This is a genomic window from Arthrobacter sp. KNU40 (assembly GCF_051515115.1).
GTDB lineage: Bacteria > Actinomycetota > Actinomycetes > Actinomycetales > Micrococcaceae > Arthrobacter.
On the sequence record NZ_CP195850.1, the window covers coordinates 676,569 to 731,694 of the forward strand.

The window sequence follows — 55,126 nt, forward strand, 5'->3', positions numbered from 1 at the left end:
TCGGGGATGCCGGATCGCTCCGCCGACGGCTCCCTCGGAACTTAGGATGGTCATGAACGAGATTGAGGACACCAAATGAGTGAACACCTTACGACCATCGAGGTCGAAGAATTCCTGCCGTATTCGCCTGCCAAGGTTTGGCGGGCACTGACGGAACCCGGGCTGATCGCCCGCTGGTTGATGGAAAACGACTTCCAGGCGATCGTGGGGCACCAGTTCCATATGCGCGGGATTCCCGTTCCGGCAGTCGGATTCAGCGGCTTGGTGGCCAGCGAAGTCCTTGACCTGGAAACGGAGAAGCTCCTGCGTATTTCCTGGCGGGATGCGAACTCTGGAAACAGCCTCAACAGCACTGTGACATGGTCAATCACTGTGGCGGACACCGGCACCAGGCTGTCGATTGTCCACGACGGCTTCAATCCCGACGAGCCGACCCACGTGGCATCGCACCGCATCATGAGCGGCGGATGGCGAAACCATGTTCTTCCGCGGCTCGGCCAGACCCTGGCCGAATCCGACAGCGCCGAATCCGACAGCTAAGGAAAACAATGCAATTCGTCGTCTTCTACAGCTCGGATCCTTCGGCGCTTCCAGGGCTGCAGGCCGTTTACCCCAGGCACGTTGAATATATGCAGGCGTTCGCTGCCGAAGGCGGCCTGATTGGCATCGGGACTTTCAACAACCCTGCCGTGAACGGTTCGATGGGCATCTTCACCAGCAAGGAAAGGGCGGAGCAGTTCATTGCGGGAGATCCTTTCGTCTTGGAAGGACTTGCAGTACCCAGCGAGATCCGGGAATGGAACGCAGTCATGTTCAGTCCGCAGGATCACGCCTGACATTCGGGCAACTGCGGCGCCTTTCACCGGCAAGGCTCCATAACAGGCTGCGGCACCTTAGGCTCGATTCTCCACGCCGCCCGGTGTAGTGCGGTTGCGAGCCAACCCCGGATCCGAGCCAGCCGCAGGCGCCTTGCCGGGCGTGCCGGAACAACCGGTGCCCCAGGCAAGGCACTGCGGCTGTCATTGTTCACGATGCCAATGACTGCGCAAGCCATCATCAACGAAAAATCCATAGTCATCTTCTTCTCATCTAAAACGTGGAGCCCTGGACTGTGATCAGTTAGCGGCTGGAAGAAACCCGAATACTCAAGGCGGAACCGCCGTCGTTCAAGGTCCTGTTAAAGACGCTAAGCGCTCCGGAAGACTATGTCAGCAGCTGTGCCGCCCCCTGCTTTTCCTAGGATTGACGGTCCTACCCTCACTACGCGCGGCTCGAACACTCAGTCCGAGATCGACGCCGGCGCAGCCAGTTCGCTTGCAGTGGTGGCCGCCCAGCTCGCGAGCAGTTTCAGGCGTTCGTCGCTCGCCGACCCTGGTTCCGCGGTGTAGGCGAACATCGTCCACCCGGGGTTGGCCGGCAGCTCCATTGCCTCGTAGCTGAGTTCGAGGTCCCCGACCACCGGGTGGTGCATGCGCTTGGTGCCGGTTCGGTGGAAGCGGACGTTGTGGGCGGCCCAGCGTGTGCGGAATTCCTCGCTTCGAGTGGCGAGTTCGCCGACCAGGTCGCTCAAGCCCTTGTTGTGCGGCTGCCGTCCGGCGTGACTGCGAAGGGTGGCCACGATGTCGTTCGCGCCCTGCTCCCAATCGAGGTAAAAGTTGCGTGACTCGGGGTTGAGGAACACGAACCGGGCGTTGTTCACGGGCCGGACGGGATCGGCTAAAAGGGGCGAGAAAAGGGCGCGGCCGAGTGGGTTCGCAGTGATGAGGTCCATGCGCTCGTTCCGTACCCACGTCGGGGCGCCCGTTATCGCGTCCATAAACCGCTGGAGGCTCGGGCGGATCTGTTGCGCAGGCGTCACTGCCCGACGACGGCGGCGGCCCGGCCCCGGCTGTGCGGCGCGGGCGAGATCGAACAAGTGGGCGGTTTCGGCTTCGTCCAGCCTGAGGGCATGGGCAATCGATTCGAGCACTTCGTCGGAGACACCTGTGAGGTTGCCGCGTTCAAGCCGCGCGTAGTAGTCCACGCTGACTGATGCCAAGGTTGCGACTTCTTCCCGCCGCAGCCCGGGCACCCGCCGGTTGGCCCCCACAATGAGATTCACTTGTTCGGGTGTCACTTTGGCCCGGCGGGAGCGCAGGAACTCACTCACATCGTTTCGACTGTCCATGGATTCAGGCTACTTCCGGCAGAGGACCGGTGGGAGGTCCTGTCATTACACCGTTCAAGCGCTGTGGGCGGATACGGCTGGGTGCCGTATCCGCCCACAGTTGTTAGTTGGACTGGGAGTTAGTGACCGGGGCCGCCGGTTTCGGTTGCTGTGACCTTGAAGCTCGCATCGAGTTTGACGGTGGCGTGCGTGCCGTCCGACTTGGTGATGTGGGCTTCGTAGGCGGCGCTGCCGTCGTCTTCGGTGGTCATGTTCTCCACCGTGGCGCCGGAGTTGGCGGCCAGTACAGCTGCCTTCACCTTGGTTGCGGTGTCACCCGTGAGGTCGGTTTCGTTTCCGTGGTTGCCGTGGCCGCCCTTCCCGCCGCCCGGGCCGCCGGTTTCGGTTGCCGTGACCTTGAAGCTGGCGTCGAGTTTGACGGTCGCGTGCGTGCCGTCCGACTTGGTGACGTGGGCTTCGTAGGCGGCGCTGCCGTCGTCTTCGGTGGTCATGTTCTCCACCGTGGCGCCGGAGTTGGCCGCCAGTACAGCAGCCTTCACCTTGGTGGCGGTGTCACCGGTCAGGGCCGTTTCGTTTCCGTGCGTGCCGCCGTTCGTGGCAGGGGCGGATGGGCTGGCGGTCGAAGTGTCAGTAGTTGCAGCGTTAGCCGGCAGGGCCATGGCGGTGAGGGCTCCGCCGCCTGCGACGGCGCCGATCAGGGCCGCGCCCACTGCAATTTTCCGGACTTTGTTCACGATGTTGCTCCTTAGAGGTTCAACTCCGAGGGGTTCGAAGCTGTATCCCATCCTCGAACCCCGGGCTTTGGCCCCTGTATACCTATGCTGTGCCTGAACTGTGACATTTTGCCTGGCTCACAGGATGCGGAAGCGTGGCACCGTGCGGACGCCTAGAGGTTGGTCATCCGTTCTGCGGCGTCGTTGTAGCGCCCGCCCTGCACCTGGATCCTGGAGGCGGCGTCCTCGATTTCGCCCAGTTCCGCGGCGGACAATTCGACGGCGGCGGCACCGATGTTTTCCTCCAAGCGGTGCAGCTTGCGCGTTCCGGGGATCGGGACGATCCATGGCTTCTGCGCCAGGAGCCAAGCCAATGCGATCTGACCGGGAGTGGCGCCCTTGCGTTGTGCGATGCTGGCGAGCAGTTCGACGACGGCGGCATTGTGCTGGAGCGCATCCGGCGCGAACCGGGGGATGGTGCTGCGGATGTCGTTGCCGGCGTCGAAGCTGGTGGCCGCGGTAATGGTTCCTGTCAGGAAGCCCTTGCCGAGCGGGCTGTAGGGGACAAAGCCGATGCCCAGTTCCTCGCACGCGGCCAGCACTTCCTCCTCGGGACGGCGCCACCAGAGGGAGTATTCGCTTTGGACAGCGCTCACGGGTTGGACGGCATGCGCCCGGCGGATTGTTCCGGCCGACGCTTCGGACATGCCGAAGTGCTTCACCTTGCCGGCCTCGATCAGTTCCTTGACCGCACCCGCTACGTCTTCGATGGGAACGTCGGGGTCCACGCGGTGCTGGTAGTAGAGGTCGATGGCGTCGACGCCGAGCCGGCGCAGTGAGCCGTCCACGACGTCCTTGATGACCTCAGGGCGGCTGCTCACGCGCCCGCTCGGCTTCCGTTCTGCGGAATCGATGTCCCAACCGAACTTGGTAGCGATCACCACTTGGCCCTTGTACGGGGCGAGGGCTTCGCCTACGAGCTCCTCGTTGGCATATGGGCCGTAGATTTCGGCAGTGTCGAAGAATGTCACGCCCCGGTCCACAGCGGCGCGGATCAGCGAGATCATTTCCTGCCGGTCCGGCTTGTCGCTGTATCCGCCAGTCATGCTCATGCAGCCCAGCCCGACGGCGGAGACCTCCAAGCCGTTGGTGCCCAGTGTGCGCTTTTCCATCCTTCGTCCTCCTGTGTCGTGAATCCCTGTGTCGTGAAACAAAGTCCAGCCTTGCCGTCAACACTAGGGATAGCCCGGTACTGGCAGGGAGTCCCTGTCAGTACCTCTCAGGAGGGAGTTCCCGAGGACGGCGGACCGCCGCCGTCGGGTGAGCCGTAGTAGCCGTGAACTTTGTCACATAAGCTACTAGGAGAGTAGGAAGAGGTTGGCGGTGCATCCAGAGTTGCGTGGCTTGCGATTTTTCGGTGCGCGCTGGAAGACGCGACCGCTTGCCTCCCAGATCCTGGTGTGGCTGCTCTGCATCCTCTTTGTGACAGTCACTTTGGGCGCGCTTCTTTACACCCAGATCAGCAACCAGACCCTCGAGGACCAATACCGGCTCAGGGCACTGGGGATCGCGACTACGGTGGCGCAAATGCCGGAAATCGTCACGTCGCTGGGGAACGGGGATCCAACGCACTCGATTCAGGCGATTGCGAGCAAGGTCCAGTCCCAGGCGCAGCCGGACTACGTCGTCGTCTCCGACCGGAAAGGTGTCCGGTATTCCCACCCGAATCCAAACCTCATCGGACAGACCTTGGAAGAACCCGTCGCCGTCCTCGACGGGCAGACCCATGTTGGCATCGACAAGGGCAGCCTCGGCGACTCAGTCAACGCCAAGGCGCCGGTGCGCGCGGCGGACGGGACCGTCGTCGGGCAGGTCTCGGTGGGAATCCTGGAGACCACGGAAAGCAGCGAACTCGCCAAACAGGTGTTGCTGATTGCCGGCTATTCGGCGGTGGTGCTCGTGATCAGCGCCATGGGTTCTGCCTTGCTGGCGCGCAGAATCAAGCGGGTCACCTTCGATCTCGAACCGGTGGAGATTGCGTCCCTACTGCAGGAGCGTGAAGCCCTGCTGCACGGCATCCGCGAAGCAATGATCGGCTTCGACGACGACGGCCGGGTCACCGTCATCAACTCCGAGGCGCGCTCCCTGCTGCACTTGGAAGAAAACGTGCTGGGAGAGAAGATCGAGGATCTTCTGCCGTCCGGACGGCTCCGTTCCCTCCTGACGGGTGAGATCAGCGGTACCGACCAGATCGTGATTACCGAGGACGCTTTGCTCGTGGTGAACCGGATGTCCGTTGCCTTGGCGGGAAGGAGCATAGGCTCGGTGGTCACATTGCGCGACCGTACCGAGGTAGAGGGCCTCGTCCGCGACTTGCGCTCCGTCGAAGGGCTGATGGAAGCTTTGCGCGCCCAGGAGCATGAGTACGCCAACCGTCTCCACGTGGTGGACGGACTCCTGGAACTCGGGGATGTGGATCAGGCACGGAATTTCGTATCGCGGATTTCGGACACCTCGCGCTCCCTTGGCGAAGGGCTGCGCTCGCGGATCGAGCCGCCGGAGCTTGCGGCCCTGCTGCTCGCGAAAATCACCGTGGCTGCTGAGCAGGATGTCGAAATCTCGGTGACCGACGACTCTCAGCTGCGTCAACCATTCCTCGAAACGCAAGCGCTGCTCACGATCGTCGGCAACCTCCTGGACAACGCCGTCGAGATCCTCGCGGAGCAACCCACGCCCCGTGAGGTGACCATCCAACTGGACGATTCCTCGGGCATTTTCATTTGCGTGACCGACAATGGGCCCGGTGTTCCTGCGGAATTGGTGGGCACGATCACCGCCGACGGGTTCACCACGAAGGAACCGCGGCCAGGAATGCGCCGCGGGATAGGCCTTGCGCTGGTGAGCCGGATCGTTCACCGTGCAGGAGGAACCATGGATGTTTTCCCCGGACCCGGGGGACGCTTTGAAATCTGGTTGCCGGAACCGCGCTTGGGATCCGAAACCCCGGTCATGACAGGAAAGTCGATCGAATGATCCGCACTTTGGTGGTCGACGACGACTTCCGCGTAGCGCGCATCCACGCCAGCCGCGTGGCCAAAATCGAGGGATACGAATGCGTCGGCGAGGCGCACACCGCCGCGGAGGCCAGGGAAGCAGTGCAGCGGCTCAAACCGGACCTTCTTCTCCTCGATGTCTACCTTCCCGATGAAGACGGCATCAGCCTGTTGAGGTCACTTCAGGGAGCTGGCGAAAAGCTCGACGCCGTCATGATCACCGCCGCGCGGGACCTTGAGACCGTGCGGGCCGCCATGCGCGGGGGAGCGGTGTACTACCTCGTCAAACCGTTTGGCTTCGAGCAACTGCAAACCCAGCTCGAGGCCTATCGGCGCTGGCGGCAGGAGGCGGAGTCCCGGACGGTGGCCGACCAGGCGACCGTGGACCAGCTCTTCAGCCTGCGCCGTACGGCTCCGCCTGCCAAAGGACCACGGCGCCTGCCGCCCACGATGCAAAAGGTCCTCGACATGGTGGTTCACTCCACGGAGCCCTTGGGCGCTTCGGAGATTGCGGGCAGCGTTGGCATCAGCCGCCCGACGGCCCAGCGCTATCTCAGTGAACTCGAGCGCAAAGGACTTGTTGACCTGCATTTGGCCTACGGTTCCACCGGGCGCCCGGTGAATACGTACCTGCCACGCAAGGGTTGAGGCCGGGCGGCGGGATATGCTGCTGAAGCGGAGCAGGCTCCGCTGATCCGGCGTCGAGCGCCGTTGTGGGGATTTTGGGGGACGAAAAGTGAAAATTTGGAGCCTGGCTGTCGTGGCCGCGACGGCGTTCGCCTATCTGGGCGCGGTGCCTGCGATTGCGGCACCTTCGGAAGTTCTCGACGTCGTCGGGGTGCCCGTTGGCGTGGTGGTTGGTTCCGACGGCACTGCGTACGTGGGCAATTACGGCGGGGCCGGCGGCATCCAGGTGATACCTGCCGGAGCCGCTAAGCCTTCCCGGACTATCACCACGGGAGGATATACGTCAGGCCTGGCATTGGCCCCGGATGGCACCCTGTACGTCGCTGAACGGGACAGCGCCACGAATCGGTACGACGTGGGCGTTATTCCTACTGGCGCGAGCGGCGTGGCTCGGAGAATTCCGGTTTACCCGGGGAGCCATCTGATCGCCGCAGGCCCTGATGGGACGATCTTTGTCCCCAACCCCTCGGAGCACACCGTGTCGGTCATTGCACCGAACGGATCGACCGTGGACCGGACAGTACCCGTCGGAGCAGGGCCGGTGGAGGTCGCAGTCACGAAGGACGGCACCGCGTTCGTCGCAAACCAAATCGCGGGGACGGTCTCGGTCATTCCTTCCGGAGCGAGCGCCGTCTCACGGACCATTCAGGTCAGCGCAACACCCGGGACCACAGATAACCCCCACGGGATCGCATCCGGGCCCGACGGAACAATATACGTCACCAACATCAGTTCCGATCGGGTAGCTGTGATCAAGCCGGATACTGACACGGTCGCATACCGTATTTTCGTCCCGGGAGGCCCCCAAGAGGCAGCCGTCGGGCAGGACGGAACCCTGTACGTGACCACTGTCCAGGACCGCGTGCTGTCCGTCGTCCCGCCGGGCGCAACAGCTGTGGGATCCTCCATTCCAACCGAAAAGAACTCCGGCCATCTGGCGGTGGCTCCAGACGGTACGCTCATCGTGACGAGCCCGGGCAACGGCACGGGAGACGGCTCGGTATCCCGTTACGCGGCGATTGCCGCGGGCGCAGCAACCTCCAAAGCCTCGAAGCCGGCCACCACCGGAACACAACCGGGCGACGGGATCGTCAGCCCCTGGAGCATCATCACTGCAATCGGTGGCGGCGCCGCGACAGTGGCAATCGCCGTCGCGGTCTTCATCGTGGCTGCGGGACGCCGCAAGAGATCCGCCCTTGAAGACAACGGCAAGCCTCGATCTGCAACCTAGGGGTTGCTCTTTCGAATAGTTAATGCAACTCTGTAGTTGCAGTAACTGACCGAAAGGAACAGAATCATGACTATGACCGTAAACCAGGCCTCTGTCGTCGACGCCGGCGAATTCACCGTGAGGCGCACCATCACCATCGCCGCCCCCATCGAGAAGGTTTGGGCGGCGATCACCGAGGCCGAGCACATCGCGCGCTGGTTCGGGCAAACCGCCGTCCTCGACGAGGTCGCCGTCGGCGCCGGCGGTGTCTTCTCTTTCGAAGGCTACGGCGCCTTCCCGGTGCGGATCGAGGAGCTCGATCCGCCGCGAATGATCGCCTACCGCTGGAGCAACGACGACGCGCGCGGCACCCAGCCTGCCGAGGTCGATCCTGACCATTCGACGATGTTCCGCTTCACGCTTGAAGCGCTCGACGGCGGAACGCAGCTCACCGTCGTCGAGACCGGCTTCGACACGACGAGCGATCCCGCGTTCAACATGGAGAGCCACCGCCAGGGCTGGGACTCGGAACTCGACGAACTGGCCGCGTATGTCGAGGGTGGGTCGTGACCGCGAGCACCCTGGTTCCAGTGTTCGCCGCGCTCGGCGACGAGACGAGGTGGAGCATCCTGGCTGCCCTAGGCGAGGGCGACGCATCGGCGTCGGCCCTCGCTGGGCGGCTCCCGGTCACCCGACAAGCGATCGCCAAGCACCTCGCCGTGCTGCAGGAGGCCGGGCTCGTTGAATCGGTGCGCGTGGGCCGCGAACTGCGCTACAGGGTGCTCGGCTCGCAGCTGAGCGAAACGGCACGCAGCCTCGACCGCATCGGCGCAGAGTGGGATCGCCGCCTGGCCGCGATCAAGCGCATCGCGGAGGGACTGTAATTCTTCGACGACGGGGCCGTCTAAGTTGAGCGTCGGTTGCGCGCTTGGTGCGCCAGCTGGATGAATCCGTAGATGAAGGCGGCCTCGATGAGCACCATCAATCCGAGCCACAGCAACTCGCCCGTGCCGATAAAGTCAATGATCCCGACAAGGACGAGTACGGTTCCGAGGACCAGTGTGTAGACGGCGAAACCGAAGGCCACTTTTGCGCTCCGCACGCCCGTCTGGAAGCCAAATCCCAAGGGTTCTCCTCCGGGATAGCCCTGGACGCGATCGTGTCCTGCGGGCTTGAGCCTGTCGAACTCATCCCAAGGATCCTGATCCTGATCGGCCATAGTTCCATTATCCCGCGGATCGGACCGGTTGCTTGAGGGGGTTCGCTGCCGTTTCAGGGCGGCGTGCCCGAGTGCCACATTCGGGAAACGCTCGGGAAAGCCATGAACAATGGGGTCCATGATGCCCGAAGAACTCACCGCTAGCCCGCGGACCAAGGACACCGTAGCTGTTGGCGATCAACTGCAAAGCGCAGTCTCCCGAGCTTCCGCCTCGAAAGTACCCGAGGTGACCGTCCTGTTCTGGGTAGTGAAGATCCTTACTACCGGGATGGGCGAAACGACGTCCGATTTCCTTGTTCACCGGTTCGAACCCGAGATCGCTTTGGGCCTCGGTTTCGCGGCATTGGTGATTTCGTTGGTCCTGCAGTTCGGGGTCCGCAGGTACATCCCCTGGGTGTACTGGACCGCCGTCGCGATGGTCAGCGTGTTCGGGACGATGGCTGCGGACGCCGTCCACGTCGGACTTGGCGTCCCCTATCTGGCGTCGACTCTGTTCTTCACCGTGGCGCTCGGCGTCGTTTTCCTGCTTTGGAACCGGAGCGAAAAGACCCTCTCCATCCATAGCATCACCACGCGGCGTCGGGAGGCCTTCTACTGGGCTGCGGTGCTGACAACCTTCGCACTTGGCACGGCTACCGGAGACCTGACTGCCTACTCGCTCGGCCTCGGCTACCTCGCCTCAGGCGTCATGTTCGCGGTAGCCATCGCCGTCCCCGCATTGGCCCATTGGCGTCGCCTGCTGGCTGCGATCCCCGCCTTCTGGTTCGCGTACATCCTGACCCGGCCATTGGGGGCGTCCTTCTCTGACTGGACCGCTGTTTCCCCCGACCGAGGGGGACTCGACTGGGGAACTGGCCCTGTCAGCCTGGCCCTCGCCGCTGCGATAGCTGTACTGGTCACGTTCCTGACGATCACATGGCGGCGAGCCAAGTAGGGCGATCCACTGCCGCATGTTTCGTACTATTGTTCGTATGTCCTGACATATTTGCGTTAATTCTTCCTCCGGTTCACCCCGGATTCATAGCACGTGACCCGTTCCTTCACCTTGCCCTTGGATGGTAGTTCCTGCCCTTGGGGGACTTTTCGGTTCAAGATGAAGGAACACCATGACCAACCGCTTCCTAGCAGCGGCCGCCGTCGCCGTTGTTGCAGCCACCGCTGTGACCGGCTGCGCTCAAAGCAGTACCGCTTCGGCCCAGAACAATGGCGCCAGCGCATCACCGGATAAGACGATCACCGTGTTCATCAGCGGCGACACGAACGTCCAGAAGCTGTGGGAGAAGAGCCTCGTTCCCGCCTTCGAGAAGGCCAATCCCGGCTACAACGTCAAGGTCACCCTCGATCTGCACGGCGAGCACGATGCCCAGACCCTGGCGAAACTGACCAGCGCCACGGAGCAGAACAAGGAACCTGATTTCGACCTCGTCGATGGCGGCTTCGTCTCCAAAGCCTCCGCAGCCAATCTGCTGACCTCCGTGAGCTCGCAGACGATTTCCGCGCTGAACGATGTCCCGCAGGACGTCATCAAGGCCGGCGGCACCGGCGGCATCCCGTACCGCGGCTCCGCAGTACTCCTGGCATATGACACCAAGACAGTTGCCACTCCGCCGAAGACCCTTGACGATTTGCTTGCCTGGATCAAGGCAAACCCGGGCAAGTTCACCTACAACTCGCCCAAGTCGGGAGGATCCGGCGGTGCGTTCGTTGCCACCGTTCTGGACAAGTTCGTCCCGGCCGACGCCCGCGCCAAGATGACGGTGGGCTACGAGAAGGACCTCGAGAAGTACTGGGACCAGGGCTTCGCGACGTTGAAGGACCTCAACTCGTCCGTCTTCCAGAGCGGCGTCTACCCCAACGGCAACCAGCAGACCCTTGATCTGCTCGCCAAGGGACAGATCTCCATGGCTCCGGTGTGGTCTGACCAGTTCATCACCGGCTTGACCAACGGCCAGATCCCGTCCACCGTGAAGGCCACCCAGATCAGCAACCCGTCCTTCACCGGCGGTGCCGCCTACCTCGGCATTCCCAAGTCCTCGCCCCGCCAGGAAGCCGCGCTGAAGCTTGCCAACTTCGTCCTCTCGCCGGACGCGCAGACGATGATCATCAAGGAAATGTCCGGTTTCCCGGCCATCAGCCTCGACAAACTGCCGGCTGATGTGAAGGACAAGTTCAAGGACGCAGACACCAACAACCTGCGCAAGGGCTACTTCGACCAGATGGGCAAAGACCTGAACAACCTCTGGGACCAGAAGGTTCCCGGCCAGTGACAACCACGCTTCAAAAGCCGGCGGAACTGCAACAAACAGTTCCGCCGGCCGGTGCCCCGCGCCCCAAGCGACTGAGCCAGCGCGCCGTCGGGTTCTTCATGGCGCTGCCGCCGATCCTGTTGATCGCGATCTTCGTCGGCTTCCCGATCGTTCTCGCCTTCGGCTTCAGCATCGGCTTGACCGGCGGGTTGAACCACACCATCGCCACGATTGGCCAGAACGTGCACGAGGCAGACGCCTGGTGGGGAACACTGGCCGCCTACCAGGAGATGTTCACCAACAAGCGCTTCCTCGGGGACCTTCTGGTCACGGTCATCGTGACGCTCGTGAGCACGGCAACAGTCATCTTCCTCGCGCTGGGCATTGGGCTCTACCTCAAACTCAAGGGCGGTCGAATGGCCCGGCTCCTCTCCGGACTGGCGATCGTTCCGCTTTTCATCCCGGTGGTCATCGCCTCGTGGGCGATCCTGACCTTCTACTCCGGCACGGGTTTCCTGCGGAGCGTCTTCGCCCTCTTCGGACTTGACTTCCCCGTGTGGGCCTTCACCATGGTCACGGTCATCATCGGCTCGGTCTGGACGTCCCTGCCGTTCGCTGTGCTCATGGTCTCGTCCGGACTGCAGTCCGTACCGAACGCCATGATCGAAGCAGCCCGCGACGCCGGTGCCGGCTCCTTGCGCACGATCGTCTCAGTGATCGTTCCCATGGCGGCAGTTCCGATCATCATCGCGACGACGTTTACGGCCATTGGAATTGTTGGATCGTTCACGGTCCCGTACTTCACCGGGCCAAATTCACCGAACATGCTCGGAGTGGACATGTCCAACTACTTCTCTGCCTTCAACCAACCCCAGCAGTCCGCCGTCATGGCTTTCACTGTCTTCCTGATTGCCTCCGGAATCGCCGCGCTCTACGTGTGGGCAAACTTCCGTTCCGCCAAGGAACAGGGGAAAGTCTGATGGCTCTCCCTACCGGATCCCCGATTGCTTCCCGCACCCGCCGACCCCTCACGCTCGACTCGATTGTCCGCAGTGCGCTGGTGGGCCTGTTCGTGGTACTCATGGTCGTTTTCATCCTGGGACCCTTGCTCTGGCTCGGCGTCCGCGCCTTCGCCGGTAACTGGACCTTCCCCAATCTCCTTCCCGATGACTGGACATTGCGCTGGTGGCAGGTGGTCGTCAACGACGGCGCGCTCGGCATCGCGGTGCAGAACTCCTTGTTCTTCGCCCCGCTGACGGTCCTCGTGTCTGCGGTCATCTGCTTGCCCGCGGCCTACGCCTTCGCCCGCTTTGATTTTCCCGGACGCCGCTTCTTCCTGATCAGCCTGTTTGCGACGAACGCCTTTCCGAAGATGGGCTTGTTCGTTACCCTGGCGGCTCTTTTCTACGCGTTGAACCTGATGAACACCATTTTGGGAATCCTCGTGGTGCACGTGCTGGGCACAGTGGTCTTCATGACATGGATCCCCGCGGCAGCGTTTGCTGCCGTGCCGCGAAACCTGGAGGAAGCAGCCCGCGACGCCGGAGCCTCCAAATTGCGTGTGTTCGCCTCAGTGACGCTCCCCATGGCGCTGCCCGGGATTATCGTCGCGGCCGTCATGTCCTTCCTGGCGTCCTTTGACGAGGCACAAGGAACGTACTTGGTGGGTGCGCCTGCTTTCATGACCATGCCCACCCAGATGTACAGCCTGGTGCTGAACTACCCTACCCAGGTGGCTGCCGTCTTCTCGATCCTGCTGGCCATCCCCTCCGTTGCCCTCATGCTCGCGGCGCACAAGCACATCCTCGGCGGCCAGCTCGCCGAAGGCTTCCAGATCAAATAGCGCCACGCGCACAACGTCAGACAGAGAACCCATGACAATTCATGCACCATTGACTGAACCACCCGCCAGCACAACGAAGCCGGGAACTCCGGCGTCGGGCGGTGGGCTGGCTATCCGCGGTCTCCACAAGATCCTCGGCGGCCGCACCATCATCGACAACCTCGATCTGTCGGTCAAGGAGGGCGAACTGGTATCCCTGCTGGGGCCCTCCGGCTGCGGAAAGACAACGACGCTGCGCATGATCGCCGGCTTCCTGGAGCCGGACTCCGGCTCCATCGAGGTGGAAGGCCAGGAGGTCTCGCATCTTGGTGCGGAGAACCGCCCCAGTGCCATGGTGTTTCAGAACTACGCGCTGTGGCCCCACATGACCGTGGCCAAGAACGTCGGCTTCCCACTGAAGCTCCGCAAGATGTCAAAGGCTGAGATCAAGGACAGGGTGGAAGCCGTCCTGGAGTTGGTCAGCCTTTTGCATCACAAGGATTCCAAGCCCGCCCGCATCTCCGGCGGCGAGCAGCAACGCGTGGCTTTGGCCCGGGCACTCGTCCAGGAGCCGAAGCTCTTGCTCCTTGACGAACCCTTGAGCAACCTGGACGCGAAACTGCGTGTCAAAGTCCGCGAAGACATCCGCAAGATCCAGCAGGAACTCGGCATCACCACGGTCATCGTCACCCATGACCAGGAAGAAGCGATGTCCATGTCCGACCGCATCGCCGTCATGAATGCGGGCCGGATCGAGCAATACAGTACCCCGGAGGCGCTGTATGCCCGCCCGGAAACCGAGTTTGTGGCCACCTTCATCGGCAGCATGAACCGTCTGGAGGGCTCGCTCAATAACGGACTCATCACCGCGGGCCCGGACATTCTCGGGATCCGGCCCGAGGACGTCATCCTGGCAGACGCGCCCTTTGCGGGTGCGGTCCCGGCGACGGTCGAGAGGGTCGTCCCCCGCGGACACTTCCAGGAAGTGTACGTGCGCAGAGCCGACGCCCAGCTCCGCAGCTTTGTGAGCGGTGAGCTCATGCAGCCAGGCCAACAGACATATGCGGGGATCCGCAAGGCCATGACCTTCCGGGACGGACGCCTGGTAGCAGAGGCAGGTGCCGCACTTTGAGCAACACCGTTGACACCAAAAGGACCCGCGCCACGGCCCATCGGGGCGACTCCAGCAAATATCTCGAGAACACTTTGCCCGCCATCGCGTCAGCCATCGACGCGGGTGCGGACCTCGTGGAAGTGGACGTCCGGGTAACGAAGGACGGGCAGGTGATCCTGCTCCACGATGCCTCGCTGCTCAGGATCTGGAGCCTCGACGCCGACGCTGCAGACCTCGACTATGACCGCATCAGGCAACTGGGCGCCGGCGAGGAGCGGATTCCCCTGCTTTCCGAAGCCCTAGAGCTTTTCCGCGGCCGTCGGTCAACCTTGCTCATCGACATGGACGAGCCCGGCCCCGCAGGGGCGGCCGCCGCCGTCGTGCTCGAAAGCGGCATCGAAGTGGCCTGGTGCGGGAACCTGGACGGAATGCGGATCATCGGTGCCCTCGACCAGGACGCCCGGATTTGGCTGCCCTGGAGCAAGAGGACCGCCCCGCCGGGAGAGCTGCTGGCCGAGCTGAATCCCGAGTTCGTCAATTCCGAGCACGTGGTTCTCAGCAAGCACATGGTCGAACAGATCCACGCCGCGGGGGCCAAAGTTGCGTGCTGGACCATTGATGATCTCGAAACAATGCGCTGGGCCTTGGGACTCGGCGTGGATTCGATCACGAGCAACCAACTGGATCTGTTGCAAAGCGCCATCGCTGAAGACCCTCAGGTGTGGGCTTCGGCCCAGGCTCCCGGGGGACTCGCCGGCGATGAGGTTCTTGAGTCCCGGAAAGTCGCCTTTGAGCTGGCCGAATGGGCCGTCGGGTACATGCGCGACGCCGATCGTGGCCAGGTCTCGACCAAGGCGCACCCTGCTGATCTGGTCACGGAAGTCGATGTCGCCGTCGAGCGCCATGTCCGCGAAGTGATTGCCGCCCGCCTTCCCGGCCACACGGTGGTGGGCGAGGAAATGGGCGGAGTCTCCGTGCCCGGCGCACCGTGTTGGTACCTTGATCCGGTCGACGGAACCACCAACTACGTGAACCACATTCCCTGGACGGCGTTCTCGCTTGCCTTGGCGGTTGACCGCAAGCCCGCGGTGGCCGTGGTCGCAGATCCTTGGCGTGGCGAGATTTTCGAGGGGTGGTCCGGTCATGGTGCCTGGCTCAACGGAAAGCCGCTGTCGCTGGCTCCGGCGGGAGTTTCGACGGCGGCCCTGGCCGGAACCGTGGTGGCGACCGAACTCGCGGGGCACTTGCCGTGGCCCGGAATGTTGGAACTTCTCGCGGAGCTTGGCGAGCGGCACAGCATCATGCGGATCATGGGTTCGGCGACCATGACGGTGGTGGGCGTAGCTGCCGGGCGCGGTGCCGGAGCAATCATCGGGAGTTTCAGTCCGATCGACCACCTGGCGGCGACGCTCGTTGTTCAAGAGGCCGGTGGCATTGTCCTCAATTCCGAAGGCGAGATGGACACGTTCCCGGAACAGGGCGGGGTGCTTGCTGCCCGTCCGGAATACTCGGCTGAGCTTTACGAACTGTGGAGCCAGGCACATGCAGCCGGCAATTGAGCTCCTCTCCGACGCTGTTTCCACACTTGACCGGCGGAGCCGCTTCGAACTGGTTGAGGAGATCCGCCTCGACTTTCCGACGCACCACCCGCAGGGCATGGCGTTCGCCAAAGGGCTGACGTTCTTGTCGTCCGTTGAGATCCTCGAGGCGCCGCGCCCTGCCGCGGATCCGGCGCTGCGCACTCCCGGACGGGGGAGCGGGCACGTGTTCGTCCTTGACGCAGGCGGGCTGCTACGCGATATCCCCGTGGGCGAGGGCTTGGCGTATCACCCCGGTGGTATCGACTTCGACGGCGACCACGTGTGGGTTTCCGTCGCCGAGTACCGGGCCGGCAGCAGAAGCATCGTCTACACGATCGATCCGGGCACCTTCGAGGTCCGTGAGCGGTTCCGTGTGGACGACCACGTCGGTTGGATCGCCCGCGATCCCGGGCTGGACCTGGTGTTCGGCGGGAGCTGGGGTTCCCGGCAGCTCTACACCTGGGACACGGAAGGCCAACTGGTGGATCAGTGGGAGAATCCAAGCCACTTCGTCGACTACCAGGATGCCCAGCTCCTGGGTCCGGGACTGCTGCTGTGCAGCGGGATTTCACTGCTGCCGCAGGTTGATGGCGGTGTCCTTGAACTCGGGGGACTGGCCTTGGTTGAACCGCTTCGGCAAAGAATCACAGGGGACCTGCCCATCAGTGAGTTCAGCAGTGCCGGTCACGTCATCACACGCAACCCTGTCACCGTCACCGTGGATGAATCCGGGCTGCTGATTCACGCTGCGCCGGATGACGGCGACGACGACGGCGGCACGCGGATACTGAGCTACAGGATCATTTAACACGGCCGTGACAGACCGGAAACCGGTCCTGAACGGGGCCTCGATAGCGTGGCCGCATGATCGTATCCATCATGTCCAAGGTCAGTGCCTGGATCGAAGCCGCCTACTTCTACGACGCCGCAGAGCTGGGGGCCTCCGGTGCCACTGAAACTACCCGCTACGGCTGGCTCCCGGCCCTCAGCGGTGTGGCCATCGCCGACGCCCAGGCGCGGAAAATCCGGGCCGCGGAGTAACTAAAACCCCGGGATTCCGGGGTTTTTGAATTGCCAGATGTCTTGTTGAACACACTATTCGTTGATGGCGTGTACTATGCCCTAAACTGCTTCACTGAGGTGCCTGAAATGGCACTATGCAGCAACGAAAGTGAACCAATCAATGGCTACCGATTACGACGCCCCACGCAAGACCGAAGAAGAGTCTTCCGCCGAATCGCTCGAGGCCCTTCAGGCGTCGCGCGGCTCCGGTGCCCAGACTGCTGTCATCGACATCGACGAGAACGACACAGCCGAGGGCATTGACCTTCCGGGCGCCGATCTGTCCGGCGAAGAACTGACCGTCATCGTTGTTCCGGAGCAGTCCGATGAATTTACGTGTTCATCGTGCTTCCTGGTCCGTCACCGGTCGCAGATCGCGCTGGAAAAGAACGGCCTCAAGTACTGCCGCGACTGCGAAGGCTAAACCCCGCACGCAATGCAGCCCCTCTCGACTGGAAACCAGCAACGCCAAACCAGCCGGGTGGGGCTTTTGCATGTCCGAGGTACCGACGGCCCCGCGGCGCGGCTAGCCCGTAACGGGCGTCGCGCTCGCGGAGCTGCTTAGGCGGCTTGGAGTTCTGTGACGTGGTGCCTACCTCCACCGCGCGACCCCTCAGAAGCACCACTCCGGCGTCGTTATCCGTGATAACGAACAGAGGCGCGATGCGGCCCGGAAACCCTGGAAAACCGCGGAAACCAAGCCGCTGAATCACGTCCCCGTGACCCTTCTCAAAGCCCGCTAACAGTTGGGCGCCGAAGCGGATACGAAGCTCCTGAAAGGGCCCCGACGCTCCTACGCTTGAGGTATCGGATCGCTCAAGCACTCAAGGGGATGGGCCCAAGTGAGAAAGTTTCATGCCTGGTTCGCGGCTTTGCTAGTGGTCGCCGGGCTTGGTCTCGTGGCTCCAGTGGAGGCGTCCGCAGCGCCGTATTGCGGAATCGTCTGGGGATCGTTGGCGAAGTCCAACCCGGCGCTGACCCAGGCACAAGTGGTCAATGTCCGGACGGGCGAGCAACCCTGCTATGACCGCCTGGTGATCGACCTGAACGGCGCTGTTGCCGGTTATTCAATCCGCTACGTTCCACAAGTATTGCAGGACGGTTCGGGCCTTCCGGTCGAGCTGAGGGGCAATGCGTTCCTGCAGATCACGGTCAACGCCCCCGCGTACAACTCCAACGGCAATGCCACGTACAACCCCGCCGACAAGAACGAGCTGACGAACGTCTCGGACTACAAAACCTTCCGGCAAGTGGCCTTCGCGGGCAGCTTCGAGGGATACACGAGCATTGGCCTCGGTGTCCGCGCGCGGCTCCCCTTCAGGGTCTTCACGCTGGCCGGCCCGGGAACAGGATCGCGGCTGGTGATCGACGTCGCCCACATGTGGTGAAGCAACCAACACAGAAGCCCTGCTCCGGGTAATTCCGGACCAGGGCTTCTGACATGTTGAGTTTTATTCCGGTACCACGAGGGCCGGGGTGTCCTTCCGGAGGGTTTCGCCGCGGAAGAAGCCGGGCCGGACGCGGGCCATGATTACCATGACCACCGCTCCGAGGGCCAGGATGCCCACTCCGATGATGAACACGAGGCCGACGCCGAAGATCTCTGAACCGCTGCCGAAGTCCGGGGACCAGCTGTCCACCGCCGTCTGGATGAAGACCAGCGTCAGCACGATGCCGCCGACCACCGGGAAGAGCAGGCGCATGAAGAAGTTGCGGACGCTGCTGAACACGCTGTGCCGGAAGTACCAAGCGCAGGCGAAAGCAGTCATTCCGTAGTAGAAGCAGATCATCAAGCCGAGCGCCAGGATGGTGTCGTTGAGAACGTTCTCGCTGACCACCTTCATGATGGCGTAGAACCCGCCGGAGATAGCCCCGGCCATGATGGTGGCGTATCCCGGGGAACCGAAGCGCTTGCTTACGGTGGAGAACTTCTGCGGCAGGGCGCCGTAGTGACCCATGGCGAGAAGGCTTCGGGCAGGGGAGGCCATGGTGGACTGCAGGGACGACGCTGTGCCTGCGAGTACGGCCAAGGACATCAGGATGGCCAAAGGACCCATCACCGGGGAAGCCAAAGCAGCGAAGATATTGGACTGGTTGTCCGGGTTGTTGAGGCCGATGCCGTCGCCGCCAATGCCGGCCACCATCATCGTTGCGACGATCACTGCGACGTACAGTCCCAGGACGGCGATCGCCGTCGTGGTTCCGGCTTTGCCGGCGGTGCCCTTGCCGCCCTTGGTCTCTTCATTGACCGTCAGGCAGACGTCCCAGCCCCAGTAGACGAAGACCGCCAGGGACATGCCCGCAGCGAACTGCTCGAAGCTGCTGATCTTCGTGGGGTCGAACCAGTCCCAGCTGAAGGCGATGGCCGTGGGGGTGTCGCCGGAGGAGGCGTGGGTGAGGGCCATGACGATGAACACGCCAAGGACCACTACCTGGAATCCCACCATGGCGTACTGTACGAGTTTGGTGGCGTGCAGGCCCCGGTAGCTGACCCAGACGGCCAGTGCCACGAAGGCCAGGCACGTGGCGATGTTCAAGGCCTTGTTGGAGGTGAGGTCGGCAAGATCGGGATTGCCGAAAACCTGCGCGAGGAAGAGGTAGAAGAAGTCCACCGCAACGCCCGCCAGGTTGGACAGGACGATAATGTTCGCGGCCAGCAGCCCCCAGCCGCCCATCCAGCCGATGAACGGGCCGAAGGCCTTGGTGGCCCACGTAAAGGTGGTGCCGCTGTCCGGGGAGTCTGCGTTGAGCTCCCTGTAGGCAAACGCCACGAGGATCATCGGGATGAAGGCGACGATGAAGATCGCAGGCAGCTGAAGGCCCACCGCGTTGACCGCCGGGCCGAGGGAACTGGTCAGGCTGTAGGCGGGTGCCACCGAGGAAATACCCAGGACGACGACGGCGAGGAGCCCCAGCTGCCCCGTCTTGAGTCCTTTGCCGCTGATGCCGTGTTCGGTGCCAGCGGGATCGTGGGCCTCCACGGTTTTCCTGGCGCTTGGGCGGGTTAATTGAGTCATGTGCTTGGCTCTTTCTAAATGGGCCGAAGGTTTGTTGCTGGGTGATGCCGTGAAGCCGTCAGCGGGGTATGAGACGGGAGTCACTAAATGAATGACGTTCATTTAGTAAAGGACGCGGAGAAGCCTTGGCGCAAGTGGTTTGGCGAAACAATTTGGTTCGAAGCGGATCAAGTGAGCGAGCGTCTGCCGGAAACGGCCCAAAGGTGAGCGAGCGTCGGGAGGCCGGCAGGTTGAAAGAGCCCCGATCCCACGGCTCACGAAGGGACGCTCGCTCACATATGCGGCCAAAAGGGCAGACGCTCGCTCAGATCATCTGAGCGAGCGTCTGCCGGAAACGGCCCAAAAGTGAGCGAGCGTCGGGGTCTGGGCGCTGCTTAGGCGCTCAGTTCGGCCCGGAGCGGGTATTCCTTGCTGTCGAGGAGAAGCTGCGTGCAGCGTCCGGTTTCCGGGTTCAGCACGATGGGGGCCGCGAGATTGACCGTGGTCTTTTGCGGAGTCGGGTTCACTACGACCAGGATGGTTGCCAGCCCAGCCCGGTCCAACCCAGCCCGGTCCAGGCCGAGATCCTCCAGCGTCGAGCGGGGGATCGTGGGCGCGTAGCCCGGAACGTAAACGGCGGCCTCGGCCAGGAACATCCGGATGCGCGGGCTGGCCGACTCCATCGCGTAGAGTCCGGGGGCGCCGTCAATTTCCCGCAGAGCGAAGCCGTCGGAAGCTTCAAGCCCCGGCATGGGCGCGGTGAAGCTGAGCTCCCGGGAAGCCTGTGCCGAGCTCATTTGAGGAAATCCATGAGCGTGGGCTGGAGCGTCTTGGCGGTGACTGCGAGGGCAACCTGGTAGTTGGTTTCCTGCAGCTTCAAGTCCATGACGACCTTTCCGATGTCAGCGTCTTCAATTCCGGAGCGCTGTGCGTCGAGTGAGGCCTTGAGCCCGTCGACGGAGTCCTGGGCGCGCATGAGCTTGGTCTGCCTGGCGCCGACGTCCGCACGTCCGTTGACGACCGACTTGATCTTGTCACCGATCGCCGCCAATCGGCCGCTGATATCCGCGCCGGAGCGGATATCGGCGACGACGTTGCTCACCAAAGCGAAAACTGAGCCGGCGCCGTCACCGAAGATCGCACCGCCGTCGGCGTCTACCCGCACTGTCTGCGTTGCGTCAATCCGCCGTTCCACCGTGCCGCCCGGTGTTCCGTTGAAGACAGGTGGCGTGGCATTGCTGAACGCGCCGGCGGAATCGGAACTTCCAGCAAAGACGTTGCGGCCCAGGTACTGGGTGTTCGCCTGGGCGAGGAGGTCCTTGTTGAGGCCTTCGATTTCGACGGCGATCGCCTCCTTGGCGTTGCTGTTCAGGGAACCATTGGCAGCCTGGACCGTGAGGTCTCGGACCCGGTTGAGGATGTTGGTGGCCTGGCCGAGGGCCGAATCGGCGGTGGTCAGCCAGCCATTGCCGTCGTTGATGTTGTTCGAATACTGTCCGACGGCGCTGAGCTGGCTTTTCGTGGCGAGCAGGTTCGCTGTGGCCGCGGGATCGTCCGAGGGCCTGGTGATGTTCTTGAGGTTGCTGGCCTTGTCCTGCAGCGCGGCGAGCTTTGCCTGCCCGGCCTGCAGGTTCCATTGTGCGGCCGCGGACATTGTCTGGGTCGTGACACGGTTCAGCATGGCTTACCTTCCCACCAATCCGGTGTGGTTGATCAGGACGTCGAGGGCTTCATCCACGGCGGTCATGGCCCGGGCGGCCGCTTGGTATGCGTGCTGGTTGCTCAGGAGGCTGATGTTCTCCTCGTCGAGGCTGACGGACGCGCCGGAGGAACGCTGCCCGACGGCGGCGGTGCTCGCCGCGTCGGCGAGCTGCTGGTGCTGCTGCGCGGACTGGGACGCCGTGCCGATCCCTGTGACGATCCCGGACCACAGCGCGTCAGGGGAACCCTGCCCGTTACCGATTTGGGCAACAGCGTCCGCGATTTTGCCGTCGAGGGCGCCCGAACCTGGAGCGCCGGTGGCGATTCCTGCGGCGCTCGTCGGGACAACGCTGAGGGACAGGGCCGCCGGGGCGCCAGGGGTGGTTGCGAAGAAATCGAGGTTTGAGGCGCCGGTGGTGGACTGCCCAGTGCGGTGCACGGCATTGACGTCATTCATGAGCTTGGTGGCGAAGGCGTTGTACGACGCAGCGGCCTCCGAGATGGCGCCTCCCGCGCCTCCCGCAGCCGGGGCAAGAAGCGAGACCGCGCCCGCGAGCTTTCCGCCGTCGAGGGGAACCGCCACACCCGGGCGATCAGCCCATTCCAACTGCACTGGTCCCCCCAACGGCAATGTCGAAACCGGAGCGCCCATGCTTGCCTGGCCGCTCAAATTGATGTCGCGGTGGGAAGTACCCGAGACGATGGCGTTGCCGCCGACGAAGACATCCACCGTGCCGTCGGCGTTGTCCCGGACAGTTCCACCGGCCAAGGAAGCGATGGTTTCACTCACTTTGTTGCGGGCGTCGATGATCTCATTGGCGGAACCGCCCGAGGCCGTGACGGAACGGATGGTTGCGTTGAAGCCGGCCACCCGGGCGGCGGCATCGTTCAGGGTGGCGACGGTACTTTGGGCCTCGCCGCGAATCCGTGTCCACTGTGAATCCAAGGCCTTGTAGCCCGCCGACACTGTATTGGCGAGGGTGGTGCCAGCTTGCAGCAGCACGCCAGCGGGGGCTGCTTCTCCCGGGTGGTTGGAGACGCCCTGCCACGACGACCAGAAAGTCTGGAGCGCCGTCGATATTCCGGCGGCCCCGGGCTCGTTCAGGGAGCCTTCGAGTTGCTGGAGTTGGGTGGACCGATAGTTGGCGTAACCGGCCTGGGCCGCGCTGGAGCGCACCCCGGCATCGAGGAAGCTGTTGCCCAACCGGGAGATCCCGTCCACGGACACGCCTTGACCAGCCTGGGCGCCCGCCGCGAAGAGGCCCGTGCGTGCGGGTGCCCCGACGGCCGATTGCTCGATCCGCTGCCTGGTGTAGCCGTCAGTGCCGGCATTGGCGATGTTCTGTCCGGCAACGTTGATGCCCTGCTGCGCCGCGGTCAGGCCCAGGTAGGCCGTATTGAGTCCGCCGAATGTGCTCACTGCTGTGTCCTTTGGGTGATCCGGGCCCTGAGTGGTCCGGCCTTTGGTTGTCCGCCGTGTTCCGGTCAGAATTGCTGGTCGAAAAGGCGGGACGGGGTTGAGTCGGCTGTCCTGCCGTGGGAACCTGTCCGGCCGTGGGAGTCGTAAGTCCCGGCCGCCGGCTTCAGATCCGCCATGGTTTCCTGGGTGGAACGGACGGCCGCGCGAAGGAACTGCTCGTTCGAATCACGCAGCTCCTTGATGGTGGCGGTCTGCTGCTGCATCGCGTTCAGGTGCGAGGACAGGACATCGGCCCAGGCTTCTTCCGGAGCCGACGAGGCCAGCTCGCCCAGTGAAGAGTCCGCAGGCAAGCCCCATTGCTCTGCCACCGCCGCCACTTCCACCGCCCTTGCAAGCCCGGCCTTGGACAGGTGTCCCAGTACCTGTTCCACTTCCCGGGTGCCATGCGGCAACCAACGGGATTTGCCCGCAGTGAGGAGAAGTTGCTCTTCCTCCAGCTTGAATGTCAGCAGATCCAGTAGCTCACGTTCTCGCCACAGCAGGGCCGACAGTTCATGGATGGCCATGTCGGGTCAACTCCAGTTCCGGGTTCTTTTTTCGGGTGCGATGCCGCGGGAAAGCACTTCCCCCGTGCCTTCGCCGCGCTGAAAACAACTATCGGCTGCCGCGGCCCATGCGTTAGGCGTTGTTTACGCATGATTTATTCGCTTTGTCCAGTCAAGCGACGCGCGGTGAAGCGTGTGGCCCGTGGCAAATTTTCCTGCGGTTTTTTGCTAACCAAAGGTGACCGTTGTTCCGATAACCAGAAGTGACAGGCCACGGACGGCCTGGAAGTACCAGCAGACCCAATCACGGAGGAATACATCATGGGCATGGCAATCAACACAAACCTGATGGCGAACAACGCTTACGGCAACCTCAACCGCACGCAGAACGACGTGTCCAAGTCGATGGAGAAGCTCTCCAGCGGCCTGCGCATCAACCGTGCAGCTGACGACGCAGCAGGGCTGGCAATTTCGGAAGGCCTCAAGTCCCAGGTCAGCGGCTCGGCAGTCGCCGCCCGCAACGCCCAGGACGGCATCTCGGTCATCCAGACCACTGAAGGCGCACTGACTGAAGTCCACTCGATCCTCCAGCGCATGCGTGACCTCGCTGTCCAGGGCTCGAACGACACCAACAACGCCGCATCCCGCTCCGCGATCAAGGGTGAAGGTGACTCGCTCGGCAAGGAACTGGATCGTCTTACGCAGTCCACCCAGTTCAACGGTATCGACCTGCTCAAGGGTGCGGCTGGAAACAGCGGCGCGGCCCTGAACATCCAGGTCGGCACCGGCGGCAGCGCCAACGACAAGATCGCCGTGAACCTCGGTGACGTCGCAACCGCCGTCGGAACCGGCGCGACGGGCCTCTCCGGCGCAGCTGGTGCCGCAGGCTTCAAGGTGGACACGAGCGCCAACGCCCAGCTGACCATCGCTGCCGTTGACACCGCCATCGCGGCAGTTTCGGCTCAGCGTGCGGACCTGGGCGCAACCCAGAACCGTTTGGAGCACGCCACGAAGACCCTCCAGGTCTCGGGCGAAAACCTGCAGGCAGCCGAGTCCCGCATCACGGACACGGACATGGCTTCGGAAATGGTCAAGTACACCAAGGCCAACATCATGTCCCAGGCCGGCACGGCAATGCTGGCCCAGGCCAACCAGTCCGGCCAGGGCGTTCTCTCGCTCCTGCGCTAAGACCTTCCGGTAGCTGACCGGTAATCGGTGAATGGCGGCCAGGACGGGAACACACCCCTGGCCGCCATTCGCGTCCGGATCCTGCCGACAAGACCAATACCTCCGGAAGGACCAGACGTGGCAAGCTCGATCGACGGCCTCGCCAGCGGGTTGAACACCACCTCCATCATTGATTCACTCATGGCGGTGGAAGCACAACCGCAAACACAACTGAAGACGAAGCTTGCGTCAGACCAGACGATGGTTTCGACGCTTCAGTCGCTCAACTCGAAGTTGTCATCGCTGAAGGACCTCGCGAGCGGCGACTCGGCCGTGAACGCCTTGAACTTGTTTAGCGCCACCACCAGTGCGCCGTCCATCACCGCGACGGCGACCACCTCCGCAACCGCGGGCTCAATCGACGTCACGGTTACCCAGTTGGCCCAGAGCCAGGTGGACGTCACTGCCGCGATGACCAGCTGGCCCACCGACGCCTCGGGGGCACCCGCACACTTGACGCTCGTCGACTCCACGGGAAAACAGACAGAGATCACGCCGGCATCCACCTCTCTTGACGACGTCGTGACGGCGATCAACGCGGCGTCCGGCCCGGCCCGTGCTGTGAAGGTCCCGGCAGGCAACGGAACCTATCGCCTGCAACTGACCGCAGCCACTTCCGGCGCGGCTGGAGCCTTCAGCGTCTACCAGGGCACGGCAGCGCAGGTGAGCGCGGGCACCGCGATCGACCTGATGGCTGACCCCTCCGCCGCCGTCGTCAAGGCCGCCCAGGACGCCAAAGCGACCCTGTACGCAGGCACCCCGGCAGCACAGACAATCACGTCCGGAACCAACACCTTCACCGATCTGCTTCCCGGCGTATCAGTGACCGCCTCCGCCGTTACTGCCGGACCGGTGACCGTGAACATTGCCAGCGACTCGGCAGGCATCACCAAAAGGGCAGGGGATTTGGTGAACGCGGTCAATGACGTCCTCGGCTTCGTATCCATTTACAGCGCCGTGACCCAGACGACGAACGCCAACGGCGCCTCCGTGGCCAGTGGCGGCATCTTCAGCGGCAACAGCAGTGTCCGCTCGGTCAACGATCAGGTCTTCTCAGCCATGTCGATGCCCGTGAACGGGAAGTCCCCCTCCGAATACGGAATCAACGTCACCCGGGATGGAAACTTCACTTTTGACGCGGCCAAGCTCCAATCGTCCCTGGCTTCGGATCCGGCCGGGACGCAGGCAGCGCTCCAGACCATTGCTTCCCGGGTGTCCGACGCGGCCACCAGCGCTACCGATCCGTTCACTGGTTCGGTGACCGCCCTGATCAAGGGGCAACAATCCGAAGTGGCTGACCTGGGCAGCCAGATCTCCGATTGGGACCAGCGCTTGGCCACCAGGCGGCAGACCCTGCAAACCACGTACAACGCCATGGAAGTGGCCCTTGGCCAACTCAACGCCCAGCAATCATGGCTCACAGGCCAGATTGCCGGCCTTTCGAGCTCGACGAAGTAAGGAGCGTAAAGCATGACCTCCACAGCCCTCCGCGCCAGCCAGCTTTCCCGGTACAACGACGACGCCGTCCTTTCGGCCCCGCCGGCCAGGCTCCTCACGATGCTCTATGACCGGCTGCTCCTGGACCTGAACCGCGCCCAGTTCGCCCAGGAGAATGCCAACTGGGGTGTCGCAAGCGAAAACCTGCTGCATGCCCAGTCGATCGTCACCGAGCTGTCCTCTACCCTGAAGACCGATGCGTGGGATGGTGCGCCTGGGCTGCTGAGCATCTATCAGTACGCGATGGAAGCCATGATCGGGGCCAACATCTACCGCGACGTCAACCGGACCAAGGAATGCATCGCACTGCTGGAGCCGCTTCGGCAAGGCTGGCACGACGCCGCTTCGCAGCTGCCGGTCCAGGCCTCGGTATCCGGCATGGCGAGGACGAACGGCACCCTCGGTGTCGGCTGATCCGGTCCAGGAATGGTCTGACCTCCTGGACCGGCTTGAAGCAGACATCGCCGTGGCCGTCTCGGGCGGCGAGGCCGAGCCATGGAATCCGCCTGCCGCGGCCGGACCAGTTCCTGAGGAGCTGGCGGACCGGGCGCGCAGGATCCTGGACGCCCAACTGGAGTCCATCGCGATGCTCGGCAAGGTCCGCAACGACGCCCTCGCCCACTTGGACGCCCTCGGTGCCGTCCCGGACAGCCAATCTTCAGCGCGCCCGCTGTTCCTCGACGTGCAGGGCTGAAGAGAAGTATCGAAAACAATCCTGCAATCGGCTAACGGATGCCCCATCCTTGCCGATGGTGGAAGTTGAGCAGGGATTGCTCGATGCACGGCCACGGATCGGCCTCTTCATACCTATTCGCGAAGGCAGGCCGTCGTGTTCGAGTCAGTGACTTCCGTTGCCCTTGGTAGCGCCCTGGACGGGCTGTCGTTGCGCCAGCGCACCATCGCCAACAACATCGCCAACATCAACACGCCGAACTACCACGCCAAAAGGGTCCAGTTCGAAGACGCGCTTGCGGCCTCGGTGAGCGCGGGAGACGGGCAGGCCGCGGCTTCCGTCACTACCTCCCAGGAACCCACCCAGCTCAACGGCAACAACGTGAACCTGGACACCGAAACGCTCTCGAATGTGGACACCGTCTTGCGCTACCAGTTCGCCTCCCGTGCCATCGGCGAGCAATTCACCGCCCTCCGCACAGCCTTGAGGACCAGCTGATGACTTTCGATGCGATCGGGATTGCCGGCTCCGCCCTGACTGTCCACCGCAAATGGCTCGACGCCGTCTCGGACAACCTGGCCAACATGAATACCGCAACCCGCACCAGCGGCAAAGCCTTCCAAGCCCGCTACATTGAAGCCGCCGAGGGCAGCAACGGAAACGGCGTGTACGTCAAGAGCACCCCCCAAGGCAGTGCGACCGGCAGGCTCGTGTACCAACCGGACCATCCGCTTGCCGACGCCCAAGGCTATGTCCGTTATCCGGACATCGACCTCGCCGAACAGATGGGTGCCCTGATTGTGGCGCAACGCGGCTACCAGGCCAACGCCCAAGTAGTGGACCGCGCCCGTGAGACTTACCAGGCAGCGCTTGAGATAGGAAAATCCTGATGGCTTTGGACCCGATCGGCGCAGTTCAAGGCGGCGGGGGACTCTCCGTGCAGGGCGTCACCGGCACCGGTTACCTGGGCGGCAACGTAGCCGGAGCCGCGGGAACCTCGGGCAGCAACGGCTTTGCGACGGCGCTGACCGGTGCCGTGGACAACCTCCAGTCCCTGCAGTCGACGTCGAACCAGCTGGCCGTGTCTGCGGTGACGGGCAACCTTGACGACATCCACAAGGCGACGATCGCCGCGACGCGCGCCCAGATCACCATGGAGCTTGTCTCTACGGTGCGGAACAAGGGCGTTGACGCGTTCAACGAGATCATGAGGATGCAGGCCTGATGCCTCCACAGATTGCCGCCTTCTTCCGCAAGATGGGCGATGGGTTCAAGGGGTTCACCGCCGGGCAGCGCACCATCGCCATCATCGGCATCGCCGTCCTCGTGCTCGGCGGGGTGGCCCTGTCAGCATGGTTGGGCAAGCCGTCCTACTCGCCGTTGTTCTCCGGATTGAAAGACACGGATGCCAACGGAATCGTGGAGCAGCTGCGCAAGGACAATGTCCCGTATGAGCTCAGCAATGGCGGTTCCACCATCCTGGTTCCCGATAACAAGGTCAACGACGAACGGCTGAAAGCCGCCGCGGCGGGCCTTCCGGCGGCCGCGGCCACGGGCTATTCGCTGCTCGACAAACTCGGGGTGACCACTTCCGAGTTCCAGCAGTCCGTGACTTACAAGCGTGCGCTGGAGGGCGAACTTGCCACCACCATCCAGGCTATGGACGGCGTGAAGACGGCCGCTGTGCAGTTGGCCATCCCGGCCAAGACAGTTTTCGTGGATAAGGCTCCCGACGCCACTGCATCCGTGTTCGTGGAAACGCAGCCAGGCACCACCCTGTCTGCCGATAAGGTCCAGGCGATCGTGCACTTGACGTCCGCCGCGATAGAAAACCTGAAGCCGACCAACGTGACCGTGGTGGATTCCCAAGGCAACGTCCTCTCCACGGTGGGTGGGGGAGCCACGGGTTCCTCGTCCAAGCAAGCCGCCGACTACCAACAGCGCACCTCCGATTCGGTGAAGGCCGTGCTGGACCGGGTAGTGGGACCGGGCAACGCCACCGTCGCCGTCGCGGCCGACGTGACCGCCGAGTCCGCGCAGCAGCGCAGCGAGACGTTCTCCACGGCCAAGGATGCCGCTCCGCTCAGCGAGACCACCAAGACCGAGAAGTACACGGGAACCGGCGGCGGCGCCTCCGGTGTCCTTGGCCCGGACAACATCGCCGTGCCCGGCGGCACCAACGGCAACGGAACGTTCGACTCCAGCGACACCACCAAGAACAACGCCGTCAACAAGGTCACGGAAGACCGCACCATTCCGCAAGGCGCCGTGAAACGCCAAACCATCTCCGTGGCGATCAACCAGTCAGCGGCGGCCGGACTCAACGTCAACTCGGTCAAGGCCCTCGTCACGTCCGCGGCGGGCGTCGATCCCACCCGCGGCGACGTCGTGACGGTTGAGGTGCTGCCCTTCAGTACCTCGGCAGCAGACGCGGCAGCTCAGGCACTGGGCGCGGCCAAAGCGCAAGCCGAGGCCAAGCAACAGTCGGATTTGATGAACACGCTCATCCTCGCCGGCAGCATCCTGCTGGCAGTGGTAGCGCTGATTGTGCTCGTGCTGATCCTCCTGCGGCGCAGGCAGCGACGAGAACCGGTTGACCTTGGCGAACGCCTCGACTACGAGATGCTGCCGCAAGGCGTCTCCACGCCGGCGCTCGAAGGACCGCCCGCCACGTCGGCGATCGAACTGCCGCCTGTGCATCCCGTTCCGGCCTTACCGATGTCCGGTTTGCCGACACCAGGCTCCGAGGCTCTCGACGGCGAGCGGCGTCGGGCCCAGATTGAGGCCATGGTTGCCGAAAACCCGGCCCGGACTGCCGATTACCTGCGCGGCCTCATGGATGAAAGGCAGTCCGTATGAGGGCCGGGGAGTTGGACGTCGGCGGCTTAACCGGTGCCCAGAAGGTGGCCGTGGTGCTGATGCAGATGAGCCCGGCCAGTGCAGCCTCCGTCATGACCCAGTTCTCCGAATCCGAGGCCGAAGACATCGCGGCTGAGATCGTCCGCTTGCGCCGCGTCTCCTCAACCGTCGCGGACCACGTGATGACCGAGTTCCACGACCTTGCGGTCAGCGGACGCCGCACGGCCCGCGGCGGCCAGGAATTCGCCGTCGGGCTCCTGGAAGCGTCCTTCGGTGCGGACAAAGCGGCCGGTTTCATGGACCGTCTCGCCTCGACGATGGCCGGGAAGTCCTTCGAGTTCCTGGAAATGATGGATTCCGGACAGCTGCTGGCCCTCATCGACGGCGAGATGCCGCAGACCATTGCCTTGATCCTGGCGCATTTGCGGCCGGGCAAGGCTTCCGCGGTCATGGCCGGACTGGGCGACGTGCAACGGAGCGAGGTGGCCCGTTGCATCGCCACGATGGGAATGGCTTCGCCGGAGGCCGTGGGCATCGTGGCCGAAACCCTCAAGGTTCGCGCCGGGGCGGTCATGTCGCAACGGAAGTCGAGCGAGATCGTCGGCGGCATCCAGCCCCTCGTAGACATCATCAACCGCTCGGACATCAACACCGAACGCTCCGTGCTGGAAGGCTTGGAAACGCTCGATCCGGAGCTGGCCACGGAAGTGCGCGCCCGCATGCTGACCTTCGTGGACATCGTGAAATTGGAGCGACGCGACATCCAACAGATCCTGCGTGGCGTCAATGCCGAAGTGCTCGCTGTCGCCATGAAGGGTGCCCCTGCCGTGGTGCTCGAGGCTGTACGCACCAACGTGTCCGGCCGCAACCTCGAAATCCTGGAAGCCGAAATGGCTTCCGCCGGGCCCGTGCGCGCCTCCCAGGTTGAAGAGGCCCGGGCAGAGATTGTCCGTTCCATCCGGGAGCTGGAAGCCGAAGGTGCCATCGTTGTCCGGCGCGGCGAAGAGGACGACTATGTCTACTGAGGCTGAACTCCAGAGAGTGGTCTTTCCGGACATCCAGCCGGCTGCGAGGTCGCGCAAGGAGGACCGGGGGTTCACCCAGGGGCACGCGGCAGGTTACGCCGCCGGGATCCAGGCCGCGGCTGCGCAACAGCGTCGGCTGCGCGAACAGTTTCACGCCGAACACCGCGCAATGCTCGACGCCGGACGCCTGGCTGTGGCGCAAGCTGTCCGCGTGCTCGAAGCGGCGGCCGCCGCGTCCCAGGAGCGCCGCGGCGCCGTTTTGGAGGAAGCACAGGACGTGTTGGCAGCCGGCACGATGGAGCTTGCCGAAGCCATCCTGGGCTACGAACTCAACGACGGCAGGAACACCGCCAGCGCAGCCTTGGCCCGTGCCCTTGGTGCCATGTCCGGATCGGAAACCGTGACTTGCGTGCGCCTCCACCCGGTGGACCTTGCCGCGCTGGCCGCCGTCGACGTCGGGAGCGTGGCCGGCGTCGAACTTAAGGCCGATCCGAACCTGAACCCCGGCGATGCGATCGCGGAATACCCGCAGGGCTGGCTCGACGCCCGTCTCAGCACAGCCGTGGACAGGGCCAGGGCAGCCCTGCTGGGGAACGACGCATGAGCAGTACCGGGTACCGGCCGCACGCCGGCCGTTTCCGCGGAGCCCTCGCCGCCGCGGCGCCGCAGCGCGTGGGCACCGTGACGTCCGTGCTCGGCCTTGGCCTGGAGGTCTCCGGGTTGGACTGCGCGGTGGGCGATCTGGTGACCGTTGGCGAGGCACCCGGGCTTGACGCCGAAGTGGTCGCCTCGGTCAGTGGCGCCGTGCGATGCATGCCGCTGGGACGGCTGACCGGGGTGGCCGCGGGAGACCCGGCACGTTCGAAGGGCGCTCCGATCCTGGTCCCCACCGGCCGTGGCCTCTTCGGGCGGGTACTGGATGGGCTCGGGCGTCCGATCGACGGCAAGGGCCCGTTGCCCGCAAGCCCCATGGTCCCTTTGGACAACGAAGCCCCGTCGGCGATGCACCGCGCCCGGGTGGACACCCCGCTTCAGACCGGGGTCCGCGTCCTGGACACCATGGCCACTCTTGGCCGCGGCCAGCGCATGGGGTTGTTTGCCGGCTCGGGCGTCGGGAAGTCCTCGCTGCTGTCCATGATCGCCCGCGGCACCGACGCCGAAGTGTCCGTGATTGCCTTGGTGGGGGAGCGTGGACGTGAAGTGCGCGAGTTCCTGGAGGACGACCTTGGCCCCGAAGGCCTGGCCCGTTCCGTGGTGGTTGTTGCCACGTCCGATGAGCCAGCCCTCATGCGCCTGCGTGCCGCGGTCACGGCTACCCGGATTGCCGAATCGTTCCGCGAAGCCGGCCAGGACGTGGTGCTCATGATGGATTCGCTGACCCGCGTGGCCATGGCCCAGCGGGAAATAGGCCTGTCCGCCGGCGAGCCGCCCGCCACCCGCGGCTACCCGCCGTCGACCTTTTCCTTATTGGCCCGGCTCCTGGAACGCGCAGGGACCGCCGAAACCGGATCCGTGACCGGCATCTACACGGTCCTAGTGGACGGCGACGACCACAACGAACCGATCGCCGACGCCGCCCGCTCGATCCTTGACGGACACGTGGTCCTGGACCGGAAGCTCGCTGTCACGGGGCACTTTCCTTCGGTGGACGTGCTTGGTTCGGTGTCCCGCGTGGCCTCCAAGGTGAATTCAGCCGATCGCACGGCGCTCGCGGCATCCTTGCGCAGGGTCCTCGCCGCGCGGCGCAACGCCCAGGACCTGATCGACGTCGGCGCTTACCACCGTGGCAGCAACCCCTTGGTCGACGCAGCCCTGGACCACGAACCCGCCATCAACGGGTTCCTGCAGCAAAGCATGGACGAATCCACCCCGTACAGCGAGTCCTGGCCGGAACTCTTCCGCCTCTCGGCAAGCCTCGAAGGAGCAGCGTGAACCGTCAATTCTCCCTGGCCGGGCTGTTGCGCCTGCGCCAAACACAACAAGACGCCGCCGCCAGCGGACTGGCCCGCGCCAACTCCCGGACCGCATCCTTGCGATCCCGCCGAGCCACCGCCCGGGAGGAATTGGCCGAGTCCGCCGGAGCCGCCGGAAGCTCCGCGTCGCTCTTGGCCATTGCGGCCTCCCGCGCGTCCGCGCAAAGCATGTTGGCCGAGCTTGACGCCTTGGCCGCCAGTGCGGAGGCCGAGGCCGAAGAGGCCCGCGCGGAATACACCGAAGCCAAACGCCGCGCGGTAGGACTCGAGAAGCTAGAAACCCGGCACGGGGCCGCCTTCGAGGCTTTCGCGCTGCACGCCGAACAAAGCGTGCTGGACGAGATCGCGTCCTCCGCGTGGCACCGGAAGGCAACCTCATGAGCATGACCGAGGCCATCGGGCGCATCCAGAGCATCGAGTCGATGTTGCAGCAACTCAGCCAGGGGGTCCGTCCGCAGGCATCTTCCGCGAGCACCACCGCTTCCACTGACACAGGCGCGGCCACTTCCACGGACTCGGCATCCTTCGCGCAAGCGCTGAGCTCCGCCGTCGGGAGCTCGACGACGCCGGACGCGAGCCAGCTCGCTTCTTCTTTGGGACTCGGCGGCACCGCCGCGCGCTCCGGCATTGCGGGCCTTACCGGTGCAGCGGGCGCGTTTTCGAGTGCCGGTACAGGCACGGCCACCGGAGCTGTCACCGGCGATGCCGTGGTGGCCGACGCCAAGAAATACGTGGGTGTGCCCTACGTCTGGGGCGGCACTAACCCGGCAGTGGGCATGGATTGCTCCGGCTTCGTGCAGCGCGTGTTTAAGGATCTCGGCGTCGGCCTGCCGCGCGTCGTCAGCGATCAAATGCGGCAAGGTACTCCCGTGGCGTCCCTGGCGCAGGCCAAGCCCGGCGATCTGCTGGTTAGTTTCGGCGGCGAACACATCTCCATCTACCTAGGCAACGGCAAAGCGATCGACGCACCCGTTCCCGGCCAAACGATCCAGATCCGCGATGCGTGGGAACAGCAGTCCAACTTGACCGCCATCCGCCGCATCGTCCCAGCGGGAGGCTCATGATGCAGTTGCCTTCGGCCGGTGTGGCTGCCCCGCGTCCGGTAGTTGCGGGCTCTCTGCCTGTGCCGCAGTCCGGCGCGGCTGCCGGTTTTGATGCCGTGATGAACGGCGTGCTGGCGTCCAACGAGAAGACCTTGGACGGGACCGCACAACAAGCGCTCGACGACGGCGCTCAGGAAAAGCCTGCCACAGGCGGCCCCGGGACGGTCGCCTTGGTCGCCAAACCAGAAGGGTCGAAGGTCGCCAAGGACACGGTTGATGCGCCGGGTTCGCTTGGTGCGCCTGGTTCGCCTGGTGCGGTTGATGCGGGTGCTTTTGCCGGTGCGGCCGCTGTTGCGGGTGGGCTTGCGGCCGCCGGAGTAGCAGTCGGAACCGCTGCTCCGCAGGCGATTGGGCCGGGCATCGCTGCGCCGGTCAAAGACGGTGTCGTTGACGGTACGGCCCCGGCCAAAGCGATTGCCGGCATCCCCGAAACAGGGAGTCTCGTCGTTGGGATGCCCGCGGGCAGCACTCACGCGACGCCGGCGGAATCGGGGGTAGGCGATGCTGTGCCGGCAGCGCTGCCACTCCGGAGCCTTGGTCAAAGCCCCACCCAAGCTGGTCCCATCCCGGCCAGCCCACTTCCCAATAGCTCACGTCCCACTAGCCCGCAGCCGTCCTCCGCTCTGCCCGCCAGCCCACGGCCGGCTGGCACCGTGCCCACTAGCCCGCTGCCCTCCGCCCTGCCAGGCACCCTGCCCACCAGCAAGCTGCCCGTTGGCCTCGAACCAGCGGTCAGGGTGACCGAAGCGCAGCCACGCGATTCCGGGACCGCCGTCGTACTTCCCACCGGGAAACCAGCGACGCAACAGGATACGCAGCGGGTCCTCGGGCAGGACGGCCCGGCCGCCCCGGCATTTGGGCTTCCCGCGGGGATTCAGGCCGGAATTCCGGTGCTGGCGCAGCCAGAGTCGCCCCTCCAGCAAGCCCCTACGACAGCGCCTTCTGGCATGGCAACGCCCACGTCCCTGGCGGACCCGGCGAAACTGCTGCCACAAGTGTCCCGGCCGCTGTTCTCGCTTGCATCGGCGGCGCCCGGCGCGCACGTGATGACCTTGAAGCTGTCCCCGGAAGACCTCGGACCGCTGACTGTCCGGGCGCATATCGAGGGCGCAGGGGTTCGGATCGAATTGTTCGCCCCGGGGGAAGCCGGCCGTGAGGCAGTGCGCTGCATCCTGCCGGAACTGCGGCGCGGACTGGGGGAATCAGGCTTCGGCGCCAGCCTCGACCTGTCCGAGCACAACGCTCCGGCCGATGCCGGTGCGGGCGGCTCGGACCCCCGGGACCGGCGCCCGGCGGAAAGCCCTGCTTTCCCACGGGGCAGGGACGGCGAGGTGGTTCGCCTGGCGCGGACCGCCGTCGTACTTCCCCGAAGCATTACCAGCAGCCTGGACATTCTCGTTTGATGAAGGAGCGCCAATAGTGACCATCCAAGCCATCGCGGCAAGCAGCGGAGTCCAGCCCGGAACCACGGCTGGAGCCGCCGCGCCCAAACCCGCGCAGACCATGGACTCGAGCATGTTCATGTCCCTCCTGGTCACTCAGCTGAAAAACCAGGATCCGAGTGCCCCCATGGACACGAACCAGATGATGAGCCAGACCGTCCAGCTGTCCATGATGGAGAAAATGACGGAGCTCACCGCAGACGCCAAGGAGAGTTTTTCGCTCCAGATGCGCAGTGCCGCGGCACAAATCATCGGGCACAACGTCAGCTACGCGCTCGCGGACGGGACAAAGGGATCGGGCGTCGCGAGCTCGGTTTCCTTTGCGCCCGGAACCCCCACTGTGGCGGTCGGAGGAGTGAACGTTCCGCTCGACTCCATCAACGGGATGACGGCCGCTACTTCGCCCGCCGCCTGACGCTCTACACCCCCCTGAACCACCCGAAGAAAGGCAACACCATGCTTCGTTCGCTGTACTCCGGAATCTCCGGCCTCCGTGCCCACCAGGCCATGCTGGACGTCACGGGAAACAACATCGCCAATGTGAACACAGCCGGCTTCAAGGCTTCCTCCACCCAGTTCCAGGACACGCTCTCGCAGATGACCCAGGGCGCCGGCGCCCCGCAGGCCGAAACCGGTGGCACCAATCCCGCCCAAATCGGCCTTGGCGTTCGCGTGGCGGGAGTCAGCACCAACTTCAGCCAGGGTTCATCGCAGAACACCGGGCGAGCAACTGACATGATGATCTCCGGCGACGGGTTCTTCATCACCAGCAAGGCCGGCCAGCAGCTCTACACCCGAGCCGGCGCCTTCGACATGGACGCAGCCGGACGTCTCGTCAGCCCCGACGGCGGCATCCTGCAGGGCTGGTCCGCCGCAAACGGGGCAGTGAACCTGGGAGGTCCCGTTGGCCCGATCGCCCTCTCGCCCAACACGACGTCGGCAGCAGTCGCCACCACCAAGGCGTCGCTGGACGGCAACCTCCCGTCCGACGCTGCCGTCGGGACTAGCGTCGAGCGCCAGGTCAAGGTGTACGACGCCGACGGCGCCTCCCGCAGCCTGAACCTGACGTTCAGCCGCTCTGCGGGCGGCTGGGATGTGGCCGGGGCGGATGCCAACGGTGCCACAGGGGCTTCGACGCTCACGTTCACGAACGGTGCACTGACCTCGGGCGGTGCCATGACCGTCGCCGGTATCACGGTGGACATGTCCACTGTTACCGGCTTCGCCGCCATGAGCACACTCACGGTCGGCAGCCAGAATGGATCCGAGGCAGGAAAACTGGAGTCCTTCACCCTCGGCGGCGACGGCTCGCTCATCGGCTCGTTCAGCAACGGCAGCAAGCAGGTTCTGGCACGCGTGGCCCTTGCCCGCTTCACCAACCCGGGCGGCCTCGAGAAATCCGGTAGCTCGACATACGTGGCAACCGCCAACTCCGGCACGGCCCAGTTGGGCGCACCGGGCGACGCCGGCCTCGGCACGTTGACCGCCGGAGCCCTCGAGATGTCCAACGTGGACCTCTCCCAGGAATTCACCAACCTGATCGTGGCCCAGCGAGGCTTCCAGGCCAACGCCCGCATCATCACGACGTCGGATGAGGTCCTGCAGGAGCTGACGAACCTGAAGCACTAATATTCCGGGCTGGCCGTCTGTTGGGGGCGCTGAAAGTCTGCTCTGCGTGACGCTGCCCGTTCACAGACACAAGGGTGGCCGGCATCCTTGGACGCTGGCCACTCTTCAGGCAATTACTGCATTTTTAGAGTCCGCCGACCCCGTTCGGAGTGCCGACGCCCGTGGGTCCGTCCCATCCGGTGCCGGAAAGGCACCACTGGCTCGTGGAGCACGTGCCCGTTGAACCCGAGGCGACGTCATTGAATTTCCCGGAGTTCGTGTACGGAAGCGAGTTGGCCAGCGTCGTCGAGCTGCCGGAGTTCCCGGAAAGCGCGTACATTGCCGCGATCAGTGGTGAGGACAGGCTGGTCCCTCCATACTGGGCCCATGACGAGGTGGTGCTGCTACTCGGTGCATACACTGCCAATCCCGTCTGCGGATCTGCGACGGCGGAGACGTCCGCCGAGGCGCGCTTGCCACACCCCGTACCGAACGTGGCAGCCGCAGGCAACGCGGCATTGACACTGGAGCAGCCGGATCCAGAGCCGGACCAGGCAGACTCGCCCCACCCGCGTGCACTGGTGTTCTTGACCAACGATGTGCCTCCCACCGCGGTGACGTAACTCGAGGAAGCGGGGTATGACGAGCCGGTATACCCGTTGTCACCGGTTGACGCTGTCACCGCGATGCCCGGGTGGTTGTAGTACGTGCCGTAGCTGGAGTCTGCCGAATCCCCACCGCCGTAGCTGTTGGAAATCGCGACGACCCCTGGTTGTTTGGCGGCCGTCGCCACGGCTGTTCCAAGATTAGTGATACTGGCTGTTGTCGCTTGCACAACGAGGATCTTGCAGTCCGGGCAGGCTGCCGAGACAGCGTCGACGTCGAGGGCGGTTTCGTCGGCCCAGCCGGAATTGAACCTGGGAAGCTTATTGCCGCCGTTTTGATCCTTGATGGTGAGGCAGCCGTTGCTGACCGTGCATGCCGTAAGGCCGAACTGTGCGCGGTAAACGCCGAGATCGCGTTCAAGGTTCGGATAGCCATAGGCATCTACGACTGCTACGGTGCGGCCGCCGGACGCGAGGCCCGTGATGTTGTAGGCGCCCTGGATATCCGCAGGGGTCTTGCCCGTGGCGGGCGGCGTGCTCGAAGCGGGCTTGGCTTGTCCTCCCTGCGGCAGCGCCTTGGCCGGGCTCGTTGAATCATCGACGTACTTGAGCGCAAAACACGACGCATCGCCGGCCGGGACATCCGCGCAGACCCTCTCCGCATGCCAATTGGCTGACGGAGCTGGTTGGGCAACTGCCGCCGGCGCAGTGGCTGAGACCGCACTCAGCAAGAGCAACAACGCCCCGGAAACGCTAAGAACCTTCTTCACGAAACCTCCCTGAGGATCAATAAGATCCGAGTTGACAGAACGGTCAACTCAGCGTGACAAGCTTCGCACCAAACGCCACTATTGTCACCCACGTCACATCCATCCCCGCGGTCTCATGAGCCACTGGGGAGATTCGCAGTTGGACTATTGGTGGTTGGTGAGAAGAGGGCCGTGGATGTGTTCGCGCCGGAAGCCGAGGCCCACGATCCGGCCCAAGAGGCGTTTGACCGGCGGAGTGTTGCTGATGAGCCGCATGAGTTGGATGGGTGGGTTTCCTTGGGAGAGGCGGGCGAGCTGGCGGGTCTGCTGTCGCTGCAAGGCCTGTGCTCGGCGTACCGCGGGTTCGCGTCGTCGTTGCAGTCGCTGGAGGTCGGCGACGGCGATGGTTCCAGTACGCAGTGGTACCGCGAGGTGATTGGCCGTGGCGACGGCATCGGCAATGGCGTAGTTCACCCCTGCGGCACCGGCCGGTGACATGGCGTGCGCTGCGTCGCCGATGCACAACAGTCCGGGTTCGTACCAGCGTCTCAGCCGATTGGAGCGCACCGAGAGCAGCTTGACCTGGTCCCAGTCGGTCAGCGCGGCCAGGCCCGCAGCTAGGAACGGCGCGGCATGTGCCACCCGCTCTCGGAAGGCGGCCAGACCCGCGGCCTGAATCTGCGGGAGCGTTCCCTTCCCAACGATCGTGCCGCACTGCCAGTAGTCGCCGCGGTCGATGGCGAGTACGACCTGCCCGCCGCCGAGGTAGCCCAGGGTCGGCGGCGCATCCTGGCTGCGTGGCACGCGGAACCACAGCACGTCGATCGGCATCGCAAACTCCCTTAGCGGCAAGTCCGTGTGTTCCCGGATAAGGGAGAACCGGCCGTCGCACGCCACGGTGAGATCCGCGCGGATCTCTATTTCGCCGTCGTTCGTGCGCGCCCGTACGCCGATCACTTGCTCGCCGCGGCGGAGCAGGCCGGTTGCTTCGGTACTCATTTCCAGCCGGAAGGCGGGATATTGCCTGGCCTGGCTGGCCAGGAAGTTCAGGAAATCCCACTGTGGCATGAACGCCATGAACTTGCAGCGGGTGGGCAGATGCCGGAAGTCCACCAGCCCGAAGGTCTGTCCGTCGATGCCGAGGCGCAGTTCCGGTATCTCTGTGTGGGGCAGGCGCAGGAACTCCTCCAACAAACCCAGTTCGCCCAGTACGTCGGTGGTTGCTGGATGGATGGTGTCGCCGCGGAAGTCCCGGAAGAAGTCGGCATGTTTCTCCAGCACTGTCACCTCGACTCCCGCGCGGGCAAGCAGGTAGCCCAGCATCATTCCGGCCGGTCCACCGCCGACCACACAACAGGATGTGTTCCAAGATCGTGGAGCGGGTGTGGCTTCGGGTCCGCCGGGCATCTCTAGCTCACCTCATCGAGCGGCCGAGGCCGTCAAGGATGAGGTTCAGCCCGAAGTCGAACTCGTCCCCGAAGTCGTAGCCGGGCTTGAGGACGTGTTCGGTGGCAATCTCCATCATGTGGGGGTATTGCCCGGTCGAAAAGCGTTCAACGATCGGCGCTGTGATCTCCGAGGCAGTGTCGCGGCCGTCAAAAGGCAGGGCGGCCTCCTGTAGGGCGAATCCGTAAATGTAACTGTCGAGCAGGGCGTAGGCATGGGCCGTCATCTGAACGGAAAAGCCTGCTGCCCTCAACGTCCCCAGCGTCGCTTCGTGGTGGCGAAGGTTGGCTTCGCCCGGGGAAGAGCGGCTTTCCAGCAGTCCGACCGCCCACGGATGGCGTTTGAGAGCGCTGCGCACGCCGTGCGCCCGTCGGTACATTTCCTCCCGCCAATCGCCCGCGGGGGAGGGCAGTTCGATTTCGCTGAAGACCATGTCCACGATGCCATCCAGAATCTCATCCTTATTGGCCACGTAGTAGTACAGCGACATGGGCTTGGTTCCCATGCTTTGGGCGAGCGAGCGGATGGTCAGTGCTGCGATTCCGGACTCGTCAGCGAGATCCACAGCGCAGCCGAGCACCCTTTTGCGGCTCAGCTGAAGGCGCCGCTGGGGGAGGGGCTGTGCAGTGTCCGGCATCGGGACTCCTTGGACTCTAGTTAGTACAGCACTCTAGCGATTTAGTGCAGGGGTCTAGCGGTTTAGTACATTGTACGATAATCTCTTTTAGTACAGCGTACGAAAAGTTATGCACCCTCATTGACTGGAAAGGAACGGCCATGACCGCTGGTCAGCATGCTGCGAAGACTCCGATTTCGGGCGGCTCGTCCGCGCCGCCGATCACGATGCGGGCCATCGTGCAGGAGGCTTATGGCTTCGCCGACGTCCTGCACATGGCGCAGATTCCGAAACCGAACATCGCCGGGAACGAGGTGCTGGTCCGGGTCCACGCTGCAGGACTGGATCGGGGGACCTGGCACGTGACCCGGGGCCTGCCCTACGCATTGCGTCTGGCCTTCGGCGTTCGCGCCCCCAAAAACCCTGTGCCCGGGATGGACCTGGCCGGCACCGTCGTGGCGGTCGGAGCTGCGGTGACCCGCTTCGCCGTCGGGGATCACGTCTTCGGCGTCGGGAAGGGCTCTTTCGCCGAGTACGCGACGGCCCGCGAAAGCCAACTCGCGCTCAAGCCGGCGGACATCAGTTTCGAACAGGCCTCGGTGGTCCCGGTTTCCGCCTGCACTGCGCTGCAGGCTCTTCGCGCCGCGGGCCAGATAGTGCCGGGACAGAAGGTGCTGATCCTTGGCGCCTCGGGCGGAGTAGGCAGTTACGCTGTTCAGCTCGCCAAAGCAGCCGGGGCCGAGGTTACAGGCGTTTGTAGTACGGCCAAAGCGGACCTGGTGCGTTCGCTCGGCGCCGACCACGTCATCGACTACGCCACGCAGGACTTCGCCGACGGCACTGAACACTACGAGCTGATCCTGGATATCGCCGGGAACCCCACTCTGGCTCGCCTGCGCCGGGCCCTCACCCCCTCGGGCATGGCCGTTATCACCGGTGGTGAAGAAGGCGGCCCCTGGACGGGCAGTATCGACAGGCAATTCAGGGCCCTGGCGCTGTCCCCGTTCATCAGTCAGCGGTTCGCCATGGTCATGGCCACACAGGGCGCGGCAGACCTCGAATACCTTGCCGGGCTCATCGACGCCGGAACCCTCACCCCGACTATCGACCGGAGCTATCCCCTGGAGCAGGTTCCGGACGCCATGCGCTATTTCGACGCCGGCAAAGTGCGCGGGAAAATCGCGATCACCATCTAGGCGCCGGGGGCAACTGAAACAGGTACTGGCAGTACACGGTATGACAGGCACTCCCACGCGGACGCGGGGACTGGTTTTCTTGAATCAGTCCCCGTTTAGCGAAAGGAACGCACGATGAAACTCGTACCCCCTACTCCCACGGTCAAAGCCCCCACGGAGAGATTCACGGGAGATGTCTACCTCAATCCCCTCCACAACGGCGAGGCACCCTCGCGTCTCGTGGCGGCGATGGTCCGCTTCACCCCCGGCGCCCGTACGAACTGGCATTCCCACCCCCTTGGCCAGACCTTGCACTGCACCGATGGCATCGGGTTCGTTGCTACCCGGGACGGCAGTGTGATCCTCATGCGCGCAGGAGACACGGTCCACACACCTCCCGGCGAGGAACACTGGCACGGCGCCACCCAGGACAACATGATGTGCCACCTGGCTTTAGTGGAGCACGACAACGGGGAGAGCGCCACGTGGCTTGAACCCGTCAGTGAGCACGCCTACGAAGCCGCGCATGCCCAAGCCAGCCGATAACCCAAACCCAAGCGAAAGAAGCCCCATGAAAACCGTCACCCTGAACAACGGCGTCGAAATGCCGATCCTCGGCTTCGGAGTCTTCCAGATCCCCGACGAGGAAACTCAGGCAGCGGTGGAAGCCGCCCTCGCCGCCGGTTACCGGCACCTGGACACCGCCGCCTCCTACGGCAACGAGGCCGCCGTCGGCGCCGCGATCAAGGCGAGCGGCATCGCCCGCGACGAACTCTTCATCACCACGAAGCTCTGGATCCAGCATGCCCCTGCCGGCAGCGTTCAAGAAGACACGAAGCGCGCGTTCGACAACTCACTGAGCCGGCTCGGACTGGACTACCTCGACCTGTACCTGATCCACCAGCCGCTGGGGGACTACTACAGCGAGTGGCGCGCCATGCAGGACATCCACAAAGACGGCCTCGCCCGCGCGATCGGGGTCTCGAACTTCCACCTCGACCGGCTAGTGGACCTCATCGACCACAACGAGATCGTCCCGGCCGTCAACCAGATCGAGACCCACCCCTTCCACCAGCGCGCCGCCGACCAGGCGCTGATGCGCGAACGCGGCGTCCAAATCGAGTCCTGGGGACCATTCGCCGAAGGCAAGAATGACCTGTTCACCAATCCGCTCCTCAGCGCCATCGCCGAAGCGCACGGCAAGTCCGTCGCCCAGGTCGTGCTCCGCTGGCTCATCCAGCGCGAAGTAGTCGTCATCCCCAAGTCAGTCCGGCCGGAACGCATGGCCCAGAACCTCGACGTCTTCGACTTCACCCTCACGGACGAGCAGATGAACCAGATCGCCACCCTCGACACCGGTGCCAGCCTCTTCTTCGACCATCGCGATCCCGCCATGGTGAGCTGGCTGGGCGGACGCAGGATCGCCTGAGACAGCAATGAGTTCCCGCCCCGCCCTCTTACAGCAAACTTGCAGCTTCTGTCCGGTTCCCGCACTGAGTTCCGGTTCTATCCTGAGGGGGTGGAGCAGCATACGGAGTCTGGGAGTGGCGAGCGGGAAGACCGCGAATCACGCTTCAGGGTGAGCCGGCGCAGGTTCCTAAGCGGGGCGGGAATGGCAGGGGCCGGATTGCTTGCCGGACTCGGGATCGCCAAGGCAGGCGTGTTGCCCGGGGGAACGGCCCCGGTCAGCGCAGCTACCCCGACGCCGGTGGCGTCACCCTCGCCGTCGGCCAGCGGCACGGCTTCCGGCCCTGCGATCCGTAGCTTCGTTTCAACTGCTTTGACCGCTGCCCGCGTTGCCAGCTGGGCTACCGGGCCGACGGGCGCAGGCCTCTTGTTCGTGGGACCGATGGGCCACGGCACCAACGGGCTGATCATGGACAACCACGGAGAACCGATATGGATGGAACCCACAGGTTCCGGCGTCACGGACCTTCGCGTGCAAGCCTTCGAAGGCCAAGCAGTGCTGACTTACTGGACTGGAATTGGAACGGGTGGCCACGGTGCAGGGAAGGGCGTCATCAAGGACGCCCGCTACCGCACCGTGGCCGAAGTCAACACAGGCAACGGGCTGCAGGCAGATCTGCACGAGTTCACCATTACCCCCGCCGGCACGGCGTTGATGATTTCCTACCCGACCGTCCGGCATGACCTGACGTCGGTGGGAGGACCCGCGCAGGGCTACATGTTTGACTGCCATGTCCAGGAAATCACCATCCGTTCCGCAAAGGTCCTCTTCGACTGGACGGCCTCGGACCACATAGACCTGACTGAGTCCTATTTACGCTCGTCCGATAACCCCAAGGCCGACGGTTCCGATGCCACGAAAGCGTTCGATCCGTTCCACCTCAATTCCGTGGACGAGAGCGGGGACGCGCTCCTCGTTTCGTCCCGCCACACGCACACCGCCTATCTGATCGGCCGTCCGGACGGAAAGATCCGCTGGCGCCTTGGCGGGAAGCACAGCGACTTCTCGATGACCCCGGAATCCGTCTTCGCTTGGCAGCATGATGTTCGACGCCGGCCCAACGGCATCATCAGCATGTTCGACAACCATTACAACCAAGGCACCACCGGCACATCGCGGGGGCTGCTCCTCGCCGTCGACGAAAAGGCGCACACCGCCGTCGTCAAGCAGGAGTTCAGCAGGGGCGGCCACCGGGGCGACGCCGAAGGGAACGTGCAGTTCCTGGATAACGGGCACGTGCTGGTGGGCTGGGGAGCGGACCCCGCCGCAACCGAATTCACTCCCGATGGGAAAGCAGTATTCGAGGCGACCGGCATCGGCGACGCCTCCTACCGCACCTACCGCTCGCCATGGACAGGCCGGCCGGACACCGTCCCGGACCTGGCCGCGGTCCCGGGCAATGGTTCCACCATGCAGCTATACACCAGCTGGAACGGCGCAACCGAGGTTGCCAAGTGGAGGTTCCTCACCGGAACCGGCCCCGGGTCCCTGTCCGAAGCAGTGACGGTTCCGCGTCGGGGCTTTGAAACCTCGACGGCGGTGGCCGCCGCTCCGAGGGCCGCCGTCGAGGCTTTGGACAAGTCCGGAAACGTTTTGGCGACGTCCACGGTCATCGCAACAGCCTGAGTCCAGGCCATTCGGCCTTCCGGCGGCGTTACGGCAGCAGGTGTTCGTGCGCGGCCGCCTCCACGGCGGCAGCTTCTGCCTCGGCCATTCGGGTCTCCGCGTCGACGTCGACGCGCCGGGTCATCAACCAATACAGCCCAGCGGAGACGGGGAGTCCGATGAACAATGAGATATCGGCGCCGTCGATGGCGTGGGCAATGAACCCGACGAAGAGCTTTCCGGCAGAGAAGAAGGGGATCATCACCACAAAGCCGACGAGGTAGGAGATGATGCCGGGCCAGCCCCAGCGTCCGTAGATCCCGTCCGGCTTGAAGATCTCGGCGATGGCGTAGTGGCCCTTGCGGACGATGAAGTAGTCGGTGAGGTTGACGGCCGTCCACGGAATGAAGAAGTACAGCACCAGCAGCAGGAAGTCGTTGAAGTTGGCGAGGAAGTCGGCCGAGGCCAGGTTCGCCAAGACCACGGAAATGAGGGCTGTGATGGAGATCGTGATGATCCGGAGCCTCAGGGTCGGCCGGATCTGTCGCACGCTGTCGATGGACGATATGAGGGTGAGCGAACCGCCGTACATGTTCAGTGCCGTCACGGAAAGCAAACCCAAGGCGGCGACGAACAAGGCGATGCCACCGAATCCGCCGAAGAGCTGGTCGGCCGTGGATTTGATCGAGCCGATGGTTTCGAAGTTCTCCCCGGCTGCGGCGCCAATGTACGCGCCGAGGAACATCACCCAAATGCCGCCGAGGGCGCTGCCCCAGAACGTCCACCGGAAAGTACCGCGTCCGCTGGACGGCGGGAGGTAGCGGGAATAGTCCGAGACATAGATGGCCCAGGAAATCTGGTAGCCGGCCGCAACCCCCAGCTGGCCCAGGAACGGTACCAGATGGAAATCGGCCAGGTTGTATGCGCCCGTGGGTATGGCAAGCTTTACGGCTGCAATCGTGAGCAGCGCCAGCATGACGATTGTCAGGTACGTCAGGTAGCGCTCAAAGGCATGGATGAGGTCGTAGCCGAAAAGGGCGATGACCACGGCGACAATGGTGACCACCCAGAACCACAGGTTTTGAGATCCGAAGTTCACCGACTCCGAGATCGCCTGGCCGGCCAGGATGGTGTTGAAGATGTTGAAGCCCGCGTACTGAAGATAGGCGAAGAGCCAAACCAGCAGGGCGCCGATGTAGCCGAATTGCGGACGGGACTGGATCATCTGCGGCAGGCCGAGTTGCGGGCCCTGCGAGGAGTGCGCCGCCATGAACAGCGTCCCGACGAGCACGCCGATGGCGATCGCGAGCAGTGACCAGATCAGGTTGCCACCGGTGGTGATGCTGATCAACCCCACTGCCAACGTCGCGATCTGGGCGTTGCTGACGAACCACAGCGGTCCGATGTGCGAAACCTTGCCGTGCCTCTCGTCCAAGGGAACGTAGTCGATCGACCGGACCTCCAGCCCGCGGCCCGATCCTTTGTCCGTGGTAGTGCTCATGGTGGATCTCCTTCGAAGCGTCTGGGCATCTTGACTTTGGTTTAGCACAGAGTGGGGCGGCCTAGAAGAGCTCGCAGGATTCCTAAACGAGCCGGTGGTGCTGCCACGTGGGGAACTGGTCCCGGGCCGCCCGGACAGCCTCCGGTGAGAGGTCCAGCGTCGCTGTCCCCGGCTCCGCGCCGAGGCTATGCAGGACAGTCCCGAGGGGATCAACGAGCATGCTGTAGCCGATGGACACAGGCGGGGTCTGGGAGACGGCCGCCACGTATACGCCGTTTTCTATTGCCCGGGCCTTGGCCAGCGTGGCCCATTGCTCGGTCTTGGCTGTGCCGGGAACCCAGGAAGAGCAGACGAGGAGCACCTCGGCCCCGGCATCGGCCAGAAGGCGCGCCAACTCGGGGAAGCGCAGGTCGTAACAGGTCATCAACCCGAACGTCATGCCGCCGCAGGAAAAAGTGACAGGCACTGGCTCCGGCGCGGCTTTGATGTAATCCGATTCCCGGAACCCTTGGCAGTCAAACAGGTGGATCTTCCGGTAGCTGGCAAGGCGCGAAGCGTCCGGAGCGATGGCCACCAAGGTGTTGAAGGCCCGATTCCGCTCACCGGATGCTTCCAGGAGGCCAGCGACGACGGCGATCCCGTAACGCGCCGCCGTCGCCTGGAGCTTGGCAGCCACCGGGCCGTCAAGGGGTTCGGCCATGTCCACGAAGCTCCGGTCCACCCGGCTTTTCTCGTACGTCGAGTACTCAGGGAACACAATGAGGTTGGAGCCCTCGCGGGCGGCCCGGGCACAGAAATCCGCCATCAGGTCGAGGTTACGGCGGACGTCAGTGCCGGAATCGATCTGGGCCAGGGTGATGCGCATGCAGTCCTCATTTCTCAGTGTTCCGGCAGCACACTGTGGTCCGTCGTCATACCAGGGCGGCTTCTTTTTCCTCCATCACCATTTCCGGCGGCGCCTTCCGGAACCCCTTGGTGATGATGCCCAGTACCACGACGCCGACGCAGAGCCAGATCAGCCCGAGCGTGATGGCGTTCGAATCGAGCTGGGAGAGTAGGAACCCGTCGATGATCGCGCCCACTGCCGGCATGACCACGTAGAACAATACGCTGAGCCGGTGCCCTGAGCGTCGCTGGCGCAGGTAGTAGGCAATGACCGAGATGTTGACGAGCGTGAAGGCCGTGAACGCGCCGAAGTTGATGAACGACGTCGAAGTGGCAACGTCGAGGAACATGGCGATGAGCCCCACCGCGCCGGTAATGACGAGGTTGAATACCGGAGTGTGGAAGGACTTGTTCAACGCCCCGAAGACCTTCTTCGGCAGGACTGAATCCCGACCCATGGCAAAGAGGAGCCGTGAGGCGCTGGCTTGTGCCGCGAGCCCGGAGGCAAACTGGGACACCACGAGTCCCGCCAGGAAAACCGCGCCGAAGAATTGCCCGCCGATCTTCAAGGCAATGTCCGACGCCGCCGACGCCGAATCGTCAAACACCCCGCCGGGGTGGATCAACTGGGTCGTGTAGGACACGACGACGAAGATCGCACCGCCGATGAGAGCCACGAGCATGATCGCCTTCGGCACGGTCTTCTTCGGCTCGATGGTCTCCTCAGTGAGGGTGGACACGGCGTCGAAGCCCAGGAACGAGTACGCCGCGATGGCAGCGCCGGCGGTGATTTTGTCGAAGCTCGACGTGTCGTTGAAGAACGGAGCGGTGCTGATCAGGGCGCTCGCGCCGGAGGTTGAGACCAAGGTTCCCACGGACAGGGCAACGAACAGGACTATCACCAGCAGCTGAAAAGCCATCAGGAGGTAGTTGGCCTTGTCCGCCACCTTGACGCCAACCACGTTGAGCAGCGTGGTGATGGCGATGAATGCGACGATCCAGACCCCGATGGGAATGTCGGGGAACTGCGCCGTGAGGTAGGAACCCCCGATGAGCCAGATGACCATCGGCAGGAACAGGTAGTCCAGCAGGACAGCCCAACCGGCCAGGAATCCGATCCGGGAATCGATGGAGCGCCGGATATAGGTGTACGCGGAGCCGGCCACCGGATAGGCAACAGCCATCCGTCCATAGCTCTGCGCGGTGAAGAGCATCGCGACCATCGCCACCAAATAGGCCGACGGCGATGCTCCGCCAGTGGTTTCGGCGATCACGCCGAAGATCGCCAGCACGATGAGCGGGGTCAGGTACGCCAGCCCGAACAGGACCAGCGAGGGCAGTTTCAGGGCGCGCGCGAGGCTCGGTTGTGTAGTCACCGGTGGTTCCTTAGGAGTTGGAGGACCGCGGGGTCCAAGTAGTCGGGTCGATGCGGCCTTCGTAGACGGGCAGTTCGATGGCCGGTTCGCCGGGACGGAATTGGGACCAGGGGCGGTTGAGGTTTTCGGTCCCGTGCGTTCGGACGTGCTCGACGGCGGAGAGATCCAGTTCCGCGGCGAGAAGGGTGGGGGCGTCGTCGTCGGCCTCCGCTATGGTGTTCCCCTCGGGGTCGACGATCAGGCTGAGGCCCTTGCCGGTGGGACCCGCGCAGTTGACGCTGACCATGAAGACCTGGTTCACAATGGCATTTGCCTTGGCCAGGACCAGTTCTTGCTTGCGATCCGGCGTCGTGGTCTTGACGACATTGAGGATGACTTCGGCGCCCATCCACGCCAGCTGGCGGGTTACCTCGGGGAACCACGCGTCGTAGCAAATGTTCAGGCCGACCCTGCCGATCCCTTTCAGGTCAACGGTCGTGAATCGATCGCCGGGATCGTAGGGCTCAAAGGGGCGCCAAGGGAAGACCTTGCGGTAGTAGCCGGCAAGGTCGCCTTCCGGGGAGAGGACCACCTGGGTATTGAACAATTGCCCCTCGGGGCCGCGTTCGCAGACGCTGCCTGGAACCAGCCAGATACCCAGGTCCGCGGCGAGTTGCCGAAGTTCCTTGACGCGCGGACCGTCCAGCGGCTCGGCTGAATCCTGCAGGACTTCCGTACGTTGCAGGTCCGGATTGGAATCCCCGAAAAGGTGCAGTTCGGGGAAGACCACGAGCTTGCTGTGCGGTTGGGTCGCGACGGCGGCGGCGACCTCGGCTGCGAAGGCCTCGGTGGGCTCGCCGATCAGCCGGGGTGACGCTTGGGCGGCGATGAGGGGAAGGATGCGTTGCACTGGTTTCTCCACGTTGTCGTTGTGACTCGCCTCATATTAGATCATAATGATCAAATAAAAGGAAGGTGGATTTTGCCCCGTAAAGTAGCGGATATGACCCGTCAGCTCGAGGACACCACCGGCGACTCACCCATCGATGCTGCCCCTTTGCTCGGAATCGACCGCAGGAGCGCAATCGACGCCGTGCGGCTGCGGATCGGCATGGCGATATCCTTGGGGCTGCTTCAGCCGGGAGAGAGGCTGCCCGACCAGCAAGACGTCGCGCTGGGCCTATCGGTCAGCCCGATCACCGCTCGCAGGGCCCTGGCGAGCCTGGCTGATCAGGGCGTCGTTGTCCGCCGTCGTGGACGTGGCGGCGGAACCTTTGTCGCTGACGAGCCGCCGCAGAACGTGCTCGAGAAGCTCGCTGCGTCACCCGCCGAATCCCTTGCCGTGAACCGGCTTGTGGACCGTCGGCTGCTGTTCGAATGCGCGGTCACCCACTTCGCCGCGGTCAATGCCACGGCAGCGCAACTTGATGAGCTGGAGCGGCTTACCCACGAAATGGCCGGATCAACCAATTGGTCCGAGTATCACCAGGCCGACGAGCAGTTTCACCGGTTGGTCGCGGCGTCCTCGGGCTTGGGTCCGGCGGTCGATGTCTACAACGAGGCATTGGCGGAGCTCTACGCCTACTTCATCCCCTACCCGATCGAGTTCCTCCATGAGTCCAATAGGGATCACATTGCGCTCGTGAATGCCCTGCGGGCCGGCGACGATCGCGGCGCGGTGGAGGTGTCGCGGCGGCACGTGGACGTGTTGCACAAGACGATGTTCATGGGCCTGGCGGGCGGCGACGGCGCTAAGAGGGACAAAAAGGGGTAAACGACAGCTCCTGCGCTATCGTCCGGGATTTCGGACTAAAGATGGACGCCTTTTCGTGATCACTGTCACTTTGCGTGCTCTGATTGATTCTCAGTTGGGGACATCGGACTTCGGTTGTCAAAGTGAGGATTAGGCATGCAGGCCACAGGAAAAGCGGGAACGGGTGGGCCGCGCGTTGAGCGTCGTTCCATTGACTTTGTCCCGGAAAATGAACGCCATGGTTCGCCTGGCCAGCAGTTCACGCTCTGGTTCGGGGCGAACATGCAGATTACGGCCATTGTCGACGGCGCTTTGGCAGTACTGTTCGGCGCGGATGCGCTGTGGGCGATCATCGGCCTCCTGGTCGGAAACCTCTTGGGCGGCGCAGTCATGGCGCTTCACGCGGCCCAGGGGCCGAAGCTCGGCTTGCCTCAGATGATTTCCAGCCGGGCGCAGTTCGGAATCTTCGGGGCGGTGATTCCCTTGGTACTGGTGGTCGTGATGTACCTCGGCTTCGCCGCAACCGGTACTGTCCTCTCCGGACAGGCAATCAGCCTCATCCTCCACACGGGCACCCCTGCCGTCGGCATGATCGTCTTCGGGGTGCTCACCATCATCGTGGCGACCCTGGGCTACAAGTACATCCACATGTTGGGCCGCATTGCGACCGTCGTGGGTATCCTCGGCTTCACCTACCTGGGCATCCGGTTGTTGACCAGCCAGGACGTCGGCGCGCTCTTGGGAGCCGGCGGTTTCGAGTTCCCCACCTTCCTGCTCGCCATTTCGCTTGGCGCCGGATGGCAGCTGACGTACGGTCCGTACGTGGCCGACTACTCCCGGTACCTGCCTTCCAACACCCCAACACGCAAGACCTTCTTGTCGGCGTACTTCGGCACGGTGATTGGTTCCCAGTGGTCCATGACTCTCGGCGCGCTCTTCGCTGCCCTCGCATTGCCCAAAGGCGCACGCTTCCTGGACGGCCAAGTCGCTTTCCTCGGGAATCTGAGTGGTGGCGGACTGATCGCGGTGGTCATCTACCTGGTCATCGTGACCGGAAAACTGACCGTCAACACGCTGAACGCATATGGCGGCTACATGACCATGCTTACCTCGGTCACGGCGTTCACCCGCAAGTCTGCGGTGGCGTCATGGACCCGGTTCGCCTATGTGATCGGCTTTATCGGACTCTCAGTACTCATAGCAGTCCTCGCTTCTCCCGATTTCATCGCCAACTTCAAGAACTTCGTCCTTCTCCTGTTGATGGTATTCATCCCCTGGAGCTCCATTAACCTGGTGGACTACTACCTGGTTTCCAAGGAAAAGGTGGACATTCCGGCCTTGTACGACCTGAACGGGCGCTATGGACGTTGGAACAAGACCGCGCTGTTCAGCTACGCGATCGGCATCGTCGTCCAGATCCCATTCCTGGCGCAGACCCTCTACACCGGACCGATGACCGACCTTCTGGGCGGGGCGGATATCTCCTGGCTCGTAGGCCTCGTGGTCACGGCAATCGTGTTCTACCCGCTGGCAAAGAGGAACTCCAACGCTCCGGCCGAGATGGTCTACCCGACTGAACCCGGCTCGGAGGCAGTAGCTCCGCTGGCCGGCTCAGTGCCGAACACCGCAGCAGTTTAGTCTCTGCGCCGTTCCCCCTCGGACGCTCGCTCACCTTTGGGGTGTTTTCGGCGGACGCTCGCTCACATCATGTGAGCGAGCGTCCTGGCATTTGGCCATATATGTGAGCGCGCGTCCCGGCTTTTGGCCATATATGTGAGCGCGCGTTCCTGTCGACGTCCCGGGAACAGTTGGTTTTAGGTTCCGACGGCGGCAGTCCTGTTGCGCCGTCGTCGAGCGTTTGCGCCGTTCCCCCTCGGACGCTCGCTCACCTTTGGGGTGTTTTCGGCAGACGCTCGCTCACTTGAGGTGAGCGCGCGTCCCGGCTTTTGGCCATATATGTGAGCGCGCGTCTCCGCCATGTAGGATACGACGTCGGCATCAGGCCTGGGTGCCCAGCCTGCGGGAAATCTCCCTGGCGCATCTGGTCACTTCAGGAATCCACTCCCGGGCGACGTCCTCGATGCGGACGGCCCGTTCCTCGGCGGTCTCGGCGTCCTTGGCCCGGTGCCGGGTGCCTCCGCCGGGAAACGCCCGGTTCGACACCGTCAATGTCACGCTGGCCACCGGATAGCGCTGCCGGTCGAGGACAGCGACGGCAACAGAGGAAAACCCCTCGGTGACTTCGTCCTGCTCCCACGCATATCCGAGTGAACGCGCCCGAGCCAACAGATCCTGCAACGCGGGCAAGGACTGCGGGCCTTTGCTGTGGCGCTCGGCGAACGCCTCCGGTCCAGGGAAAAGCGCAGCCACCTGGGCGGGATCCATCTGGGCCATCATCGCCCTGCCGCTGGCCGTCAGGTGGGCCGGAAGCCGGACCCCGGTGTCTGTGACAAGGGGGCTTTGCCGCGGAGCCCGCTCCTCGATCACGTATACGACGTCGCGCCCGTGCATCACGGCAAGATGGGCAGTCCGACGGGTGCGGGCGACGAGCCGGGACAGAGGGAACCGGGCAATCCGCTGGATCGGAGCCTGCCGCGAATACCCTGTCCCCAACTCATGGGCGGTCACTCCCAGGGCGTACTTGCGCTCCTCGGGAAGGTGGACCAGAAAGCCGTCATCGATCAGTGAGGAGATGAGCTGATACGTGGTTGATCGGGGCAAGCCAACATCGCGCGCAATGATGGACGCGCTGACCGGGCCGGCCTGGCCTGCGACGTATCTGAGAACCGCCAGCACCTGGGCCGCAGCCGGTGCCTTGGGCCGCACGGATTGACTGTACATTCTCCTAGAATACGCGGCGGAATGTCCGGTATACCGGACGTTGATGCCACGCCCCGTTCTAGGACAATCCCGCCAAGCGGGCCCGTGCCGTTTCTGCGGTCCGGCGTTCCCGGACGGCTAGCCGGGCTGCCAGTTTGCGGTTCCGCTCAGCCAAGGTGATCGCCCACTCCGTCGCTGCGAGTTCCTGCTGCAGCGCCGCCAGCTTGTCTTTGGCAGCTTTGACTTCGACGGCGAGTTGCTCGCTCCGGCGCACGGCCTCGGACTTTTCGCGCTCGGCCTGGGCGAGTTCCAGGTCAGCCTTGTCCGCGTTGCGCTCAGCCTCCACGAGCGCGGTTTGTGCCTTCTCACGTTCGCGCTCCGAGTCGGCGCGTGCGCCCTCCGATCCTGCCCGCCCGCGCTGCCGCCCGCCGTCGTCGCGCTCTTCGTTCGTGGTACCCGCCGCGGGAAGTGCGCCGGAAATCGCCACCGCGCCCGTGAGGTCCACGGGTTCCAATCCGTTCGTGGCGAGCGAACGCACCAGCTGCCCGCTGCGGAGCGCCGCCGCAGCGCCGGGATCGGTCATTGCGGCCCTCAGCGTGGCCTCGATCTCCATCGCGGCGGCGCCACTGACCTTGACGCCGAGGCCTTCCGCGACTGCCCGGGCCTGCTCGACGGCGGCGCCCAGGACGCGCGGGCGCTGTTGGCCGAGCGTACGGAGGCGCTCGTGATCTTGCTGCTCCTGGGCGCTCCCGAGCGATGCCCCAAGCTCCAGGACGCCCGCGAATTCCTTGGTGCCGTGCCGGACGAGCATGTTGACGGCCCACGCCGCCGTCGAAGGCTTGGGCAACTGGGCGATCTGTTTCGCCAGTTCGGCGTCCCCCGCGGACTTGGCTTCCTTGGCCCGCGCGGTGCGGGCCGCCGTGAAGGCCGAGGGAACCAGTGTGTAAAGTTCGACGGCGATCGCGGCTAGTTCCATAGTGGAAGCGTGTGCCGTATTACTCGGCGAGGAATTCAGCGAGTGCGTCAGCCATGACTCCAGGTTCCCAGCCGTGGTTGGCGCCCGGAATGGTGGCTTTCCGGGCACTCGGGATATTGGCCACGATGGAGTCGGCCGCTTTCGGCATGATCGGGATGGTTTGCTCGCCGACGATCGCAAGGGTGGGCTGGGTGATGCCGGACCATAGCCGGGCGCGTGGCGCGGACTGGGTCCACGCGAGCGATTCGGCGTCGGCTGAAAGGCTGGGGCCCATTTCGAGCATGATGGGCCATCCTGGGCTGTTCTTGGCGCCGGCCAGCCACTCCGGCGGCATGTCCTTCATGTAGTACTCGATGGTGCTGGCCTTGTCGCCGGATGCGATCCGTTCCTGGAGCCCTGCGAAGAATTCAGCCCCGCCGGTCCCGAGTTCGTCGCTCAAGGGAGTCTCCCACAGGGCCAGCTTCGTGACGGGTAGGCCGGCCGCCGCCGCTGCCAGGGAGATCGAGCCACCGGAAGAGCTCCCGAAGAGCGCAGCCTTGCTTCCTGCGATGTCGATGAGCGTTGCGAGATCGTCGATGTTGTCCTTAAGGCTGAATGACGGAGCCTCAGCGCTTTCCCCGCGGCCGCGCCTGTCGTAATTGAGGACCGTGAACCCCTTGGCGGCCAGGAGCTTGGCCATTTCCACGGTGTTGGGGTCGAAACCCCTGAATTGCATCGCACCGCCAACCAGGATCACGGCAGGTCCCTCGCCGTATTGGTCATACCCAATGCGGGTACCGTCTTTCGAGATCGCAATTTCGGACATCCCAGATCCTTTGATTTGGCTGACAGTAGGTTCCTAAACTCTGGGGCTCAGCCACTTGCGGGTCAAGGGGAGAGGGGCTCTTAGCAGGAGTTCTTAAGAGCTTCTTAAATGCCGCACGCGAGAGTGGAAGCAGACCGCACAACGGCCTCCACACCCCGAACCGGAGATTTCATGTCATCGCACGCCAAGCAGAACACTTCCGCGGAAGTCCGCACTTCCGCCGTCGTCGGTCACAGTGTGCCGTTGCTTCCACAGCCTCGGTATTGGCTCCTGTGGGGCATTGTGCTCGCCGCGGCAGTCCTTGCCATTGGCTTCAGCGTGCAGTCGGTAGCAGGCGTGACCACCAGCGAATTCGGAGTTGACCAGGAACTCAGCCGCCATCACGTGGGCGCACTGACCACCGTGGCCATGGCACTGAACTTCCT

Annotated in this window: 59 protein-coding genes (1 of these 59 running past the window's edge); 40 read left to right on the top strand and 19 right to left on the bottom strand. The window is 63.9% G+C overall.

From position 1 onward, the window contains the following. Nucleotides 1–75: 75 nt before the first annotated feature. Both ACSKT0_RS03215 and ACSKT0_RS03220 read left to right on the top strand, forming a co-directional pair. Nucleotides 76–540, top strand: coding sequence for an SRPBCC family protein (locus ACSKT0_RS03215; RefSeq protein WP_437772476.1), 465 nt, complete (start codon nt 76–78; stop codon nt 538–540). An 8-nt stretch (nt 541–548) separates the two neighbouring features. After that, entirely contained in the window at nt 549–836 is a 288-nt protein-coding gene (locus ACSKT0_RS03220) for a YciI family protein (RefSeq protein WP_437772477.1), read from the top strand. 443 nt (nt 837–1,279) lie between these two features. Here the strand turns inward: ACSKT0_RS03220 and ACSKT0_RS03225 are convergent, their stop codons facing one another. The 3 genes from ACSKT0_RS03225 to ACSKT0_RS03235 form a co-directional block, all read right to left on the bottom strand. Then, nucleotides 1,280–2,167 carry a helix-turn-helix transcriptional regulator gene (locus ACSKT0_RS03225; protein ID WP_437772478.1) on the bottom strand — a complete coding sequence of 296 codons (888 nt, stop codon included), beginning with the start codon at nt 2,165–2,167 and terminating at the stop codon, nt 1,280–1,282. Nucleotides 2,168–2,286: 119 nt separating this feature from the next. Next, nucleotides 2,287–2,901, bottom strand: a complete 615-nt coding sequence (locus ACSKT0_RS03230) for a PepSY domain-containing protein (protein WP_437772479.1) — start codon at nt 2,899–2,901, stop codon at nt 2,287–2,289. A gap of 152 nt (nt 2,902–3,053) precedes the next feature. Further along, nucleotides 3,054–4,052 (bottom strand): aldo/keto reductase, encoded by a 999-nt coding sequence (locus tag ACSKT0_RS03235; RefSeq protein WP_437772480.1) that lies wholly within the window; start codon nt 4,050–4,052, stop codon nt 3,054–3,056. Nucleotides 4,053–4,263: 211 nt separating this feature from the next. Between ACSKT0_RS03235 and ACSKT0_RS03240 the strand changes: the two genes are divergently transcribed. The 5 genes from ACSKT0_RS03240 to ACSKT0_RS03260 all read left to right on the top strand — a co-directional run bounded on the left by ACSKT0_RS03240 (nt 4,264) and on the right by ACSKT0_RS03260 (nt 8,714). Then, a complete protein-coding gene (locus ACSKT0_RS03240; protein ID WP_437773959.1) occupies nt 4,264–5,913 on the top strand; it encodes an ATP-binding protein in 1,650 nt (549 codons plus the stop codon). Next, nucleotides 5,910–6,581 (top strand): response regulator, encoded by a 672-nt coding sequence (locus ACSKT0_RS03245; protein ID WP_284982098.1) that lies wholly within the window; start codon nt 5,910–5,912, stop codon nt 6,579–6,581. Before ACSKT0_RS03240 ends, ACSKT0_RS03245 begins: the two co-directional genes overlap by 4 nt. An 88-nt stretch (nt 6,582–6,669) precedes the next feature. After that, the gene (locus ACSKT0_RS03250; protein ID WP_437772481.1) at nt 6,670–7,851 is read left to right on the top strand and encodes a virginiamycin B lyase family protein; all 1,182 of its coding nucleotides are present in this window, start codon (nt 6,670–6,672) and stop codon (nt 7,849–7,851) included. Nucleotides 7,852–7,917: 66 nt separating this feature from the next. Then, nucleotides 7,918–8,400 carry an SRPBCC family protein gene (locus ACSKT0_RS03255; protein ID WP_437772482.1) on the top strand — a complete coding sequence of 161 codons (483 nt, stop codon included), beginning with the start codon at nt 7,918–7,920 and terminating at the stop codon, nt 8,398–8,400. Next, nucleotides 8,397–8,714, top strand: a complete 318-nt coding sequence (locus ACSKT0_RS03260; protein ID WP_236815476.1) for an ArsR/SmtB family transcription factor — start codon at nt 8,397–8,399, stop codon at nt 8,712–8,714. Before ACSKT0_RS03255 ends, ACSKT0_RS03260 begins: the two co-directional genes overlap by 4 nt. A gap of 20 nt (nt 8,715–8,734) precedes the next feature. On the opposite strand, the gene ACSKT0_RS03265 is transcribed toward ACSKT0_RS03260, so the two are convergent. After that, entirely contained in the window at nt 8,735–9,049 is a 315-nt protein-coding gene (locus ACSKT0_RS03265; RefSeq protein ID WP_437772483.1) for a hypothetical protein, read from the bottom strand. Nucleotides 9,050–9,167: 118 nt separating this feature from the next. Between ACSKT0_RS03265 and ACSKT0_RS03270 the strand changes: the two genes are divergently transcribed. The 10 genes from ACSKT0_RS03270 to ACSKT0_RS03315 all read left to right on the top strand — a co-directional run bounded on the left by ACSKT0_RS03270 (nt 9,168) and on the right by ACSKT0_RS03315 (nt 18,261). After that, nucleotides 9,168–9,983: a COG4705 family protein gene (locus ACSKT0_RS03270; RefSeq protein WP_437772484.1), complete on the top strand. Its 816-nt coding sequence runs from the start codon at nt 9,168–9,170 to the stop codon at nt 9,981–9,983. Between the two features lie 172 nt (nt 9,984–10,155). Continuing rightward, on the top strand, nt 10,156–11,316 hold the full coding sequence (locus ACSKT0_RS03275) for an extracellular solute-binding protein (protein WP_437772485.1): 1,161 nt from the start codon (nt 10,156–10,158) through the stop codon (nt 11,314–11,316). Further along, nucleotides 11,313–12,275 carry an ABC transporter permease gene (locus tag ACSKT0_RS03280; protein ID WP_437772486.1) on the top strand — a complete coding sequence of 321 codons (963 nt, stop codon included), beginning with the start codon at nt 11,313–11,315 and terminating at the stop codon, nt 12,273–12,275. Before ACSKT0_RS03275 ends, ACSKT0_RS03280 begins: the two co-directional genes overlap by 4 nt. After that, nucleotides 12,275–13,138, top strand: a complete 864-nt coding sequence (locus ACSKT0_RS03285) for an ABC transporter permease (RefSeq protein ID WP_437772487.1) — start codon at nt 12,275–12,277, stop codon at nt 13,136–13,138. Before ACSKT0_RS03280 ends, ACSKT0_RS03285 begins: the two co-directional genes overlap by 1 nt. A 49-nt stretch (nt 13,139–13,187) precedes the next feature. Then, entirely contained in the window at nt 13,188–14,249 is a 1,062-nt protein-coding gene (locus ACSKT0_RS03290; protein WP_437772488.1) for an ABC transporter ATP-binding protein, read from the top strand. Then, on the top strand, nt 14,246–15,790 hold the full coding sequence (locus tag ACSKT0_RS03295) for an inositol monophosphatase family protein (RefSeq protein WP_437772489.1): 1,545 nt from the start codon (nt 14,246–14,248) through the stop codon (nt 15,788–15,790). The genes ACSKT0_RS03290 and ACSKT0_RS03295 overlap by 4 nt, the downstream gene beginning before the upstream one ends. Then, on the top strand, nt 15,774–16,619 hold the full coding sequence (locus ACSKT0_RS03300) for a DUF6454 family protein (RefSeq protein ID WP_437772490.1): 846 nt from the start codon (nt 15,774–15,776) through the stop codon (nt 16,617–16,619). The genes ACSKT0_RS03295 and ACSKT0_RS03300 overlap by 17 nt, the downstream gene beginning before the upstream one ends. Nucleotides 16,620–16,675: 56 nt before the next feature. Further along, the gene (locus ACSKT0_RS03305; protein WP_236815494.1) at nt 16,676–16,852 is read left to right on the top strand and encodes a hypothetical protein; all 177 of its coding nucleotides are present in this window, start codon (nt 16,676–16,678) and stop codon (nt 16,850–16,852) included. A 142-nt stretch (nt 16,853–16,994) separates the two neighbouring features. Beyond that, complete coding sequence (locus tag ACSKT0_RS03310; protein ID WP_437772491.1) at nt 16,995–17,297, top strand: DUF4193 domain-containing protein; 303 nt, start codon at nt 16,995–16,997, stop codon at nt 17,295–17,297. A 418-nt stretch (nt 17,298–17,715) separates the two neighbouring features. Beyond that, a complete protein-coding gene (locus tag ACSKT0_RS03315; RefSeq protein WP_437772492.1) occupies nt 17,716–18,261 on the top strand; it encodes an AMIN-like domain-containing (lipo)protein in 546 nt (181 codons plus the stop codon). Nucleotides 18,262–18,324: 63 nt separating this feature from the next. Here the strand turns inward: ACSKT0_RS03315 and ACSKT0_RS03320 are convergent, their stop codons facing one another. The 5 genes from ACSKT0_RS03320 to ACSKT0_RS03340 form a co-directional block, all read right to left on the bottom strand. Beyond that, a complete protein-coding gene (locus tag ACSKT0_RS03320) occupies nt 18,325–19,890 on the bottom strand; it encodes an APC family permease (protein WP_345452559.1) in 1,566 nt (521 codons plus the stop codon). Between the two features lie 374 nt (nt 19,891–20,264). Continuing rightward, complete coding sequence (locus tag ACSKT0_RS03325) at nt 20,265–20,666, bottom strand: flagellar assembly protein FliW (protein ID WP_437772493.1); 402 nt, start codon at nt 20,664–20,666, stop codon at nt 20,265–20,267. Then, the gene (gene flgL, locus ACSKT0_RS03330) at nt 20,663–21,550 is read right to left on the bottom strand and encodes a flagellar hook-associated protein FlgL (RefSeq protein WP_437772494.1); all 888 of its coding nucleotides are present in this window, start codon (nt 21,548–21,550) and stop codon (nt 20,663–20,665) included. The genes ACSKT0_RS03325 and flgL overlap by 4 nt, the downstream gene beginning before the upstream one ends. 3 nt (nt 21,551–21,553) lie before the next feature. Continuing rightward, nucleotides 21,554–22,990, bottom strand: a complete 1,437-nt coding sequence (gene flgK / locus ACSKT0_RS03335; protein ID WP_437772495.1) for a flagellar hook-associated protein FlgK — start codon at nt 22,988–22,990, stop codon at nt 21,554–21,556. 65 nt (nt 22,991–23,055) lie between these two features. After that, nucleotides 23,056–23,556 carry a flagellar protein FlgN gene (locus ACSKT0_RS03340; protein WP_437772496.1) on the bottom strand — a complete coding sequence of 167 codons (501 nt, stop codon included), beginning with the start codon at nt 23,554–23,556 and terminating at the stop codon, nt 23,056–23,058. Nucleotides 23,557–23,856: 300 nt separating this feature from the next. On the opposite strand from ACSKT0_RS03340, the gene ACSKT0_RS03345 reads away from it, so the two are divergent. The 16 genes from ACSKT0_RS03345 (at nt 23,857) to ACSKT0_RS03420 (ending at nt 36,963) form a co-directional block, all read left to right on the top strand. Next, a complete protein-coding gene (locus tag ACSKT0_RS03345; protein ID WP_284982081.1) occupies nt 23,857–24,723 on the top strand; it encodes a flagellin N-terminal helical domain-containing protein in 867 nt (288 codons plus the stop codon). A gap of 117 nt (nt 24,724–24,840) precedes the next feature. Next, nucleotides 24,841–26,220: a flagellar filament capping protein FliD gene (gene fliD, locus ACSKT0_RS03350; RefSeq protein ID WP_437772497.1), complete on the top strand. Its 1,380-nt coding sequence runs from the start codon at nt 24,841–24,843 to the stop codon at nt 26,218–26,220. Between the two features lie 12 nt (nt 26,221–26,232). Beyond that, nucleotides 26,233–26,673: a flagellar export chaperone FliS gene (gene fliS / locus ACSKT0_RS03355; protein WP_437772498.1), complete on the top strand. Its 441-nt coding sequence runs from the start codon at nt 26,233–26,235 to the stop codon at nt 26,671–26,673. Beyond that, nucleotides 26,663–26,953 (top strand): hypothetical protein, encoded by a 291-nt coding sequence (locus ACSKT0_RS03360; protein ID WP_437772499.1) that lies wholly within the window; start codon nt 26,663–26,665, stop codon nt 26,951–26,953. Before fliS ends, ACSKT0_RS03360 begins: the two co-directional genes overlap by 11 nt. 135 nt (nt 26,954–27,088) lie before the next feature. Further along, nucleotides 27,089–27,430 carry a flagellar basal body rod protein FlgB gene (locus ACSKT0_RS03365; protein WP_437772500.1) on the top strand — a complete coding sequence of 114 codons (342 nt, stop codon included), beginning with the start codon at nt 27,089–27,091 and terminating at the stop codon, nt 27,428–27,430. Beyond that, the gene (locus ACSKT0_RS03370; RefSeq protein ID WP_236815521.1) at nt 27,430–27,822 is read left to right on the top strand and encodes a flagellar basal body rod protein FlgC; all 393 of its coding nucleotides are present in this window, start codon (nt 27,430–27,432) and stop codon (nt 27,820–27,822) included. Before ACSKT0_RS03365 ends, ACSKT0_RS03370 begins: the two co-directional genes overlap by 1 nt. After that, nucleotides 27,822–28,157, top strand: coding sequence for a flagellar hook-basal body complex protein FliE (gene fliE / locus ACSKT0_RS03375; protein WP_437772501.1), 336 nt, complete (start codon nt 27,822–27,824; stop codon nt 28,155–28,157). Before ACSKT0_RS03370 ends, fliE begins: the two co-directional genes overlap by 1 nt. Then, complete coding sequence (gene fliF / locus ACSKT0_RS03380; protein WP_437772502.1) at nt 28,157–29,791, top strand: flagellar basal-body MS-ring/collar protein FliF; 1,635 nt, start codon at nt 28,157–28,159, stop codon at nt 29,789–29,791. The genes fliE and fliF overlap by 1 nt, the downstream gene beginning before the upstream one ends. Then, nucleotides 29,788–30,816, top strand: coding sequence for a flagellar motor switch protein FliG (fliG, locus tag ACSKT0_RS03385; protein WP_437772503.1), 1,029 nt, complete (start codon nt 29,788–29,790; stop codon nt 30,814–30,816). Before fliF ends, fliG begins: the two co-directional genes overlap by 4 nt. Then, nucleotides 30,806–31,420 carry a FliH/SctL family protein gene (locus ACSKT0_RS03390; RefSeq protein ID WP_437772504.1) on the top strand — a complete coding sequence of 205 codons (615 nt, stop codon included), beginning with the start codon at nt 30,806–30,808 and terminating at the stop codon, nt 31,418–31,420. The genes fliG and ACSKT0_RS03390 overlap by 11 nt, the downstream gene beginning before the upstream one ends. Next, nucleotides 31,417–32,748, top strand: coding sequence for a FliI/YscN family ATPase (locus ACSKT0_RS03395; protein ID WP_437772505.1), 1,332 nt, complete (start codon nt 31,417–31,419; stop codon nt 32,746–32,748). The genes ACSKT0_RS03390 and ACSKT0_RS03395 overlap by 4 nt, the downstream gene beginning before the upstream one ends. Further along, on the top strand, nt 32,745–33,170 hold the full coding sequence (fliJ, locus tag ACSKT0_RS03400) for a flagellar export protein FliJ (protein ID WP_437772506.1): 426 nt from the start codon (nt 32,745–32,747) through the stop codon (nt 33,168–33,170). Before ACSKT0_RS03395 ends, fliJ begins: the two co-directional genes overlap by 4 nt. Further along, nucleotides 33,167–33,853, top strand: a complete 687-nt coding sequence (locus tag ACSKT0_RS03405) for a C40 family peptidase (RefSeq protein WP_437772507.1) — start codon at nt 33,167–33,169, stop codon at nt 33,851–33,853. Before fliJ ends, ACSKT0_RS03405 begins: the two co-directional genes overlap by 4 nt. Continuing rightward, nucleotides 33,850–35,295, top strand: a complete 1,446-nt coding sequence (locus tag ACSKT0_RS03410; protein WP_437772508.1) for a flagellar hook-length control protein FliK — start codon at nt 33,850–33,852, stop codon at nt 35,293–35,295. Before ACSKT0_RS03405 ends, ACSKT0_RS03410 begins: the two co-directional genes overlap by 4 nt. A gap of 16 nt (nt 35,296–35,311) precedes the next feature. Continuing rightward, nucleotides 35,312–35,749 (top strand): flagellar hook assembly protein FlgD, encoded by a 438-nt coding sequence (locus tag ACSKT0_RS03415; RefSeq protein ID WP_437772509.1) that lies wholly within the window; start codon nt 35,312–35,314, stop codon nt 35,747–35,749. Nucleotides 35,750–35,790: 41 nt separating this feature from the next. Continuing rightward, nucleotides 35,791–36,963, top strand: a complete 1,173-nt coding sequence (locus tag ACSKT0_RS03420) for a flagellar hook protein FlgE (RefSeq protein WP_437772510.1) — start codon at nt 35,791–35,793, stop codon at nt 36,961–36,963. A 124-nt stretch (nt 36,964–37,087) separates the two neighbouring features. Here ACSKT0_RS03420 and ACSKT0_RS03425 read toward each other — a convergent pair whose 3' ends face one another. The 3 genes from ACSKT0_RS03425 to ACSKT0_RS03435 all read right to left on the bottom strand — a co-directional run bounded on the left by ACSKT0_RS03425 (nt 37,088) and on the right by ACSKT0_RS03435 (nt 40,379). Further along, nucleotides 37,088–38,317 carry a S53 family peptidase gene (locus ACSKT0_RS03425; RefSeq protein WP_437772511.1) on the bottom strand — a complete coding sequence of 410 codons (1,230 nt, stop codon included), beginning with the start codon at nt 38,315–38,317 and terminating at the stop codon, nt 37,088–37,090. A gap of 144 nt (nt 38,318–38,461) precedes the next feature. Continuing rightward, nucleotides 38,462–39,622, bottom strand: coding sequence for an FAD-dependent oxidoreductase (locus tag ACSKT0_RS03430; protein ID WP_437772512.1), 1,161 nt, complete (start codon nt 39,620–39,622; stop codon nt 38,462–38,464). A gap of 88 nt (nt 39,623–39,710) precedes the next feature. Further along, nucleotides 39,711–40,379 (bottom strand): TetR/AcrR family transcriptional regulator, encoded by a 669-nt coding sequence (locus ACSKT0_RS03435; protein WP_437772513.1) that lies wholly within the window; start codon nt 40,377–40,379, stop codon nt 39,711–39,713. A gap of 140 nt (nt 40,380–40,519) precedes the next feature. On the opposite strand from ACSKT0_RS03435, the gene ACSKT0_RS03440 reads away from it, so the two are divergent. The 4 genes from ACSKT0_RS03440 (at nt 40,520) to ACSKT0_RS03455 (ending at nt 44,627) form a co-directional block, all read left to right on the top strand. After that, nucleotides 40,520–41,554, top strand: coding sequence for an NAD(P)-dependent alcohol dehydrogenase (locus tag ACSKT0_RS03440; protein ID WP_437772514.1), 1,035 nt, complete (start codon nt 40,520–40,522; stop codon nt 41,552–41,554). 114 nt (nt 41,555–41,668) lie between these two features. Further along, complete coding sequence (locus ACSKT0_RS03445; protein ID WP_437772515.1) at nt 41,669–42,079, top strand: (R)-mandelonitrile lyase; 411 nt, start codon at nt 41,669–41,671, stop codon at nt 42,077–42,079. Nucleotides 42,080–42,104: 25 nt separating this feature from the next. Further along, complete coding sequence (locus ACSKT0_RS03450; RefSeq protein ID WP_437772516.1) at nt 42,105–42,962, top strand: aldo/keto reductase; 858 nt, start codon at nt 42,105–42,107, stop codon at nt 42,960–42,962. A 90-nt stretch (nt 42,963–43,052) separates the two neighbouring features. Continuing rightward, entirely contained in the window at nt 43,053–44,627 is a 1,575-nt protein-coding gene (locus ACSKT0_RS03455; protein ID WP_437772517.1) for an arylsulfotransferase family protein, read from the top strand. Nucleotides 44,628–44,655: 28 nt separating this feature from the next. Here the strand turns inward: ACSKT0_RS03455 and ACSKT0_RS03460 are convergent, their stop codons facing one another. The 4 genes from ACSKT0_RS03460 to ACSKT0_RS03475 form a co-directional block, all read right to left on the bottom strand. Beyond that, nucleotides 44,656–46,107, bottom strand: coding sequence for a purine-cytosine permease family protein (locus ACSKT0_RS03460; RefSeq protein ID WP_437772518.1), 1,452 nt, complete (start codon nt 46,105–46,107; stop codon nt 44,656–44,658). An 82-nt stretch (nt 46,108–46,189) separates the two neighbouring features. Then, nucleotides 46,190–46,972, bottom strand: coding sequence for a carbon-nitrogen hydrolase family protein (locus ACSKT0_RS03465; RefSeq protein WP_437772519.1), 783 nt, complete (start codon nt 46,970–46,972; stop codon nt 46,190–46,192). Between the two features lie 46 nt (nt 46,973–47,018). Next, nucleotides 47,019–48,368: an APC family permease gene (locus ACSKT0_RS03470; protein ID WP_437772520.1), complete on the bottom strand. Its 1,350-nt coding sequence runs from the start codon at nt 48,366–48,368 to the stop codon at nt 47,019–47,021. A 10-nt stretch (nt 48,369–48,378) separates the two neighbouring features. Then, entirely contained in the window at nt 48,379–49,269 is an 891-nt protein-coding gene (locus ACSKT0_RS03475; RefSeq protein WP_437772521.1) for a carbon-nitrogen hydrolase family protein, read from the bottom strand. Between the two features lie 81 nt (nt 49,270–49,350). Between ACSKT0_RS03475 and ACSKT0_RS03480 the strand changes: the two genes are divergently transcribed. Together ACSKT0_RS03480 and ACSKT0_RS03485 are read left to right on the top strand one after the other, a co-directional pair. After that, nucleotides 49,351–50,121, top strand: coding sequence for a FadR/GntR family transcriptional regulator (locus ACSKT0_RS03480; RefSeq protein ID WP_437772522.1), 771 nt, complete (start codon nt 49,351–49,353; stop codon nt 50,119–50,121). A gap of 135 nt (nt 50,122–50,256) precedes the next feature. Further along, nucleotides 50,257–51,738, top strand: coding sequence for a purine-cytosine permease family protein (locus ACSKT0_RS03485; protein ID WP_437772523.1), 1,482 nt, complete (start codon nt 50,257–50,259; stop codon nt 51,736–51,738). Between the two features lie 360 nt (nt 51,739–52,098). On the opposite strand, the gene ACSKT0_RS03490 is transcribed toward ACSKT0_RS03485, so the two are convergent. From ACSKT0_RS03490 to ACSKT0_RS03500, 3 genes are read right to left on the bottom strand one after another with little or no spacing between them, the layout of a single operon-like run. Beyond that, on the bottom strand, nt 52,099–52,941 hold the full coding sequence (locus ACSKT0_RS03490) for an IclR family transcriptional regulator (RefSeq protein WP_437772524.1): 843 nt from the start codon (nt 52,939–52,941) through the stop codon (nt 52,099–52,101). Between the two features lie 58 nt (nt 52,942–52,999). After that, nucleotides 53,000–53,896 carry a hypothetical protein gene (locus ACSKT0_RS03495; protein WP_437772525.1) on the bottom strand — a complete coding sequence of 299 codons (897 nt, stop codon included), beginning with the start codon at nt 53,894–53,896 and terminating at the stop codon, nt 53,000–53,002. Between the two features lie 19 nt (nt 53,897–53,915). Continuing rightward, nucleotides 53,916–54,701: an alpha/beta fold hydrolase gene (locus ACSKT0_RS03500; protein WP_437772526.1), complete on the bottom strand. Its 786-nt coding sequence runs from the start codon at nt 54,699–54,701 to the stop codon at nt 53,916–53,918. A 171-nt stretch (nt 54,702–54,872) separates the two neighbouring features. On the opposite strand from ACSKT0_RS03500, the gene ACSKT0_RS03505 reads away from it, so the two are divergent. Then, a protein-coding gene (locus tag ACSKT0_RS03505) for a phosphatase PAP2 family protein (RefSeq protein ID WP_437772527.1) crosses the window boundary here: on the top strand, nt 54,873–55,126 show its beginning. Its footprint extends 544 nt past the window's final position; 254 of the gene's 798 nt are visible here — the first part of the coding sequence; its start codon is at nt 54,873–54,875; its stop codon lies beyond the right edge, outside the window.

Excerpts from the sequence above, each read along its gene's own strand:
- ACSKT0_RS03215 (WP_437772476.1), top strand. The coding sequence starts at position 76 with ATGAGTGAACACCTTACGACCATCGAGGTCGAAGAATTCCTGCCGTAT.
- ACSKT0_RS03220 (WP_437772477.1), top strand. The coding sequence starts at position 549 with ATGCAATTCGTCGTCTTCTACAGCTCGGATCCTTCGGCGCTTCCAGGG.
- ACSKT0_RS03225 (WP_437772478.1), bottom strand. The coding sequence starts at position 2,167 with ATGGACAGTCGAAACGATGTGAGTGAGTTCCTGCGCTCCCGCCGGGCC.
- ACSKT0_RS03235 (WP_437772480.1), bottom strand. The coding sequence starts at position 4,052 with ATGGAAAAGCGCACACTGGGCACCAACGGCTTGGAGGTCTCCGCCGTC.
- ACSKT0_RS03245 (WP_284982098.1), top strand. The coding sequence starts at position 5,910 with ATGATCCGCACTTTGGTGGTCGACGACGACTTCCGCGTAGCGCGCATC.
- ACSKT0_RS03255 (WP_437772482.1), top strand. The coding sequence starts at position 7,918 with ATGACTATGACCGTAAACCAGGCCTCTGTCGTCGACGCCGGCGAATTC.
- ACSKT0_RS03265 (WP_437772483.1), bottom strand. The coding sequence starts at position 9,049 with ATGGCCGATCAGGATCAGGATCCTTGGGATGAGTTCGACAGGCTCAAG.
- ACSKT0_RS03270 (WP_437772484.1), top strand. The coding sequence starts at position 9,168 with ATGATGCCCGAAGAACTCACCGCTAGCCCGCGGACCAAGGACACCGTA.
- ACSKT0_RS03275 (WP_437772485.1), top strand. The coding sequence starts at position 10,156 with ATGACCAACCGCTTCCTAGCAGCGGCCGCCGTCGCCGTTGTTGCAGCC.
- ACSKT0_RS03285 (WP_437772487.1), top strand. The coding sequence starts at position 12,275 with ATGGCTCTCCCTACCGGATCCCCGATTGCTTCCCGCACCCGCCGACCC.
- ACSKT0_RS03300 (WP_437772490.1), top strand. The coding sequence starts at position 15,774 with ATGCAGCCGGCAATTGAGCTCCTCTCCGACGCTGTTTCCACACTTGAC.
- ACSKT0_RS03305 (WP_236815494.1), top strand. The coding sequence starts at position 16,676 with ATGATCGTATCCATCATGTCCAAGGTCAGTGCCTGGATCGAAGCCGCC.
- ACSKT0_RS03310 (WP_437772491.1), top strand. The coding sequence starts at position 16,995 with ATGGCTACCGATTACGACGCCCCACGCAAGACCGAAGAAGAGTCTTCC.
- ACSKT0_RS03320 (WP_345452559.1), bottom strand. The coding sequence starts at position 19,890 with ATGACTCAATTAACCCGCCCAAGCGCCAGGAAAACCGTGGAGGCCCAC.
- ACSKT0_RS03325 (WP_437772493.1), bottom strand. The coding sequence starts at position 20,666 with ATGAGCTCGGCACAGGCTTCCCGGGAGCTCAGCTTCACCGCGCCCATG.
- flgL (WP_437772494.1), bottom strand. The coding sequence starts at position 21,550 with ATGCTGAACCGTGTCACGACCCAGACAATGTCCGCGGCCGCACAATGG.
- ACSKT0_RS03340 (WP_437772496.1), bottom strand. The coding sequence starts at position 23,556 with ATGGCCATCCATGAACTGTCGGCCCTGCTGTGGCGAGAACGTGAGCTA.
- ACSKT0_RS03345 (WP_284982081.1), top strand. The coding sequence starts at position 23,857 with ATGGGCATGGCAATCAACACAAACCTGATGGCGAACAACGCTTACGGC.
- fliS (WP_437772498.1), top strand. The coding sequence starts at position 26,233 with ATGACCTCCACAGCCCTCCGCGCCAGCCAGCTTTCCCGGTACAACGAC.
- ACSKT0_RS03370 (WP_236815521.1), top strand. The coding sequence starts at position 27,430 with ATGACTTTCGATGCGATCGGGATTGCCGGCTCCGCCCTGACTGTCCAC.
- fliE (WP_437772501.1), top strand. The coding sequence starts at position 27,822 with ATGGCTTTGGACCCGATCGGCGCAGTTCAAGGCGGCGGGGGACTCTCC.
- fliF (WP_437772502.1), top strand. The coding sequence starts at position 28,157 with ATGCCTCCACAGATTGCCGCCTTCTTCCGCAAGATGGGCGATGGGTTC.
- fliG (WP_437772503.1), top strand. The coding sequence starts at position 29,788 with ATGAGGGCCGGGGAGTTGGACGTCGGCGGCTTAACCGGTGCCCAGAAG.
- ACSKT0_RS03390 (WP_437772504.1), top strand. The coding sequence starts at position 30,806 with ATGTCTACTGAGGCTGAACTCCAGAGAGTGGTCTTTCCGGACATCCAG.
- ACSKT0_RS03395 (WP_437772505.1), top strand. The coding sequence starts at position 31,417 with ATGAGCAGTACCGGGTACCGGCCGCACGCCGGCCGTTTCCGCGGAGCC.
- ACSKT0_RS03405 (WP_437772507.1), top strand. The coding sequence starts at position 33,167 with ATGAGCATGACCGAGGCCATCGGGCGCATCCAGAGCATCGAGTCGATG.
- ACSKT0_RS03410 (WP_437772508.1), top strand. The coding sequence starts at position 33,850 with ATGATGCAGTTGCCTTCGGCCGGTGTGGCTGCCCCGCGTCCGGTAGTT.
- ACSKT0_RS03420 (WP_437772510.1), top strand. The coding sequence starts at position 35,791 with ATGCTTCGTTCGCTGTACTCCGGAATCTCCGGCCTCCGTGCCCACCAG.
- ACSKT0_RS03430 (WP_437772512.1), bottom strand. The coding sequence starts at position 39,622 with ATGATGCTGGGCTACCTGCTTGCCCGCGCGGGAGTCGAGGTGACAGTG.
- ACSKT0_RS03435 (WP_437772513.1), bottom strand. The coding sequence starts at position 40,379 with ATGCCGGACACTGCACAGCCCCTCCCCCAGCGGCGCCTTCAGCTGAGC.
- ACSKT0_RS03440 (WP_437772514.1), top strand. The coding sequence starts at position 40,520 with ATGACCGCTGGTCAGCATGCTGCGAAGACTCCGATTTCGGGCGGCTCG.
- ACSKT0_RS03445 (WP_437772515.1), top strand. The coding sequence starts at position 41,669 with ATGAAACTCGTACCCCCTACTCCCACGGTCAAAGCCCCCACGGAGAGA.
- ACSKT0_RS03450 (WP_437772516.1), top strand. The coding sequence starts at position 42,105 with ATGAAAACCGTCACCCTGAACAACGGCGTCGAAATGCCGATCCTCGGC.
- ACSKT0_RS03460 (WP_437772518.1), bottom strand. The coding sequence starts at position 46,107 with ATGAGCACTACCACGGACAAAGGATCGGGCCGCGGGCTGGAGGTCCGG.
- ACSKT0_RS03465 (WP_437772519.1), bottom strand. The coding sequence starts at position 46,972 with ATGCGCATCACCCTGGCCCAGATCGATTCCGGCACTGACGTCCGCCGT.
- ACSKT0_RS03480 (WP_437772522.1), top strand. The coding sequence starts at position 49,351 with ATGACCCGTCAGCTCGAGGACACCACCGGCGACTCACCCATCGATGCT.
- ACSKT0_RS03485 (WP_437772523.1), top strand. The coding sequence starts at position 50,257 with ATGCAGGCCACAGGAAAAGCGGGAACGGGTGGGCCGCGCGTTGAGCGT.
- ACSKT0_RS03490 (WP_437772524.1), bottom strand. The coding sequence starts at position 52,941 with ATGTACAGTCAATCCGTGCGGCCCAAGGCACCGGCTGCGGCCCAGGTG.
- ACSKT0_RS03495 (WP_437772525.1), bottom strand. The coding sequence starts at position 53,896 with ATGGAACTAGCCGCGATCGCCGTCGAACTTTACACACTGGTTCCCTCG.
- ACSKT0_RS03500 (WP_437772526.1), bottom strand. The coding sequence starts at position 54,701 with ATGTCCGAAATTGCGATCTCGAAAGACGGTACCCGCATTGGGTATGAC.